Raw genomic sequence first — 54,977 nt, forward strand, 5'->3', positions numbered from 1 at the left:
AGAAGGGGTAGGCCAGTGCGTCGAGCACGCCATGCGGCATGAACTGCGCATCCATCAGATTGACGTCGGCTACCTCGCTCGACTGAAACAGTGCATTGAACAGCGGGAAGATCGGATTGCCGGTGTCGCGCCACGTGATCAGGCACCATCCGCCGCCGGTGAGCGCCGCGCCGAAAATCCCCCCGATTCCAAGAAGCGTGATCGCCCGCAGCGGACGCGCAGAGACGAGCAGCGCCGCGGCAGCGCCGATCGCGTAGACGACATTAGTCAGCTTCAGCCCGACGGCGGCGCCGATCAGCAATCCCGCGAGCAGGAAACAGATCGTGGGTCGGCGATCCGCAGTCAGGATCAGAAGGCAGCCGACGATCACGGGCAGGGCCAGCAGCACGTCGGAAAAGCTGGTGCCGACTTCCGAGAGCGTCATCGGACCTGACGCCGCGATGACGACCACTGCTGCGACCGACGCGATGGTTGCGGCCTGGCGCAGCACCAGACGTGCGAACAGCCAGATCAGCGCAAGGTTGAGGCCGTGAACGGCGCCGATGATCATCAGCCCGTAGGGCGCCGGCAGGACATGGCGGAAATGGTAGACGGGAAAATAGACGAGCGGATTGAAGTAGGTCTGAAAGCCCGGTGGAATCACATCGACGCCATAGCGGCCGTTGAGAACGGCCCAGACATTGTATTCGTGGTAGTTCTGCCAATCCCAGTTGACGTCTTCGCCCATGGCCAGGGTGTAGAGCGCGCCTGCCAGCATCGAGCAGACGACAATGGCGATCGCTGCAAGCGCATTGCCGCGCTGCTTCGCCCTCCACGATCGCCGCAGCCTGTCGGCCGCGGATATGGACATCACCTCTCGCAGATCGCTGGAAATCGCCGCGCGTTCCAGCATCAAGGCGCCATGTGCGCCGGCAACTTCACGAGCAGAGTCGGGTCGCTGAACCGCAGGAAGCCCGCTCGTGAAACGCATTGCCGAATTCCAATTTACAACCGTATGACTACGGATAGCCAGTTAAGGTTGTATGAATCAATGCGGGAATTCCTCGGTACTACACGTAAAGGTCGCGTTCGGCCGATCAGTTTGCGGGAGAGGGCAGGGAGGGTGTTTCCACAATGGGATGATCCCAAGCCGAAGCTATTCACGCGCCCGCGCAGTCCGCTCACGCTGCGCAGCCTGGCGGGGGGCCGGCGGCCGACCTCAACTGCTTCGGCCGGCCGTCCAAATGCGCGCCCGCGGACGGTCGCTGCGCGTGCGTGATCCGCGTTTGCGTCCATCCTGACGGCTTGCAGTTATCGTCTCGGCAGAGCCGTAAGCTCTCGAGGCGGCTTGATCGGCCAGAACGAATATGCCGCCAGTTCTTTCGAATGCTGCGCGAACATTTTGACCTGTCTGCTTGTAAACTCCGTCATGACGCCGAAAAATTCAGTTGGTGACCTGATCGTCGCAAGTCTCAGGCCCAATTCAAAAGCAAATTGCGCGTTGATCCCGGCTATCTCAAGAAGCTTCGTTTGAAACGCCTGCATGTTTGCCGTCGCTAGAGCAGAGCCTTCCGTTGCATCGCTATCCGTCATTCTCTGACTGAGGTCATCTACTAAGGAATCCGGCAGAGGCTCAATGATAGTGACCTCGTGTTGAGGATCATCTTGAAGCTCAGGAAGCGGTTCGACCGAGTCTGCCGCAGCAGAGTGAAGTAAATTCTCTTTCGGGCTTCTAACAATGGCCTGCTTGTTCCGTTGGGCCCGCGAGGGCATTTTCGGATTGCGGGCGCGCTTTGGCGCTGCCGCTGGTTTGCGCTTGCTCATCTGACGCTCCAGGAAAATGGGGGGCGACCACAACGGTCATGTCTGAAATGACAACAGGCTTGGTGACGTGGCGTTCCAATTCCGTGCTGTTGGGTGCCGCATGAACTGAGACCAATCGCACATTCTACGATGTCGACCCTGATCTTTGGTAGCAAACATCGGCGTCAGTCTGAGAACAATCAGCCCTCCGCTCGTTGTTCTCTCCAGATCGCCTTAAATTGCGGCGACCATGATGGGCCATATCGCTGGAGCGAGTTGGTGCTCTAGCACTAGCAGTAGTACCAGCGGTTCTTGGTGGAGGAGAGGAAGAGTACGAGGTCATCCATGTGGCTGACGGCGCAGAGCCGTAGGCGTGGTACGCAACGGCGGGTCGCCGACCCTCATCACGGACGTCAAGCTGCCCGAAGGCATCGACGGATGGCAGATCGCCGAACGTTGCCGCGAGGATGGCCCCAACCGACCGGAGATCTATGCGATCTGTTTCTCGCCGTCGCGCCCGCGCTGGCGGATACAGGCCGGCTTCGGACGCCAAACTGATCCGGGAGCTCGGCGATGTGCTCGAGGACAACCTGAGCGCCCTGACTATCCACTGAGCGAATGCTCGAGGAAGAAGCGCAATATTTCCCTGGTCGCATCCGGCCCTTGCGGATCAGTGTAGGACCCAGCGGGGCTACCGCCTGACCACGCGTGTCCGGCGCCATCGATGTTCCAGTGTTCGGAAATCGCCCGGCCGGCCCCGTCGATCAGGATGGTGCGAGTATAGGAATGGCCGTGGGGTACGCGTCCGCGAAGCACCTTCCTAGTCGACCTCGTTGCGCTGGCGGACTGCTCGATAATCTGATCGCCATTATTTGGATGCACCGTTGTGTCGCGATCGCCATGGAAAACGATGGTCGGCACAGAAATGTCCGCAATTGCCCTGGAGCCGCCTCCCTGCCGCATGGCGATGAACGCGGAGGAAAGATCACTCGCGGCTCCGCACGCGAGGCCTGAATGAATACCGACGGCCGCATACAGGTCGCTATACGTTGCGCCCATGATGGCGGCGGCGGCCCCGCCGGCCGACAGACCCGCGACGTATACGCGCTTCGGATCGATCACATGGTCGCGCATGATCTGGCGGGTAATGCCGGCGATTATCGAGGGCTCGCCCCCGCCGCGGCGCTGGTCGCTCGTGCGAAACCAGTTCCAGCACTTCGACTGGTTGGCTCCGCTCGGCTGCTCAGGATAGGCCACCAAGCAATTCTGCTCTTCCGCCAGAAAGTTCATCCGGGTGCCGGCCGCGAAATCGTCCGGCGACTGGGTGCAGCCGTGAAGCATGACGATCAGGGGAAGCCGTTGTCCCTGATAGCGGCTTGGGATGAACAGCTTATAGGTCCGGCTTCCCGCGACGTTACTGAACTGGCCGGCGATGAACCGTGTGCCCTCCGGCACGATGTCCGATGGGGACAGAGGAGCGCGTGCGATCGGACTTCGCAGGCGGAGCCCGGAAACATCCCGCATGCCGTCGCGCAGTAAGGAGGGTCTGAGTCCCTGACCAGAGCGGGCCGGCGCAATCTGCGGAGCTTTCCGCTCCTCGACAACGTCGGCCGTGGCGTCGATGGTAAGCGGATCGCACCGCGGGAGCTGAGCCTGAGTGGCGCTGCGCCAGTCCGGTGTTGGTGCAATGCCGCCCTGGAGCATGCGCTGCAGCAGTGCGGTGGCCTCAACTAGTTGGCCGGCACGCGTGAGGCGGGTTGCTTCGCGGACTATGTCTTGATTCAGCATCATTCACCTTGTTCTGTCGGCGAGAGCGGCCTTGACCGCGGGAGTGGCGTGAAGCGCCCCCAGCACCGAGACCGACGCGATTGTGGCGCGAGCCAACGCGGGAGTGACGTCCTGGGCGATGGTGGCCAAGCCCAAAACATTGATTTGCAGCATCTCGCCGGCGCGCCGCGCCGCTTCGAGGTCCTCGCGAGTGTAATGGCGGAGCCCGAGGTCCAGGTTCTTCCGGGCCGTGGACTGTCTGACGACCTCTCTGTGTCGCTCGAGCTGGTTGCGGATTGCTGTCCGGATGAAATCGGTCCGGTTCGAATAGAACCCTTCCTGCACCATAAGATCGACATGACCGAGGTCAACGTAGCCAAGGTTGATCGTGATCTTCTCGGTGTCGGGGGCCTTGGGTCGCAGCTCGTGCACGTTAGCAGCCATAGCGAAACATCCCCTTACCATCCATCTGGATGGTGATTGGATGTTAGTTGGATGTTCGCCAGCGTTTTTCAAGGGAAGCCATTCAAATGATCCTGGACGAGCAGCTCGCGTGGGTGGGCCGTCTCACGTCGAGAGCGGTCGCCGCTTCATGGAGGCCAGACAAATTCCTGGCGAAACTAGCTTCCACGCGGCGTTGCGGGCACTCTCTGGCTTCTCCTTGCGGCTAGGAGCTTTCGATTGGGCCCCGCTTGCCTCATTCTGTTCCTCTCGAGAAATCGCCGGGCTAGGCGGATATTCTCATGTGAATGACGCGCTCCATGGCAGGCCTCCTTAGACGCGGCCACAGAATTCAAATTAGGACAGCGCTGCGCCTTTGGTCGGATATGCCGCCCAATCCTTTCCCATGCAGGCGAGTACATTGGCGGCGAGCGACAGGTCTTTGAAGTCGTCGTTCGCTGTAGAACTAACAAAGGGAGATCGCCGCGCATCAGGGTGCACGATGAAGTGCATACCGCTACGGGGTGATGATTCAGATGCAGGTTCGATCCTTGGTGGACCTTGTTTCTTCTGCCGAGAGCGTCGAGTCCTCGCATCCGCCTCGAGGGACGTCGTCGATTGCAGCACTGTCACCTTCGCGAAACACCTTGCGGTTGACCTACGGAACAACATTACATCTGGAAAATCGCGGAACGAATTGACTCATCAGTCTTTCTCTGACTTCGGGAGGTGCCCATGACTTCTCAGGCCATAGAAGGCGCATGTGCGTTTGCTTGGCGGAACTACTTGCTGCTCCATAGTGGCATCAGTGAGGACGATAACAGGCGTTCCGCCCTCTTTCGCTACGTCACCAATCTTCGTGATTCCGGCGAATATGATTTCGATCTCTTGCAAACAGCAGCGGTCGCTTACTTGAAAAAGCTGGACGAACTGCATGACGACCGACGCGCTACACTCGCGGCAGATCAGGCTTTGGCCGAACGGTTAGCATCACGTGGTGCACAACCTGGCAACTAGCTTTGGGGTTAATCACCGGACAAGGAGCAAGTCATGGCAGACAACACCTCTAACTCAGACCGTCTCGCGCGCGACGCCCAAAAGCGCACAACCGCCGCGACAGAAATCGGTATGATTGCCTTGAAGCCGATTATGCACTTTCAGGTCTCAATGCTGAGGATGTGGGCCGACAGCATCGAACGGTTTGCGGGCAATTACGAAAAGGGGTTCGAAGAAACCGCGACCGCAGTCAAGGAACAGTCCGACAAGGATCGCGCCGCGTAAATCAACCTAATCCTTCGACGGAGTTGGGTCAAAGGCTGCCCGTGAGCTCGCATCACGGTGGTCGGCTCACCTACCGGAAGCAGACGACACGGTGCTCTGAGCTATGGTCGGTGACGGGCCAAAATGCGACATTCTTTATTGGTCTGATATCCTACTCGCCAGCGGAGACCATCGATTCAAGCCCATGAACGGACATTAAGCAGGGATTGCTGATTGTGGATTTGCGCACTATGCGCGCCTGCCGCTCGGACATGAGCTCGACCCCTAGCGTCGCCAGTGCTGCCGCCTTTTCAAAGTCCATGTGTCGCCGTCCCACGGGGCTCTCGTACAGGTCGCCAGGCTCAGAGTTCAGCCAGAGCCGCGAGCAAGATTCTCTCCGAATAGGTTATAAGAAGAGCCAAGCCCGGCGCGACCACATCGATCCCAGACATTGTATTCGTGGTAGTTCTGCCAATCCCAGTTGACGTCCTCGCCCATGGCCAGGGTGTAGAGCGCGCCTGCCAGCATCGAGCAGACGACAACGGTGATGGCGGCAAGCGCATTGCCGCGCAGCTTCGCCGTCCATGATCGCCGCAGCCTCCCGGCGGCGGATATGGACAACACCTCTCGCAGATCGCTGGAAATCGCCGCGCGTTCCAGCATCAAGGCGCCATGTGCGCCTGGAACATCGCGAGCAGAGCCGGGTCGCTGAACCGCAGGAAGCCCGCTCGTGAAACGCATTTCCGAATTCCAATTTACAACCGTAGGACTACGAATAGCCAGTTAAGGTTGTATGAATCTTTGCGGGAATTATTTGACGTTGCACGCAAAAGTCGCGAATTGTCGAGAAGGTCGAATGGGTTCGTGCGGGCCCACCCGAAGCGTTCAGTGCTTGGCGTTGATACCCATGCGCTCGCGCTCGTGGCTGCCTCGACCGGGATACTGCTGACGCAGCTTGGCGCTCCCGTCCGCCCACCATGGCGCTTCACGCATTTGCATCTTGTCATTCACCCTGAATAGTTGTTCAGTCCTTGCGGGGCGATTTGCATCTATTGCGTGAGAAGCGTCGGGCCGCAGGGCGTGCGGCCGGCGTGTGGGACAGGAAGCGCGCCATGGTTTATCGGCGGACGCATCAAGTGGTGAAGCGCCTTGCGGCGCGGCGCAGCGCCATTCTGGCGGCAGCGCGGGAGGCGGCGGCGGAAGGCGGGATGGCGGCGGTGCAGATCGCGCCGGTCGCGGTCCGGGCCAATGTCGCAGCGGGCACGGTCTACCGTTATTTCCCTTCTAAGGCCGAGCTGATCTCCGAGCTCATTGCCGAGGTCTCCCGCGACGAGCTCGCGGCGATCCGAAGGGCGGCCGATGCCGCGCCGGGGCCGTCCTCGGCGCTGGCGGCCGCGGTGACCACCGTGGCGGTGCATACGCTGTCGCAGCGCAGGCTGGCCTGGGGCATCCTGGCCGAGCCTGTTGATGTCGATGTCAGCGCCTCCCGGCTTGCCAGCCGGCGCGAGATCGCCGGGGAGATCGCTGGCCGGATCGACGCAGCCGTGCGCGCCGGCCATCTGCCGGCGCAGGACACCGCGCTCGCCGCCACCGCCTTGCTCGGCGCGCTGCATGAGGCGCTGGTCGGCCCGCTCGCGCCCGACAATCTCGATGATCCCGTCAAGATGCGCGATGCGGTGCAGACCGTGACGCTGCTGGCGCTGCGCGCCGTCGGCGTCATGGACGCCCGCGCCCGCGGCCTCGTGGTCCAGCAGACGCTGCTGCCGACGACCAAGGCTTTGGTCGGGGCGTAAAGATCGCCCCGCGTGCGCGGTGGCGGCCACGCTCAGGCCATTGCCTGAGCGTGCCTTTTCGTAAAATCCCGGCAAAACCGGCCAGAGCGGCCGGCTACTGTGCATGGGGTTGTTTTTCGACTTTTTGTTTGGCCGCCCCGGGGGGCCTCACATGTTGGCGTCGCCCTCGGGGCCGACCGAGGCGATGCGCACCATGTTGGTGGTGCCGGGGATGCCGAGCGGCACGCCGGCGACGATGATGACGCGCTGGCCGGCGCGGACGAAACCGTCGCGGAATGCGATCTGCCCGGCGCGGCCCACCATGTCGTCCTGGTCGCGCGCGTCCTCGGCCACGACGCAGTGCACGCCCCAGACCACGGCGAGCCTGCGGCCGGCGGTGATGTTCGGGGTGATCGCCACGATCGGCGGCTTCGGCCGCTCGCGCGCCACGCGCACGGCGGTCGAGCCCGATGAGGTCCAGCAGATCAGGGCGGGCAGGTCGAGCGTCTCGGCGATCTGCCGCGCGGCGTCGGCGATGGCATCGCCCGCGGTGGATTCCGGCGCCGGGCGCTGGGCCATGATCACCGAACGGTAGGTCGGATCGCGTTCGACCTCCTCGCCGATGCGGTTCATGGTGGAGACCGCCTCGACCGGGAATTTGCCGGCCGCCGATTCCGCCGACAGCATGATGGCGTCGGCGCCCTCATAGACCGCGGTGGCGACGTCGGAGACCTCGGCGCGGGTCGGCACCGGCGACTGGATCATCGATTCCAGCATCTGGGTCGCGATCACCACCGGCTTGCCGGCGCGGCGCGCCATCCGCGTCATCTGCTTCTGCAGGCTCGGCACCCGCTCCAGCGGCAGCTCGACGCCGAGGTCGCCGCGCGCCACCATCAGCGCATCGGAAGCCTCGATGATGTCGGCGAGGCGGTCGATCGCCTGCGGCTTCTCGATCTTGGCCATCACGGCGGCCCGGCCGCGGATCATCTTCTTGGCCTCGATCACGTCGTCGGCGCGCTGCACGAAGGACAGCGCGATCCAGTCGACGCCGGTGACGAGGGCGGCCTCGAGGTCGGCGCGGTCCTTGGGCGTCATCGCCGAGACCGGCAAATCGGTGTCGGGCAGGCTGACGCCCTTGCGGTCGCTCATCTTGCCGCCGACCACGACACGCGTCACCGCATGCTCCTTCGAGGTCTCCTCCGCGATCAGCCGCACCTTGCCGTCGTCGAGCAGCAGCGCATGGCCGGGCCTGAGCGCCGCCAGGATCTCCGGATGCGGGAGCTGGACGCGCGTGGCATCGCCGGGCGTCTTGTCGGAATCCAGCGTGAAGGTCTGCCCGTTCTGGAGCTGGATCGCCCCTTCGGCAAAGGAGCCCAGTCTCAGCTTCGGGCCCTGCAGGTCGACCAGGATGCCGATCGGCCGGCCGTAGCTGCTCTCGACGTTGCGGATCGTCGCCACCAGCTCCCGCATCTTGTCATGCGGGGTGTGGCTCATGTTGATGCGGAACAGGTCGGCGCCGGCCTCGAACAGGCGGCGGATCATCGCGAGGTCTGAAGAGGCTGGTCCCAGGGTCGCGAGAATCTTGATACGGCGAAGGCGCCTCATGGCTTATTTCCAGACGGGGGTGGCAGGCCGGGCGAGCCCGGGGGCGTAGCACCGGGCGGGCTATTGGGCAAACCCGGAACGCCGCCCGGGCCCACCGGGCCGGGCAGGCCAGGCACGCGCTGCTGCGCCGGCTGTTCGTTGGCGTCGGTCAGCTGCACCGTCCAGGCGCGCTGCTCGCCGGTGTCGACCTCGAAATAGCCGGTGCGGTCATAGCCGCGCGCCAGGCAATCCTCGGTGCCGCGGATGGTGAACTCCTTGTCGCGGGAGCACATGAAGGCCTGGCCCGACCATTCGCCGCCGCGGTCGTAGTCGATGGCGTAGATGTAGTAGTACCGGGCGACCAGCGTGCCGCGCAGCAGCGTCTCGCAGGAGCGGGACGAGATGTTCCACCAGCCCTCGGTGGTCCAGCCCTCGGCGTCCTTGTAGCCGAGCGCGATCCCGACCCGGCTCGACGTGTTGTTGCAGAGGCGGAAATCGGCGGAGGCCGGGCCGGCGTAGAGGCACGCCAGGGCGACCACCAGCACCGGGACCAACCGGGCGAGCAGGTAAAGCGGGGAGCGGGGAGATTCGGCAGTCATTGTCGCGGAAGCTATACCAGATCATTGACGATTTGGCGTTGGGCCGGGGCAGCCGGGCAGTGGCCCCTTTGCGCCGCGATATGGCAAAATCTGTGACAAGACCCACCTGATCCCGTAACCCTGCCCCGGAACGGACCTTGAGGAAGACAGCCATGGCGATCGACGACAAAACCAGAACGGAGCTCGAGGCGGCCGCTTTTCGGCGCCTGGTCGAGCATCTGCGGAGCCGCACCGACGTCCAGAACATCGATCTGATGAATCTGGCCGGCTTCTGCCGCAATTGCCTGTCCAACTGGCTCAAGGACGCCGCGGACGCCCAGGGCGTCGCCTTGAGCAAGGACGAGAGCCGGGAGGCCGTCTACGGCATGCCCTACGAGACCTGGAAGGCGAAGCACCAAGGCACGGCCACGCCCGAGCAGCTCGAGGCGATGAAGAAGGTCCATCCCCACGGGCATTGAGTTCGCCGGCCTGAGTCGCATCACACAACAGCTTTCTTGCACCCGCCGCAGGAAGGTGTGGGCGCGCTGTGGACGAGCGTGATGCTTGCTTGAACGCTGGGAGCGCCGACCCTAAGGGTCTACCCAGCACGCGCGGTGGATGCCGGCGTCACCTCGTTTTGCCAGTTCCATTGGGAGTACCAAGATGGCCACCTCCGCCGCCGTCCGCGACGACGAGCCTGCGACGAAATTTGCCAAGGACCAGCTCAAATCCATCATCGAGCGCATCGAGCGGCTGGAGGAAGAGAAGAAGGCGATCTCCGACGACATCCGCGACGTCTATGCTGAAAGCAAGGGCAACGGCTACGACGTCAAGGCGCTGCGCACCATCGTGCGCCTGCGCAAGCAGGACCCCAACGAGCGCGCCGAGGCCGAGACCATTCTCGAGACCTACATGCAGGCGCTGGGGATGCTCTGAGGCGCCCCGCCCGGTCGGCGTTGCAGCGCACCAAGCTTGGGCAAAATCTCGGCATCTGCTAGGTTGCTCGGCGAAGGGACCGAGCGATGGATGTGCCGGGACCAGAGCGCAGGCTTGCCGCGGTTCTTGCCGCCGATATGGTCGGCTTCAGCCGGCTGATGGAGGTCGACGAGGCCGGCACCCTTGCGCGCCTCAAGACCCATCGTGTCGAACTCATCGATCCCGCCATTGCCAAGAATCGCGGCCGTATCATCAAGACGACCGGCGACGGCATGCTCGCGGAATTCCACAGCGTCGTCGATGCCGTGCTATGTGCGGCCGAGGTTCAGCGCCGCATGGCGCGGCGCAATGCCGACGTCCCGCCGCCGCGGTGGATCCAATTCCGCATCGGCATCAATCTCGGCGATGTCATCGTCGATCAGAACGACATCTTCGGCGATGGCGTCAACGTCGCGGCGCGGCTGGAGACGCTGGCCGAACCTGGAGGCATCTGCGTCTCGGGCGCGGTGCGCGATCAGGTCGGCGACCGGCTGGACGGCCTTCAGTTCGACGATCTCGGTGAACAGAGCGTCAAGAACATCGCCCGTCCGATCCGGATCTTCCGCATTCGGCTGGCGGAGGGGCCTGCAAGCCTGCCTGACGGGTCCAATCGTGCTCTGACGCCGCCGGGTGTTTCGAAGAAGCCGTCGATCGCCGTGCTGCCGTTCGCCAATATGAGCGGCGATCCGGAGCAGGAGTTCTTCGCCGACGGTCTCACCGAGGACATCATCACCGAACTTTCACGCTTCCACGACCTGCTCGTCATCTCCCGCAACTCGACGTTCGTCTACAAGGGCAAGGCCGTAAAGGTCCAGGACATCGGCCGCGAGTTCGGGGTCGACTATGTCATCGAGGGCAGCGTTCGCAAGGCCGGGGAGCGCGTCCGCGTCACTGTGCAGTTGATCGATGCAGAGACCGACCGCCATATCTGGGCGGAACGCTACGACCGCGAGCTCCGGGATATCTTCGCCATCCAGGACGAGATGACCCGCGCGATCGTGGCGACGTTGCCGGGTCGGGTAGAAGCCGCAACGCACGACCGCACCAAGCGCAAGCCGACCGACAACATGCCCGCTTACGAATGCGTGCTGGCTGCGAAGCTCCTGCATCATCGATCAACCCGCGACGACAACGGTCAGGCGCAGACCCTGCTCAATCGCGCCCTGGCCATGGATCCGAACTATGCCCACGCTCATGCCTGGAAGGCATGCGTGCTCGGCCAGTGCTGGATCTATGGCTGGTGCGCCGACCGCGACGCGACCTTCGAGCAGGTTGCTTCGGAGCTGGAAATTGCGTTGGCGCTCGACGACAACGACGCGGACGTGCACCGAATTCTCGCCGCGCTCAATCTGACGCGACACGACTACGAAAAAGCCACCTATCACCAAGAGCGTGCACTCGCCCTCAATCCAAATTACGACCTTGTCGTCGTGCAGCAGGGAGAGCTTCTGACCTGGCTGGGCCTGCCGGAGGAAGGCATCGACTGGATCAGGAAAGCGATGCGTCTCAATCCCTATCATCCCGAGCGCTTCTGGAGCCATCTGGGCCGCGCCTATTATTGCGCGGAGAAATACGCCGAGGCCGCCGAGGCGTTTTCAAGGATCACGCGCCCCGACTATACCCATCATGCGTTCCTGGCGGCGACGTTCGCGCAGATGAAGAACGCGATCGCGGCCGGCGCTCACGCCGCCGAGGTCTTGAAGCGCGAACCGGGATTCTCGGTGGCAGCTCATCTTGCGACGCTGCACTACAAGCGCGAGCCCGACCGGCAGCGTCACGAGGCCGGCCTCATCGCGGCCGGCTTGCCGGCTTGATCACCCGGGCAAGGACGAACAGAGAGAGTTTTGCGGGTACAGAGGACTCAGCGCAGCGCGGCGGTGCGCATGACGAACGACGTCGTCTCGAGCTTTGCGGTCGCGCTGCCCGAGAAATTGTCGCAGGACAGGCCCTGCATCGGGTCGTCGGAGAAGCCCATCGCGAGCACGGCCTTCGGCTTGACGAAATAGCCGCGCAGCGCCGCGGTATCGAGCTCGCCCATCAGCGTCACCGACATCGCGCGGCTGGCGCTCGGCGACAGCATCACGATCTTGAGCCAGATGCTCTCGCCCTTGGCCGCGGAGAGACGGGTCGCGGTTGCGATCTTGCCGTCGATGCTCTTGCCGACCACCGTGTCGATCTCCGTGGCCTGAGCCAGGCTGCGGGGGCGGGCGGTGCGCGGAATCGGCGCGGAGGCGGCGACGACATTGGCGCGGTCGACCGGGGAGGCCGCTGGCGCGAAAGCCAGGGCTTGGAGGGCCGCGTTGGACACGCTCGCGGTTGGCTGCGGATCGGTGGCCGCGGCCAGCGCCTGGCGCGCCTTCAGCGCGGCGACCTGCGCCGGCGTCGCTTGCTGCGGCGTGGCCGGAACGTCATCCCAAAAACCGCGCGCATTGATGATGTCGGCCGGGGTCTCCGGCTTTCCGTCAACAGGCTTGCCGGTCGCGGGCTTGTCAGCCACGGGCGCGGGCTTCGGCTTGGGCGGCGCAACGATCTGCGCATCGGCCGAGGCGAGCTGGATCGTGGCGGCGATCTGCGGCTTGGCGCGCGGCGTCGGCACCGGCTCGGCGGGCTTGGCGGCGGCTGCGACGACGGTCGGTGCCGCCGGCTTTGCGGCCGGGGCGGGCGCGCCCTCGTCATCCTCGTCGCTGGCGGCCGGAGCTGCCGGCTTGCTCCTGAACAAGGCGGCGAAGAAATTCGGCTTGCTGCCGGCATCGTCGCCGCTGCCGCGTCGCTCGATCTCGGCCTTGGCGAGCTCATAGTTCTTCAGTGGCGTGCCGTCGGTCGGCAGATGCACCGTCTTTCCATCCGGGAATACACGGGCGAGCTGGTCATGCGTCATGCGCGGCCAGTGCCGGACACTGCCGGTGTCGAGATGCACGAAGGGCGAGCCCGAGGTCGGATAGAAACCGACACCGCCGCGCTGCAGGCGCAGGCCGGCGAAGCGGATCTGCTCCAGCGGCACGCCGGGGATGTAGAAGTCCATTGCATGGCCCAGCGTGTGCTGGCTGAAGCGCGCCACGCCGGAGGAGCGTCGGCGGAGCATGGCGTTGGTGGCGGGAGAGCGGTAGGCGGAGATGATCTGGATCGGCTGCTTGCCGTCGACGTCCTTGTAGACTTCCCAGAGGATGTCGAACAGGCGACGGTCCATCACCGTCTGCTCCTGGCTGCGCCAGTCGCGCAGGAAATGGTTGAGCTGCTTCAGCGCCGCTTCGTCGTAGCGCCCGTCGCGCTTGAAGGTGACAGTGAGGTCTTCGCCGGAATGGGTGTGGTGGAACGAGAGCGTCTTGGTCTCGTTCAGCGCGGCGGCGTCATGAACCGAACCGGCCGCCGCAAGCAGCAATGCAGCGGCAAGGCCGATTCGGGACCCGGCCTTCACGCCCGCATGGGACAACGACAGCACAGCGAATTGGCGTGCGAGACAAGTCAGCACGTATGAGCCCACCCAGTCGACGAGCGTTCAAATGGACTCTCCCGCCAACCCCGTTAGCAGCGCGAAAGAGGATGAACGCTTTCTTAAAGCGAGAAGGTTAATTTGAGGTTGACCTTCTCGCCCCCAAACCAAGTCAGAATACGATCCTAAGCGGTTGACTGTGGCAAAAAAACGCCCGCTGCCCGGGTGGACGGTGGGACATGGTTAACGTCAGACGACCCCATCGGGGATGGGGTCGCTGATTTCGTTGCAGAATTTCAGGAAGTCGGAGGGCCGGGCAGGCGTCAGCGGGTAAACACCCGCTGCTGCTGTTGCGGACGGCGGCCGACCGGTGCCGGCGGCACGGCCTGGGTGGGCGCCCCGAACAGCCGCTCGAAGAAGTTCGGCCCGGACGAGCCGAAGCCGCTGCCGTTGTTGGCCACGGCCACGCCCGAGGGCAGCGTCGTCGCCGGACGCGAATAGCTCGGCTGGGAATGTGCCACGACGGCCTCGAGGTCCTTGCCGCGATTGTTCTTCAGGACGTTGATCATGACCGCGTCGCGACCATAGACGTCCTTGCGGAATTGCAGCTTGCCGGCCTCATCCACGAACGCGGTCTGATAGGTGATGTTGACCGGAATCGGCGTCGGGAATTTCAGGTCGATCTCGCTCTTGCCGTACATGCTGCGGATGCGCTCCGGCGTGTACTTCTCGTTCGGCATGACGATGTTGAGTAGAACGGAGGCGTACTGATCCGGATTCTGCACGCGCATGCAGCCATGGCTGAAGGCGCGCTCTTCCTTGGCGAACAAGTGCTTGTCCGGCGTGTCGTGTTGATAGACGAGGAACTTGTTCGGGAAGTTGAAGCGGATGCGGCCGAGCGCGTTGGCTTCGCCCGGCGGCTGCGAAATGTGCACCGAGCCGTCGCGGTTTTGCTCAAGCCTCAGGCCCATGCGTTGAAGCACGGTCGGGTCCTGCTGCAATGCCGGCAGGTACTCGTTGTAAACGATGGATGGCGGCACATTCCAGGTCGGGTTCACCGTGATGTACTTCATCGTCTCGGTGAGGAGCGGGGTGGCTTGCTTGCCCGGCTTGCCGGTGACGACGCGTGTGGTCCAGACCTGCTGGCCGCGTTGCATCACTTTCAAAGTGAAATCGGGAATGTTGAGGATGACATAGGCATCACCCAGCGACGGCGCGCCGAGCTCGCGCGGCAGCCAGCGCCAGCGTTCCATGTTCACCAGCACCACGTCGATCTGCTTGTCGCGCTTGGGGGTGTTGAGCGCCTTCACCGTTTTGTCGTCGAGGATGCCGGTCGCCTTCAACTCAGCGCCGCTCTGGAATTTGCGCACGGCTTCGGCGACCGCCGCGTCATAGCGGGTGTCGCCCGCGTTCTCGGCGAGGCCGAGCTTGGCGCGCAGCTGCGGCACGCGCGGATCTTCCACGACGATCTCGGCCTGCTTCTTGCCGGCCGGGGTGTATTTCAACGCGGGGCCGTCGGCGATCTCGATCGCCGGACCGCTGCCCTGGCCGCGCAGCTCGGCGAGCTTGGCCTTCAGCTCCTTGTAGAGCTTGTGCGGCGGGTTGTAACTCTCGAGCGCCGCGGAGGCGTCCGCCGCCGTCGTAACCTTGGCGAGCACTTCGCCGGGATCGACCGGATGCTCGGGATAGAGAATGTCGCCGCTCGCCTGCGACCAATGCATGCGGCCGCTCTGGGCATGGCGCGCATAGTCGAACATGCTGGCGGTGAGCTTGAGTTCGGCATCAGCCAGCGCATCGGGGGTCGTGGCGGCGAAATCCGGCACCGGATAGTCGGCGGGATTGAGGCCGTCGGAGGCCGCATCCTTGAGCCGCGCGATTACACCCTTGGCCGCGGCAGTCAGGTTGCCGCCTTGCGTCCAGACCGGCGTGTAGTCGCGTGCGCCGTAGAACTTCTCAATCGCTGCACGTTCGTTCTTGCGGTCGAAGTGCCGCGAGGTCTTGGCGCCGATGATGTCCTTGAGCTTGTCCGCGACCGGCTGGTCGGCGGCGGGAACGTTGCTTGCGGCTTTCACCGGCTCGGCGGCCGGAGCGGTCGCAGCAGCCGGAGCGGTCGGTGCTGTCGTAGCGGTGTCGGCCTTGGCGGGCTCGGTCTTTGCCGGTTCCGTCTTTGGCGGTTCAGTTTTGGCTGTGTCGTTCTTGGGCGCGTCAGTGGCAGGCGTAGTGGCGACGTCCGAAGGTCTGGGTGCGGCCGATGGTGCCGCGTCAGCCTTCGCAGACTCCTTGGCGCCGTCCTGAAGCGTCGCGGTGGTGTCGATCTTGATGTCTGCTGCAGTCGGGGGCGGGACGTTTGCGGGCTCGGGGCGCGGGATCGCGGCTTCGATCGCGAGTTCGGCGGCGCTGCTGCGCGGCAGATCCTGCGCCAGGGCCGAGCTGGCCGACACCGTGAGGAAGGTCGCCGCGACCGTCATCAAGACACGGTCAAAGCCCACACGGTGGTTCAAACAGTCAAGCATTGTGTCGCACCCCTCGGGTGAACTGTTCCTTCGTGGAACAGCTTCGTTATCGCTTATTGATGTTTCGGCTAAACCGCGCCGGCCTCTCGAAAGTTGCACGCCTGCACGCAACGATTCTGACGCAGACGATATACAGGCCCCGATTTTGCAGCCAGCGCTACCCGGGACAACTCACGACAAACTGACTTCAAGGGAGCCTCTTGGCAACGGATTGTACGCTTCTGCCACGCGCTTTTCCCTCTGTCTGTCACTTCCAAGTCACGGTTCAAACCGCAGACGAATTCCGTCGTCACGCGAACGGCTTAGAGCGATCTCGCACCGCCGCGCGAAGCTTCGTTCGCACTGGGCTCAATGCGTCTCCTCGCCGCTTTTGCCGCCATGCCCGGGAACCCCGGCCTCGTCGAGTTTGCGGTAGAGCGTCGAGCGGCCGATTTTGAGTCGGCGAGCCACTTCGGACATCTGGCCGCGATAATGCGAGATGGCGAAACGGATGATCTCGTTCTCCATGGCCTCCAGCGGGCGAACATCCCCGGTCGCAGTGAGCATGGACAGCGTTCCCACCGCGGGGAGCGGGGCGATTGGTATTTCATTACCCGACACCAGGGAGGGCGTCGCCGCCGGCTCGAGCAACAGCGGAGCGGTCGGAATATCCGTGACGGGATGCGCCTGCGAGGCCAGCAGGGGGAAGTCGCCGAGACCGAGCTGGTCCCCATCGCTCATCACCACGGCGCGATAGACCGCGTTCTCGAGCTGGCGGATGTTGCCGGGCCAGTCGAGCTGGGCAAGATGGGCCACCACCTCGCCGCTGATCCCCGTGATCGGGCGGTTCTCCTCGGCGGCAAAGCGCGTGATGAAATGCCTGAGCAGGTGCGGGATGTCCTCACGCCGCGCGCGGAGCGAGGGGATCGTCAGTGGCAGCACGTGCAGCCGGTAGAACAGGTCTTCCCGGAAATGTCCCTGCTTCACCCGCTCCAGCAGCTTGCGATTGGTGGCCGAGATGATGCGGACATCGACCTTGACCGGTTTGCGGCCGCCGACCGATTCCACGGCGCCTTCCTGGAGCGCGCGCAGCAGCTTCACCTGCGCCGTCAGCGGCAGCTCGCTGACCTCGTCCAGAAACAGCGTGCCGCCATGAGCCTCGACGAACTTGCCCGTGTGCCGCTCGGTGGCGCCGGTGAAGGCGCCCCTCTCATGGCCGAACAGGATGGACTCGACGAGGTTATCGGGAATTGCGCCGCAATTGACCGCAACGAACGGCTTGGCCTTGCGCTCGCCGCTGCCATGGATGGCGCGCGCGAACATCTCCTTGCCGACGCCGGACTCGCCCTCAATCAGCACGGGGATCGCGGAGTTTGCCGCCTTCTGGGCGGCGCGCATCACGCCCGTCATCGCTTCGGAGCGGGTGATGATGTCGGAGAAGGTGAGCCGTCCTTCGCGGCTGTGACGGATGCGCTGCAATTCGCCCTTGAGCGCGGACGTGTTGAGCGCGTTGCGAAGCGAGACCTGGAGCCGCTCGACGCCGACCGGCTTGACGACGAAATCGGCCGCGCCCGCGCGCATCGCGGAGATCACGTTGTCGATGCCGCCATGGGCGGTCTGCACGATGACGGGGACGCTCAGCCCCGCTTCGCGGATCTTCGCCAATACGCCCATGCCGTCGAGGCCGGGCATCACGAGATCGAGGATGACGGCGTCGATGGTTGGTCCGTCGGGGGCAGTGAGGGCGGCAATTGCGGCGTCACCGGAGTCCACGACGACCGTCTCATAGCCGCATTTCTGCACCATGTTCTCGACCAGCCGGCGGGCTACAGCGTCGTCGTCGGCGATCAAAATACTGGCAGCCATGGTGTTCCCCGCACGCTACTACTATCTGTCTCGAATCGGGGCACTCTGGCCGAAGCCGATTAACGCACGCTTAAACCTTGATGTCCCCGCCTGCCGCCGCGATTGTTGAACACAGGTTTCCCACACAATGAATTCGCGCTCCAAGTCCGCCTTGAACAAGTCCGCCTTGAACAAGTCTGCCTTGAACAAGACCGCTCTCAAGAAGTCTGCTCCCGGCAAGCCCGCTCCCCGCAAGCCAAGCACCAAAAAATCCGCCGCCAAGGCAAGACCCTCCAAAGCTGCACCCTCCAAAGCTGCGAGCAAGACCGGCAAGCTTCCGGAGTGGAACCTGGCCGACCTCTATTCCGGGATCGCGGCGCCGGAGGTGGCGCGCGATCTCGAAAAGCTGGATGCCAACTGCATCGCCTTCGAGACGGACTACAGGGGCAAGCTGGCGACAGGGACAGCAAACGAAGATGGCGGAAAGTGGCTCGCCGAGGCGGTGCGACGCTATGAGGCGATCGACGATCTCGCCGGCCGTCTTGGCTCCTATGCCGGGCTTGTCCATGCCGGCGACAGTGTGGACCCTGCGATTTCAAAGTTTTACGGCGACGTGTCCGAGCGATTGACGGCGGCGTCCACGCATCTGTTGTTCTTCGCGCTCGAGCTCAACCGGATCGATGACGATATTTTGAATCGCGCGATGCAGGCCGCCGAGCTCGCGCACTACCGTCCCTGGATCGAGGATCTGCGCAAGGAGAAGCCGTACCAGCTCGATGACAAGCTGGAGCAGCTTTTCCTGGAGAAGGCGCAGACCGGCTATTCAGCCTTCAACCGGCTGTTCGACCAGACCATCTCCGGCCTGCGCTTCAAGGTCGGCACCAAGGAGCTCGCGATCGAGCCGACGCTCAACCTGTTGCAGGACCGTGACGGCTCCAAGCGCAGAAGCGCGGCGGAGGCGCTGGCGAAGACCTTCAAGGCCAATGAGCGCACCTTTGCGCTGATCACCAACACGCTGGCCAAGGACAAGGACATCTCCGACCGCTGGCGCGGCTTCAAGGACGTTGCCGATTCCCGCCATCTGAACAACCGCGTCGAGCGCGAGGTCGTCGACGCGCTGGTCGCCTCGGTTCGGGCGGCCTATCCGAAGCTGTCGCATCGCTATTATGCGCTGAAGGCGAAATGGTTCGGCAAGAAGCGGCTGGCCTATTGGGACCGCAACGCGCCGCTGCCTTTTGCGGCGACCGATGTCATCGCCTGGCCGGAGGCGCGCAGCATGGTGCTGACGGCCTATCGCGGCTTCTCGCCTAAAATGGCCGATATCGCCGAGCGCTTCTTCACCGACCGCTGGATCGACGCGCCGGTGCGGCCGGGCAAGGCGCCCGGTGCGTTCTCGCATCCGACCACGCCGTCGGCGCACCCTTACGTGCTCATGAACTACCAGGGCAAGCCGCGCGACGTGATGACGCTCGCGCATGAGCTCGGCCATGGCGTCCATCAGGTGCTCGCGGCAAAGAACGGCGCGCTGATGGCGCCGACGCCGCTGACCCTGGCGGAGACCGCGAGCGTGTTCGGCGAAATGCTCACCTTCAAGCGGCTGCTGGCCCAGACCAAGAGCGCGAAGCAGCGCCAGGCGCTGCTCGCCGGCAAGGTCGAGGACATGATCAACACCGTGGTGCGGCAGATAGCATTCTATTCCTTCGAGCGTGCGGTCCACACCGAGCGCAAGAACGGCGAGCTCACCGCGACGCGGCTCGGCGAGATCTGGCTGTCGGTGCAGGGCGAGAGCCTCGGGCCGGCGATCGAGATCAAGGCGGGTTACGAGAACTACTGGATGTACATCCCGCACTTCATCCATTCGCCGTTCTACGTCTACGCCTACGCGTTCGGCGACTGTCTCGTGAACTCGCTCTATGCCGTCTACGAGAACGCGGCCGAGGGTTTCGCCGAGCGCTATCTCGACATGCTCGCCGCCGGCGGCACCAAGCACTATTCCGAGCTGCTGCGGCCGTTCGGGCTCGATGCGAAGGACCCGAAATTCTGGGACGGCGGGCTCAGCGTCATCGCCGGGATGATCGACGAGCTGGAGGCGATGGGCTGACGCATTCGCCATCCGTAAAACATCCGTTGAACCGACTCTGTTGGTTGTGTTATACAAGTGTATAACGCGCCGGAGGTCAGCCATGAAAATTGAGATCAAGAAGATCGGCAATTCGGATGGTTTGCTGTTGCCACGCGAGCTGATGCAGCGCCTCGATCTCAAGCGCGGCCAGCAATTGCATGTGGTGGAATTGCCTGGTGGTGGTTTTCAGCTGCTGCCCTACGACCCCGATTTCGAGCGGACGATGGAGATCGCCGACGAGATCATGGATAAGTATCGCGACACGCTCGCTGCGCTCGCAAAATAGCTGGCGATGCGCATGAGCGATCCTCAGGAGCCGCTCTGGGTCACCTACGAGCAGGCTGTCGCAATTCATGGTCGACAGCTCCGGCGCTTCGGCGGTGCGCCGCGATTGCGCGACGAAGGCATGCTGCGCTCGGCGCTGGAGCGCCCGATCAACAAATGGCGCTATGGACAGGCGCCGTTGGACGAACTCGCTGCAGCCTATGCATTCGACCTCGCGAAAAATCATGCATTCGTCGACGGAAACAAGCGCATCGCCTTCATGACCATGATGGCTTTTCTTCGCAAGAACGGCGTAGCTTTCAGCCCCGATCCCGCAGAAGCGACAACGATCATCCTCTCTCTCGCTGCCGGCGAAGTCAGCGAGGAGAGCCTCGCGCGCTGGATCCGGGACAATTGGAATTCCAAATGACCCGATTTGCGGGAAAACCCCGCCTCGGTGCCGTTGCCCTGTCTAAATCTTTCAGGTATCCCAGCCCGAGAATTCGACGTTCGACTGGGGACATTCCATGGCTGACCATAGCGAAGTGGCATACACCACCGCCGACGGCAACGACTACGTTGCCCACGAGCAGACCTATGAGGGCTTCATCAAGCTGGTGAAGTACGGCACGGTCTCGGTCGCGCTCATCGTGATCCTGATGGCGGTCTTTCTGACCTGATCCATCGTCGGCTGCATCCGCCAACGCCGGCGGCTGCTCATTAATTTTGCATACAAGCCGGTTTCAAAACCGGTATCCAAACGTTGCGGGAGTAACGCTAAGTTCGCGTGCGCGCTTTTGTCCGCGTCGCTGGAGGGCCTATGAAGATCGCCGTTGCCAAAGAAATAGATCCGTCGGAGCCGCGGGTCGCCGCTTCGCCTGATACGGTGAAGAAGTTCAAGGCGTTGGGCGCCGAGATCGCCGTCGAGCCGGGTGCCGGCATCAAGTCGGGGCTTCCGGATTCCGAATTCACCGCGGCCGGCGCCACCGTCAGCGCTGACGCGCTCAAGGACGCCGACATCATCATCAAGGTGAAGCGCCCTGAGGCATCCGAGCTGGCGCAGTACAAGCGCGGCACCCTCGTCATCGCCATCATGGACCCCTACGGCAACGATGCCGCGCTGAAGACGATGGCCGATGCCGGCATCGCCGCCTTCGCGATGGAATTGATGCCGCGCATCACCCGAGCGCAGGTGATGGACGTGCTGTCCTCGCAGGCCAACCTCGCCGGCTACCGCGCCGTGATCGAGGGCGCCGAAGCCTTCGGCCGCGCCTTTCCGATGATGATGACCGCAGCCGGCACCGTGCCTGCCGCAAAGGTGTTCGTGATGGGCGTCGGCGTCGCCGGCCTCCAGGCGATCGCGACCGCGCGCCGTCTCGGCGCCGTCGTGACCGCGACCGACGTGCGGCCCGCCACCAAGGAGCAGGTGGAATCCCTCGGCGCGAAATTCCTCGCCGTCGAGGACGAGGAGTTCAAGAACGCGCAGACCGCCGGCGGCTACGCCAAGGAAATGTCGAAAGAATACCAGGCTAAGCAGGCCGCGCTCACCGCCGAGCACATCAAGAAGCAGGACATCGTCATCACCACTGCGCTGATTCCGGGCCGCCCGGCGCCGAAACTTGTCAGTGCCGACATGGTCAAGTCGATGAAGCCCGGCTCGGTGCTCGTCGACCTCGCCGTCGAGCGCGGCGGCAATGTCGAGGGTGCGAAGCCGGGCGAGGTCGTCGATGTCGATGGCATCAAGATCGTCGGCTACACCAACGTCGCCGGCCGCGTCGCAGCCTCGGCCTCCAGCCTCTATGCCCGCAATCTGTTCTCCTTCATCGAGACCATGGTCGACAAGAAGGAGAAGAAGCTCGCCGTGAATTGGGACGACGAGCTCGTCAAGGCCACTGCGCTGACGAAGGACGGCGCCGTGATCCACCCGAACTTCCAGCCGAAGGTTTAAGGAGAGCCGCCATGGAGCACGCTGCACAGGTCGTCGACCCCTTCATCTTCCGGCTGTCGATCTTCGTTCTCGCCGTCTTCGTCGGTTATTTCGTGGTGTGGTCGGTGACGCCCGCGCTGCACACGCCGCTGATGAGCGTGACCAACGCGATCTCCTCGGTGATCGTGGTCGGCGCGCTGCTCGCCGTCGGCGTCGGCATGGTTTCGAGCGGCTCGGGCTGGGCGCGCGGCTTCGGCTTCGTCGCGCTCGTCTTCGCCTGCGTGAACATCTTCGGCGGCTTCCTTGTCACCCAGCGCATGCTGGCGATGTACAAGAAGAAGTCGAAGTAAGCGGCCACCTCGGGCTGAAGGGATCAATGGGGACCTGAGATGAGCGCCAATCTCTCTGCATTCTTGTATCTCGTGGCGGGGGTGCTGTTCATCCTGTCGCTGCGCGGGCTGTCGAGCCCGGCAACCTCGCGCCAGGGCAATCTGTTCGGCATGATCGGCATGGCGATCGCGGTCGCCACCACGCTGGCGAGCCATCCGCCGGCCGATGGCGTGGCCTGGGTCCTCGTGATCCTCGCGGTCGCGATCGGCGGCGGCATCGGCGCGGTGATCGCCCGTCGCGTGCCGATGACCTCGATGCCGGAACTGGTCGCCGCCTTCCACTCGCTGGTCGGCATGGCCGCGGTGCTGGTCGCCGCCGGCGCGTTCTACGCGCCGGAGGCCTTCGACATCGGCAAGCCTGGCGCCATTCATGCATCAAGTCTGGTCGAAATGTCGCTCGGCGTCGCCATCGGCGCGCTGACCTTCACCGGCTCGGTGATCGCGTTCCTGAAGCTGTCCGCGCGCATGAGCGGCGCGCCGATCATCCTGCCGGCCCGTCACATCATCAACATCGCGCTCGCCGTGGCGCTGGTGTTCTTCATCGTCCGTCTCGTCCTCACCGGCGGCGCGTTCGACTTCTGGATGATCACCATCATCGCGCTGGCGCTCGGCGTGCTCATGATCATCCCGATCGGCGGCGCCGACATGCCGGTCGTGATCTCGATGCTGAACTCCTATTCCGGCTGGGCGGCCGCCGGCATCGGCTTCACGCTGGGCAATTCCGCGCTGATCATCACCGGCGCGCTGGTCGGCTCCTCCGGCGCGATCCTGTCCTACATCATGTGCCACGCGATGAACCGGTCCTTCATCTCGGTCATCCTCGGCGGCTTCGGCGGCGAGACCGCGGCGGCCGGCGGCGCCACGGGCGAGCAGAAGCCCGCCAAGCTCGGCTCGGCGGACGATGCCGCCTTCATCATGAAGAATGCCTCCAAGGTCATCATCGTGCCCGGCTACGGCATGGCGGTGGCGCAGGCGCAGCACGCGCTGCGCGAGATGGCGGACATGCTCAAGAAGGAAGGCGTCGAGGTGAAATACGCCATTCACCCGGTCGCCGGCCGCATGCCTGGCCACATGAACGTTCTGCTCGCGGAAGCCAATGTGCCCTATGACGAGGTGTTCGAGCTCGAGGACATCAACAGCGAATTCGCGCAGGCCGACATCGCCTTCGTGATCGGCGCCAACGACGTCACCAACCCGGCGGCCGAAGAGGACAAGACTTCGCCGATCTACGGCATGCCGGTGCTCCAGGTCTGGAAGGCCGGCACGGTGATGTTCATCAAGCGCTCGCTGGCCTCTGGCTATGCTGGCATCGACAATCCGCTGTTCTACCGCGACAATACCATGATGCTGCTCGGCGACGCCAAGAAGGTCACCGAGAACATCGTCAAGGCGATGTAGCGCCAGGCGCGCGGACCGTGGCCATCAATTAGGAATGGCACCAGTCCCATCGCATGCCGCCCAAAGCGACGCGCGAGCAGCGCATCGCCTGGCACGCTGCCCACAAGGCGGCGTGCGGCTGCCGCGACGTTCCGGCGAGCCTGCGGCCCGACGTCATGAAATTGCTGTGGAGCCGTCGCAAGCCCTAGTCTCAACCGAGGGGCCGGCCGCGCAAATGATGACAATCGTCAAGTGGATCGCCATCCTGCTCGTGACCGTCTATCTCGTCGGTCTCGTCGTGCTGTACGTCCGCCAGCGCGAGATGCTGTTTCCGATCCCGCCCGTTGGCCGCACCGCACCCGATGCTGCGGGCCTTCCCGAGGCACAAGAGCATGTCCTGACCACGTCTGATGGCGAGCAGGTCATCGTCTGGCACGTGCCGGCCAAGCCCGGTCGTTCCGTGATCCTCTACTTCCACGGCAATGGCGATTTTCTCGCCGGCCGCGTCGGCCGTTTCAAGGCGATGACCGCCGACGGCACCGGCCTCGTTGCGTTGTCCTATCGCGGCTATGGCGGCTCGAGCGGGGTGCCGAGCGAGCAGGGCCTGCTGCGCGACGCTGCCGCCGCCTACGCGTTCACCACCGCGCGTTATGCGGCGGAACGAATCGTCGCCTGGGGCTTTTCGCTCGGGACGGGCGTCGCAGTCGCGCTCGCCTCGGAGCATCGCGTTGGAAAACTCATCCTGGAGGCGCCCTATACCTCGACGGCCGACATTGCGGGGGCATCGTTCTGGTTCGTTCCGGTCCGCCTTCTGATGCGTGACCCCTTCCATTCGGACCAGCGCATGTCGCGCGTCACGGTGCCGCTGCTCGTCATGCATGGCACCAATGACCATGTCATTTCGATCGTCTTCGGAGAGCGTCTGTTCGCACTCGCCCGCGAGCCCAAGCGGTTCGTTCGCATGGAGGGCGGCGGGCACGACGATCTCGATCAATATGGCGCGATCGAAACCGCGAGAGGCTTCATTGGCGGCTGACGGCTTGGCTCAACGTTACATCCCTGCGCTCGCCGTCTCCTGTTTGACGCTTCTGCCGCAGAATGCGCTTGCCGCGACCGGCCTCGATGGTGCGGCGATGCGCTGGCCCTATGCGCTGCCCTTTGCCGGCTTGTTGCTGTCGATTGCAATGGGGCCGCTGCTGTTGCCGAAGATCTGGCATCACCATTACGGCAAGATCACCGCTGCCTGGTCGCTGCTGGCGCTCGCCGCGCTCGTGGTCTTCGCCGGCGGCATGGCGACACTGGCGGCGCTGGTCCATGCCATGCTCGCCGAATATCTCGGCTTCATCGTGCTGCTGTTCGCGCTCTATGTCGTGGCCGGCGGCATCCTCATCACGGGCGACATCAAGGGCACGCCGGCGGCGAATGTCGGCATCCTCGCGCTCGGCACGCTGGGGGCGAGCATCGTCGGCACCACGGGTGCCGCGATGATCCTGATCCGCCCCTTGATCCGCGCCAACCGGCAGCGGCGCCACAACACCCATGTCGTCATCTTCTTTATCATCCTGGTGGCCAATGTCGGCGGCGCGCTGAGCCCGCTCGGCGATCCCCCGCTGTTCGTCGGCTTCCTGCATGGCGTTGACTTCTTCTGGACCACGCGGACCATCTGGTTGCAGACCGCACTCGTCGCCGTCCTGCTGCTCGCGATCTTCGCCGTCGTCGACGTCTGGCGCTTTCGCAGTGAGCCGCCGCCCGCCGTCACAGGCCGGGGAGAGCCGTTGCGCATCCGCGGCCTCGTCAATCTGGTGCTGATCGCAGCCGTTGTCGCCAGCCTTCTCGCCTCGGCGATGTGGAGGCCCGACATCGCTTTCGACATTTTCGGCACCAAGCTGGAGCTGGAGGACGTCGCGCGCAACCTGGCGCTGCTGGCCATCGCGGCGCTGTCGGTGTGGCTGACGCCCGACGAGCACAGGCAGGCCAACGGCTTCACCTGGGAGCCGATCCGCGAGGTCGCAAAACTGTTCGCGGGCATCTTCGTCGCCATCATCCCGGTCATTGCCATGCTGAATGCCGGCCATCACGGCGCGTTCGCCTGGCTGCTGTCGGCGGTGACGGCGCCGGATGGCGCACCGCGCGAGGTCGTCTATTTCTGGTTCACCGGCCTGATGTCCGCGTTCCTCGACAATGCGCCGACCTATCTGCTGTTCTTCGAGCTCGCCGGCGGCAATCCGCAGGTGCTGATGCATCAGCTCTCGGGCACGCTCGCCTCGATCTCCATGGGAGCGGTCTACATGGGAGCGCTCACCTATATCGGCAACGCGCCGAACTTCATGGTGAGCAGCATCGCCCGCGAGAACGGCATCGCGATGCCGAGCTTCTTCGGTTATCTCCTGCGCGCCGGCGCCGTGCTGATCCCGCTGTTCCTGTTGCTGACGTTCCTGCCGGTCGCACCGATCCTGCACTGGCATTGAATCTGCCGGCCGATTTGCTATTGCTCGCTTTCGTAGTTGGAGCCGATGGATGAGCGCGCATGATCCGATGCCCCGGTCGGCCTGGGTCTTTCCGGCGCTGTCCCTGCTGTTGTTCGCAGCCGTCAGCGCCACGGATTACGTCTTCACGCTGTCGTTTGGCGGTCTTCTCTTCACCGTCGTCCTTCTGGTCATCCTGTTCGGCACGGTGTTCGCGGCGGTTCATCATGCCGAGGTGATCGCGGAGCGGGTCGGCGAACCCTATGGCACGCTGGTGCTGACGCTCTCGGTGACCATCATCGAGGTCGCGCTGATCACCACGATCATGCTGGGCGAAAAGCCCGCCCCGGCACTGGCCCGCGACACCGTGTTCGCCGTGGTCATGATCGTCTGCAACGGCCTCGTCGGGCTCTGCATCTTCATCGGCGGCCTGCGCTATCGCGAGCAGGGTTTTCAGCTCTCCGGCGCCAACGTCTATCTCAGCGTCCTGTTCGCGCTCGCGACCATCACGCTGATCCTGCCGAACTACACCACCACCACGCCGGGGCCGGTCTATTCGGCGGTCCAGCTCGGCTTCGTCGACGTGGTCACGCTGGCGCTCTATGCGGTGTTTCTCTACACCCAGACGGTCCTGCACAAGGATTACTTCGTCCACGAGCGGGCGTACGGCGGCAGCGGCGAGGTGCATCTGTCGGGCAGGATGCTGGTGCTCAGCGTCGTGCTGCTGCTGATCGCGCTGCTAGCGGTCGTGCTGCTCTCCAAGAAGTTCTCGCTGGTGGTCGACGCCGTCGCGGCCAAGATCGGCGCGCCGCCGGCCTTTGCCGGGCTTCTGGTCGCGCTTCTGATCCTGATGCCGGAAGGCGTCGCGGCCGTCTCGGCGGCCCGCCAGAACGACCTCCAGAAGAGCATCAACCTCGCTCTGGGATCGTCGCTCGCGACCATCGGCCTGACCATTCCTGCCGTCGGCGTCGCCACTTACGCGCTCGACAAGGAGCTCGAGCTCGGCCTCGGCGCCCAGGGCAGCGTGCTCCTGCTGCTGACCTTCTTCCTGAGCATGCTGACCTTCGGCACGGGCAGGACCAATGTCCTGTTCGGCCTGGTGCATATGGTGGTATTTGCCGTCTACGTCTTCATGGTTTTCGTACCCTAGAAGGAGCTCCCAGTGCTTGCCGCCCAGTCCGAGGTTCAGGTCGACAACGAAGAGGTCCGGGTGACGGAATGGCGGCTTGCCCCCGGCAGCGCCACCGGTCATCACACCCATGGCATGGACTATGTGATCGTTCCGGTCGCCGCCGGCGAGATGACCATCGTCGCGCCCAATGGCGAAAGGTCCAAGGCTCAGCTTGCCGCCGGGAAATCCTATTTTCGCAAGGCCGGCGTCCAGCATGACGTACTTAACGAAACCTCAACTGAGATCGTGTTCCTTGAAATTGAGCTGAAACGCTAGGGTCGCGCCCCTGTTTGCCATCGATCCGTCGCAGTTGATCCCTCACAATGCCCTAAAGTTCCCGCATCAGGTCGCGCGGGGAGTGTGGTCGGAATGCTGAAATACCTCGCAAAAATTTCGATGGATATTTTCCCCTCGGTGCTCGCGACGATCATCGGGGCCTACATCGTCAATCATTACATCAACGCCAAGCCCGCCGCCGACACCCCAGCCGCCGTAACCGCGCCTGCCCAGACCGGCAGCGACGGCAAGCCCACCGATACCGCCAACCTTCCCGCTCCCGGCGTCAAGGCCAAGGGCATCCCCGAGAAGAGCGTGACGGACAAGGCGGCGGTCGAGAAGCCGGTCGATCATCCGCCGGCCGCCGAGACCAAGGCCGCAGACGTGGCTCCCGCTGAGACCGGCCCGCGCGGCCGTCCCTCTGCCCGCGACAAGGCCGCGGCGAAATCCGCACCGGCTGCCTCTGCTCCCGTGGTTGAGGCCAATTCGGCCCCGACGGCGGCTTCCCCGGCCCCCGATGCCAACGATCTGGCGCGTGCTGCGATCGAGCGTCTGCGCAAGTCGCCCGAGGGCAAGGCTGCCGAGGCCAGAGCGTCCGAGACCAAGCCGTCCGAGGCTCGCGCGTCGGAGACCAAGCCGGCTGAGCCTGCGGTGCGGGACGCCGCCCGCACGCCGGAGGCCCCGCGGGTCGTGAATGTGGAGCCGTCTCCAGTCCGTCCGCTGCCGCCGCCGATCAATGTCTCGACGCCCTCACCCGAGGCCTATGGCAATGGGGGCTCCAATCCGCCCTACACGGCCTCGATCGGCAACGATGATCCGAATCGGGTGACGCCGCCGGCCGACATTCCCGTGCCGGTCATCGCACCGCCGCTCGACCTGCGTGCCGATGCGGGCGCCGCCCTGCCGCGGCCGAAGAAGACCAATGTCGCCGACGAGATGCTGTCGGGCATGAAGTCGATGTTCAACGCCGTTCTGCCCAAGAGCGCCACGCCCGACTAGAACTCCGCTCAGCCTGCGCCAAACCGTCAGCCGCCGACGCGGGCGAGACCACTGCGGGCGGGTTCGTCGCGTGGACGAAGCGCGACCGCCTTGGTGTAGGACGCCGCCGCCTTGGCTTTGTCGCCCAGGCGCTCATAGACCTGACCGCGCGCGGTCCAGACCTGGGCATTGTTCGGATCGGCCTCGGAGGCTTCATCGAGATCGGCTGCGGCCTCCTTGACCTTGCCGAGCGCGAGATAGCTGTTGGCGCGGCCCAGCAGCGGCTCGGCCTTTTGCGGGTTGAGTCCGCTGGCGGCGCTGAAATCGGCGATCGCGAAGTCGTGCTGGTTGTTGCCTTGGTAGATCAGGGCGCGGCCATAGAGCGCCTGCGCATTGTAGGGATCGAGGCCGATCGCGCGATTGAACTCGTCGAGCGCTGCCTCGGTCTCGCCTGACTTCGCCAGGGACTGGGCCTTCGCGGTATGGGCCTGGGCTTCGGTGACGTTGCCGGCGCTCACGGCGCTCTCGGCCGGCGCGGCGGCCTTGGGGGCCTCCTGCGGCTTATCCTTCTCCGGCATCAGCGATCCCAGATCGAACGAGCAGCCGCCCAGCACGATCCCCGTCAGGGCCGCCGCGAGCGGCGGCTGCCAGATCCGGCGCCGTCGCGGAAGGCCGCGCTGGGAGAAAGGAGAGGCCATCTACGGTTGGCTCGCGCTAGAGCTTGATCCGACAAGTCCTCAAAACAATAACGCGGGCCTGGGGCCCGCGTCATCGAAAACTAGAGTCTTGCTGAATCGGCTCAGCGCGGTCCGCGCGGACCTGCGCCGGGGCCGCCACGACCGCCGCGATCACCGCCCGGGCCGGCGCCGAACACCGGCTTCGGCTTCATCGGCAGCAGGCCTTCGCGCTGCAGCTTCTTGCGGGCCAGCTTGCGCGCGCGGCGCACGGCTTCGGCCTTTTCGCGGGCCTTCTTCTCGGAGGGCTTCTCGTAATGACCGCGGAGCTTCATCTCGCGGAAAATTCCCTCGCGCTGCATCTTCTTCTTCAGCGCCTTGAGGGCTTGATCAACATTGTTATCGCGAACGAGAACCTGCACGCGGCATCCTCTTCAGGTGGATCGGATTTGAATTCTGGTAAGTCAAAGGGGATGGCGAAACGCGCAAGCCCTTAACCTTGAGCGCGCCGATGTATCAGACAAAACCGCAGATGTCCACCGGCCAAGCGGGTTTTCGGGCCAAGTTCGGCCATTAAATGCGGCGAAAATACCTCCATGCGGCCCCGATTTGGGCGATTTGGCGCCGAGGACGGGGCCGCGCCGGAGCTTGTTCCGGAATCTTTGCAATGAGGGGACTACAATGGACATCAAAAAATACGCTGCCGAAGCCATCGGCACCTTCTGGCTGACATTCGCAGGCTGCGGAAGCGCAGTGATCGCGGCCGGTTTCCCGCAGGTCGGCATTGGCCTTGTCGGCGTCTCCCTCGCCTTTGGATTGAGCGTGGTCACGATGGCCTATGCGATCGGTCACATCTCGGGCTGCCATCTGAATCCGGCCGTCACGGTCGGTCTCGCCGCCGGCGGCCGCTTTCCGGCCGGCCAGATCCTGCCTTATGTGATCGCCCAGGTGGCGGGCGCGATTGTCGCCGCATCGCTGCTCTATGTTATTGCCAGCGGGGCGCCCGGCTTCGACGTCAGCAAGGGCTTCGCATCGAACGGATACGGCGCGCATTCGCCCGGCCAGTACAGCCTGATGGCCGGCTTCCTCACCGAGGTGGTGATGACCATGATGTTCCTGTTCATCATCATGGGGGCAACCCATGGCCGCGCGCCGGTGGGTTTCGCACCGCTGGCGATCGGGCTCGCGCTGGTGATGATCCACCTCGTCAGCATTCCCGTCACCAACACTTCGGTGAACCCGGCACGCAGCACCGGCCCGGCACTGTTCGTCGGCGGCTGGGCGCTGGCGCAGCTCTGGCTGTTCTGGGTCGCGCCGCTGATCGGCGGCGCGCTCGGTGGGGTGATCTATCGCTGGCTCAGCGAGGAGCCCACCGGCATCGTTGCGGGTGTGAAGACGGCGTAAGTAATCACAATCACCCGGCGGGATTGCAGCTCTTGCTGCGATCCCGTCACTTGTCCCGGGGCGGCCTGACTTCGGTCACGTGGCCCATCTTGCGCCCGGGGCGCGGCGCGCCCTTGCCGTAGATGTGCACGGTCGCGCCCGGCACGCTCAGCCACTTTTCGTAATCGTTGATCTCGTCGCCGATCAGATTGGTCATGGTGACGACCTCGCCGTGGCGCACCGGCTTGCCGAGCGGCCAGCCGGCGATGGCACGGATGTGCTGCTCGAATTGCGAGACGGAGGCGCCGTCGAGCGTCCAGTGCCCGGAATTGTGCACGCGCGGCGCAATCTCGTTGACCAGCACCTTCGGTCCGGTGCCGCCTGCCAGCACGAACATTTCGACCGCGAGCACGCCGACGTAGTCGAGCGCGGTTGCGATTTTGCTCGCGATGCTGCGCGCCTCCTCGGCGAGCGCGTCAGGGATCGGCGCGGGCGCACGCGATATCTTCAGGATGTGGTCGCGGTGCTCGTTCTCGGTGACGTCGAAGCACTCGACCTCGCCCGTGGCCGCGCGCGCGGCGATCACGGAGATCTCGCGCTCGTAGGGCACGAAGGCCTCTAGGATCGCCGATTTGGTGGCGAGGCTGGTCCACACCTTCGCGATGTCGTCGCCCTCGCGGATGATGGCCTGGCCCTTGCCGTCATAGCCGAAGCGGCGGGTTTTCAGCACCGCTGGAAGGCCGATCCTGGCGATCGCCTCGCGCAGCGAGGAGACGGAGGTGACGTCGGCGTAGGCGGCAGTGCCGATCCCGAGCTTGGTCACGAAATCCTTCTCGGCGAGCCGGTCCTGGGTCGTCTCGAGGATCTTGCGGTTGGGCAGCACCGGGCGGCGCGCGTCCAATACCAGCGCGGCTGCCGCCGGCACGTTCTCGAATTCGTAGGTGATGACGTCGACATCATGTGCGAACAATTCGAGCGCCTCGACGTCGGCATATTCGGCGCAGGTCGCGTTCAGCACGACGTCGAAGGCCGGTGAATCGGGATCGGGCGAGAACACCTGGCAGCGCAGGCCGAGTCGCGCCGCGGCCATGGCAAGCATCCGGCCCAACTGTCCGCCGCCGAGGATTCCGATGGTGTCACCGGGCTTCAGCTTCACGTGCCTGGTGCCCATCACGCCTTGTCCTCCGGCCGCTCGGCGACCGCCTCGGTCTGGGCCTTGCGCCAGGCGGCGAGGCGATCCGACAGGGCCGGGTCGGACAATGCCAGCACGGCGGCTGCCAGCAGCGCAGCATTGATCGCGCCGGCCTTGCCGATGGCGAGGGTGCCGACCGGAATGCCCGCGGGCATCTGGACGATTGAATAGAGCGAATCGACGCCCTTGAGCGTCTTGGATTCGACGGGAACGCCAAACACCGGGAGTTCCGTCAGCGCCGCCGCCATGCCGGGCAGATGGGCCGCGCCACCGGCGCCGGCGATGATGACCTTGTAACCCGCGGCCTTGGCGCCCTTGGCGAATGTGAACAGCCGGTCGGGCGTGCGGTGGGCCGAGACGATGCGGCTGTCGGCAGCAATGCCGAGCGCGTCAAGCGTGTCGGCGGCGTGCCGCATCGTATCCCAGTCCGACTGGCTTCCCATGATGATGGCGATCGGCGCGGTCATGACGTCAATTGTGCCCAGAAAAACAGAGAGATAGGCCAGATTAATGATTCCGGCCGGCGGCTCGCAAGGCGGTGGCAAGGAGAAGGGAATCCACTATCCTGTCTTGGTGAATCCCCGCAAGCCTTCATTGAGCAGGATGCCCATGAAGAAACCGAAAAGGGCGAGCCCTGCGAAGGTCAGAAAGGGCCGGAACATCAGCGCCGCCCGACCCAAAGCCGTTTCGAGCCGCGCGGCCAAACCGGCCTTGCGCAGAGCGCCGGCTGCTGATGACGGCAAGGCGATCATCCGCGGCCTCAGGAGCAAGCTCAAGGCGGCCCTGCTGCGGATCTCGGAGCTCGAGGCGGCCGCCGATACCGATTTCCTGCTCGGGATTCCCAACCGGCGCGGTTTCGAGCGCGAGCTCGCGCGCGCCATCGCCTATATGAAGCGCTACCGCGCCAGCGGGGCGCTGATCGTGCTCGACGTCGATAGGTTGAAGCCGATCAACGATTCCTTCGGTCATGCCGCCGGCGATGAGGTGCTCAAGGCGATCGTCGCCACGTTGATGCGACAGGTCCGCGCCTCGGACGTGGTCGGCCGGCTCGGGGGCGACGAGTTCGCGCTGCTGCTCTGGAATCTCAGCGAGACCGATGCCAAGGCGAAGGCCGCGGCCCTGGAGCAGGCGATCGACGAATTGTCATTCGTTTTTCGCGGCCAGCACGTGACCGCGGGCGCCTCGGCCGGCGTCGCGCTGCTCGGTCCGCAATCCGCTGCAGGCCGCGCCCTGGAGGAGGCGGATGCCGCCATGTATGTGCGCAAGGCGAGCCGCCGGCACGAGCCGCGGATCAAGCTGGTCGGCAGCGAGCGCTAGTCTACAGGGAGGCAAGATCGTCCGGCACGTTGCCGAACTTGCGCAGCAGCGTCGCGTCGCCAAATTCGCCCGTCATGGGATCGCCGCTGCGGCTGAACGCGATTGCGCCGATATGGCCGGCGCCGCGCGCCAGCATCTCGGCGCGTCGCAGCGCCGCCGTCGAGGACTGGCACTCCTCTGCAGCGCCTGCGACGGGTGATCCGTCGTCATCAATCAAGAAGGGCATTGCAACGTAATAGGTCACATCCGACATGGCGTTGCTCCAAGGTTGAAGATTATGCGGCGCTGCTCTTGCTCCGCATCTTGCTGCGCGAGATCTCCGGAATGCAGCCGGCGGAAATCGCCGCCTGCAATTCCTCCAGCTCGGCTTCCAGATATTCGTTGGCCATGATCAGCGCCTTGATGGTGCTGCGCAGATTGCCGTCGCACATCGCGATCGCCTGATCGCAGGCCTGTTCGTAATGGCTGTTGTCGAAAAGGGCGGTTGCCGACATCTGCGTTGTCCTCGTGTGTTGTCCTTGAGCGTTCTCTGAGGTGTTGGGGCGCCCGCGAATGTTCCTATTTTGTTCTTATTGAGTCAAGCGGATTCGGAAGCGGCGGGGCGCCGCGCAAGACCGGCTCACGGTCAGGCGATGATGTCGGGGGTGATCTGGTCTTCGATGAACGCGATACGGTCGCGCAACAACAGCTTGCGCTTCTTCAGGCGCTGTAACCGCAACAGGTCGGGGGCGGGCGATTGATGCAACGCATCGATCGCCGCATCAAGATCTCGGTGTTCCTGCTGCAACCGGGTGAGCTCGGCTTCGAGCTCACGCTCATCTTCATTGGTCATGTCTGCGGTGGCCGAAAACCGATAGGCGTGAGATCTGGGCTGTGGATGCCCTGTGGAAATTATCGTCCTTGCGCCGCGTGATCGCAAGCGATCTGCGATCCCTCCTCGCCGATCTCCCGCAACATATTTCTGCAAGGGGCTGCGACGGTGCGCCGGCGCATTGATATCATGGATTTTTCCGGCGTGGTTCCCATAGTCACGCTTCGTTACATATGAACTTTCAAAAATGACGCTGCAACGACGGATACCCATCGACAGGACGAATCGGTGATGTAGACTTGGTTGTCCGGATCGAATCCTAAAGGTTCAACCCTACCGAGGAGGTTTCGAATGACAATTCAGGCACATCTCGTTGAATTGGAACGGAAGCACAAACTTCTCGAAAACGAATTGCACGAAGCTCTCGTGCACCTTTCAACAGACGACCTGCAAATTGTTGAGTTGAAGCGCCGGAAGTTGATGGTCAAGGACCAGATCGAGCGTCTGAAGCAATCTGGCGACACGCTCCACTAGTAACCCCCGTGACAGTGTAGAGTTGATCACGTCCTTCACGCAGGGATGAGAGCATTCGTGCTCATCCCTGCTGCAAGGTGTGTACCGTGCACGCGGTTGTGCGGCGCTCACTCTTGCTTGGACCCGTGGTTCTCGACGCGCACACTTATCCGCTTCTCGAAACGCTCTCGATGTCTGCGAGTTCGGCGACGTGATCGGCGATCGCGAGCGAGGACGTCAGTCCCGGCGATTCGATGCCGAACAGATTGATCAGGCCTGCAACGCCGTGATCGCGCGGGCCCTGCATCAAGAAATCCTGCGTGGCCACGGCCGGAGGCACGATCTTCGGGCGGATGCCCGAATAGCTCGGCATCAGCGCGCCGTCAGGCAGCGTCGGCCAGTATTTGCGGATCGCGGGATAGAAGCGCTCGGCGCGTGACGGATCGACCTCGTAGTCGATCGTCTCGATCCATTCGACGTCAGGCCCGAAGCGCGCCTGTCCTGCCATGTCCAGCGTCAGGTGCACGCCCAGGCCGCCGGGCTCTGGCACCGGATAGATCAGGCGCGAGAACGGCGCCCTGGCGTTGCAGCTGAAGTAGTTTCCCTTGGCGAGATAGGCCGGCGGAATCCGGTCCAGCGGCATGCCGTCGATGCAGCGCGCCACATGCGTCGCCGACAGCCCCGCGGCGTTGACGAGGAGGCTGCATTGCAGCGTCATCGGTGCCTCGCCGCCGGCATCGATCTCGATGAGGCCGGCCGCCGCCTTGGCACGGATCAGCGGGGTGTGAAACGCGAAAGCTGCGCCGGCGTCCTCGGCTTCGCCGCGCAGCGAGAGCATGTAGGCGTGGCTGTCGATGATGCCCGTCGACGGTGACAGCAGCGCGGCGTCGCAGGCGAGCGCCGGCTCCAGCGCGCGTGCGGCCTCGCCCGAGAGCAGCTGCATGTCGAGCACGCCGTTGGCCTCGGCGTGCGCCTTGATCGATTGGAGCTTCTCGGTCTCCTTCGGGCTGGTCGCGACGATCAGCTTGCCGCAATTCTTGTGCGGGATGCCGCGCTCGGCGCAGTAGCGGTACAGCGCGTGCTTGCCTGCCACGCACATGCGCGCCATCCAGCTCCCGGCCCGGTAGTAGATGCCGGCATGGATCACCTCGCTGTTGCGCGAGGAGGTGACGGTGCCGATCGCCTCGGCTTCCTCGAGCACGATCACCTCGCGCCCGGCCTGGGCGAGCTTCCGGGCCACCGCGAGCCCGACCACGCCGGCTCCGATGACGACGCAATCGACCCTATCCATGGTTGTGCAGGAAACCAGTTGGAAGCACCGGTGGCGCACGGTCCGGATGCGGCGGCGCAAGCGGGGCTTCCGTTAAGAAGTCGTTTATCATGTCAGGGCAATTGCCGCATTTTATGTCACATTATTCTGTTGTGCCCACAGGCGTTTACCCGATCCAAACCCGCGAGGCCAGACAATCCGACGTTGAAATCGCGGGTGGCTGATGGCTGAGAAGAACTGGCACGTGGGCAGCACGCTTTCGATTGCTGTGCACGCCCTCCTATGCCTGGCCGTTACGGGCGCGCCTGCGCGCGCCTTTGCGGCATCGGACAGACTTGCCGTTCCGGGCGATCTCACCAGGCTTGATCCCGGCGTGATCTGGGAAGCCCTCATCGCGGGCATCGTGGTCTGCTCGTTCCTCGCCGCGATCGGGCTGTGGATCCATTCCTCGCTGCGCCGGTCCAGCCGTTTGCAGCTGCGTCGCAACGCCTTCATCTCCTCCGCCATGAACAACCTCAACCAGGGCGTGGTGATGACGGATGCGCAGCGCCGCGTCATCTTCTGCAATGACCGCTATCTCGAGATCTATGGCCTGACGCGATCCGACCTCCGGCCCAACATGACCGGTTGCGACATCCTGAGGCTGCGCCGCGAGCGCGGAGTGCTCGGCGTCACCGATGACGAATTTTACGAGAAGGCATCGAGCGCCAATGGCCTGACCACGGAACTGCCGGACGGACGGGCCATCCTGGTGAAGTATTTCGTGTTGCCGAACGGCGGCTCGGTGGCGACCCACCTCGACGTCACCGAGCAGCGCAACCTGTCGCGGCAGCTCGCCTCCACCAAGCAGTTCCTGGAATCGGTGCTCGATCATGTGCCGGCCTGCGTGGCGGCCAAGAACATCGAGGACGGCTGCTACATTTTCGCCAACAGCGCCTATGAGAAGTTCTGGGGATTGTCGCGGGACTTCGCCGTCGGCAGGAATGCACGGGAGCTGTTTGCGTCGGCCTCGGCGGCCAGCATCGAGGCCGCTGACCAGGCGGCGCTCAATTCACCGGATGGCCAGCACCGCAATGAGTTCGAGGTGGATCGTGCCGGCGCGCGGCGCATGGTCGCCTCGATCCGGATCGTGGTCCGCAACGAGAGCAACAAGCCCGAATTTCTGCTCATCCTATTCGAGGACATCACCGACCGCCGCTCGCTGTCGCAGGAGCTGGAGAGCACCAAGAAGTTCCTCGAGCTCGTGGTCGACAACATCCCGGTCGCGTTGATCGTGGAGCAGGTCAAGGATGGCCGCTATCTGCTCGCCAACCGCAGCGCGGAGACGATCCTCAACCGCAGGCGCGAGGAAGCCACCGGCCTGACCGCGTCCGACATCTTCAACGCCAAGGAAGCCAAGCTGATCGTCGCGCGCGACGAGGCCGCGATCAGGAAGCGCGGGATGATCACCGAGGAGCATCCGATCTCCACCAAGAACGGCCTGCGGCTGTTCCTCACCCGCCGCGCCACCGTGCTCAATGACGCCGGCGAGCCGCAATATCTGATCAAGACCCACGAGGACGTCACCGACCGCCGGCAGACCGAGTCGCGCATGGCGCACATGGCCTATCACGACGGCCTCACCGATCTGCCGAATCGCGCCGCCTTCCTGCAGGCTCTGACCCAGATGATCGAGGCTTGCGAGGGCACCCGCGAGGAATTCGCCGTGCTCTGCGTCGACCTCGACGGCCTTAAGGAGGTCAACGACGTCTTCGGCCATGCGCTCGGCGACAAGCTCCTGATCGAGGTCGCCCATCGGCTCCAGGATTCCGCACGCGGCGGCGTGGTGGCGCGCCTGTCCGGGGACGAGTTCGGCCTGATCATCGACGGCAAGCAGCCCGAGGCCGGCCTCGCGCTGGCGCGGCAGATCGGCGAAGCCGTCGCGAAGGATTTTCAGATCGACGGCCGGCCGGTCCGCGCCGGCATCACCACGGGCATGTCGGTCTTCCCCCACAATGGCACCGATGGCGCCTCGCTGCTCGCCAATGCCGGCGCGGCGCTGTTCCGCGCCAAGCAGAAGTCGCGCGGCACGATCAGCCTCTACCAGCCCGAGATGGACCAGCAGATCCGCGACCGCCGCGTGCTGCACCAGGACCTCTCCATGGCGGTCAAGAACGGCGAGCTCTCGCTCGCCTTCCAGCCGCAGGGGGCCGCGGGCCACAGCGTCGCCGAGAGCGAGATCATCGGCTTCGAGGCGCTGGCGCGCTGGCAGCATCCCGTGCGCGGCCAGGTTTCGCCGGCCGAATTCATTCCCATCGCCGAGGAGAGCGGCCTCATCGTCGAAATGGGCGAGTGGATCCTGCGCGAGGCCTGCCGCGAGGCGGCGTCCTGGCCGAAGCCGCTGCAGGTCGCGGTCAATCTGTCGCCGGCGCAGTTCATGCACGGCGACGTGGTCGGCCTCGTCCATTCGATCCTGATCGAGACGGGCCTTGCACCCGGCCGGCTCGAGCTCGAGATCACCGAAGGCGTTCTGATCGAGGATTTCGATCGCGGCCTTGCGCTGCTGCGCCGCCTGAAGGCGCTCGGCGTGCGCATCTCCATGGACGATTTCGGCAGCGGCTATTCCTCGCTGAGCTATCTCCAGGCGTTTCCGTTCGACAAGATCAAGATCGACCGCGCTTTCATCATCAATCTCGGCCGCAACCCGCAATCGGCGGCGATCGTGCGCGCCGTCATCGACCTCGGCCACGGCCTCGAAATGTCGATCATCGCCGAGGGCGTCGAGACGCTCGACCAGCTCGCCTTCCTCGCCAAGGAAGGCTGTGACGGGGTACAGGGCTATCTGCTCGGCAAGCCTTTGCCGATCGGCAAATATGCCGGGCTCATCGGCCGCGCCGAAGCCATGGAGCTTGCGCTGAAGACCGGTTAGAGCGTTTTCGAGCGAAGTGGACATCGGCTCGCGTCGAGAAAACGCGTCAGAATATGAATCTAGAGCCACCGTTCCGATTTCATCGGAACGGAAATCGCTCTAGTGATGGGAGTGCTTCGCTCCCATTCGACGGCTTCATGGCGGACTACGACCTCGCGATCATCGGCGGCGGCCTGAACGGCGTCAGCCTCGCCCGCGATGCGGCGGGCCGTGGCCTGCGGGTGATCCTGTTCGAGCAGGGCGATCTCGGCGGCGCGGCGTCGTCGGCCACACCGCGGCTGATCCACGGCGATCTCTCGGTGCTGGAGCGCCGCGGCTTTTGGCGGGTGCGCCGGGCACTGGCCGAGCGCCGGACCTGGCTCGCCATCGCGCCGCATCTGGTGCGGCCGGTGCGTTTCGTGATTCCTGCACATGTGGACGAGCGTCCGCCGTGGCTGCTGCGGGCCGGCCTGTTTCTTTATGACGTCCTCGCCGGCCGGAGCGGCCTGCCCGGATCGAAGACCCTCGACATCACCCATCACCCGGTCGGCAACGCGCTGAAACGCCCGTTCGGCACGGCGTTCGAATATTCGGACTGTATCGTCGACGATTCCCGCCTTGTCGTGCTCACTGCGCTGGACGCCGCCGAGCGCGGTGCGACGATCCGGACCGGGGCGCGCTGCGTGCGTGCCGACCGAACCGACATCTGGCGGCTCGCCGTGGTCGATCGCGGCCACCGCCGCTCCGTTACAGCAAGGGCGCTGGCCAATACCAGTGGCGGCTGGACCTCGATCGTCGCGGAGACGGTCCTGCGCCAGCCGCAGCCCGCCGCGACGGCCATGCAGATGAGCCAGATCATCGTGCCCAGGCTGTTCGATTCAGACAATGTCTACGTCTTCCAGAACAACGACGGGCGGCTGATCTTCGCAAGCCCGTTCGAGCGCGCGTTCACGCTGATCGGCACGGTCACGCACGATTTCACCGGCGACCCCGCCATCGTGGCGGTGCGAGGGGCCGATGTCGGTTATCTCTGCGAAGCGGCGAGCCGCTACTTCCGCGAGCGCGTCGCCCCGACCGACGTGGTCCGGGCGGTCTGCGGCGTCAATCTGAGGCCGGCGTCGGCGCCGCAACGCGAGGGCACAACCCGTTCCACGCGCGCCGGCGCAAGGCACCGCTGATCACGATGTTCGGCGGCGACCTCACCACCGCGCGCCGGCGCGCCGAGCGGGCGATGACGAAGCTGACGCCGTTCTATCCGATGTCGCCGCCCTGGACCGCCGGTGCAGCGCTGCCCGGTGGAGATTTCGCCTGGGATCGTTTCGACACCGAGGTCGACCTGGCACGCGAGCGCTGGCGCTTTCTGTCCGAGCCGGAAGCCCAGCGCCTGGTCGCGGCCTACGGCTCGCGATTGGCGGCCGTGCTCGGTGAAGCAACGACACGCGAAGAGCTTGGCCCTGCCTTCGGCCCCGAGTTGACCGGCGCCGAGGTGCGCTATCTCATGGCCCACGAATGGGCGCGGTTTCCGGATGACGTTCTGTGGCGCCGTTCCAAGCTGGGCCTGACAATGCCTGCGGCGGACCGTGAGGCGCTGGCGGCGTTCATGGCGGATGTGAACGATTCACCCCGAACCGGTTGAGCTAAACACGATCGGCCGCTAGCGTGCGGCGGAATCGGGGTTGGCAGGGACCATGGCGGAAGAATTGCCCGGAACGAACGTTGCGGCTGAAACGGCTGGCGGAGACGCATGTCCCGCGGCCGGCCAGCCGTTGCTGCGCATCGAGGGCGTCGCCAAGACCTTTGGCACGTTCCGCGCCGTCGACGGCGTGTCGCTCGATATCAAGGCCGGCGAGTTCTTCGCGCTGCTCGGCCCGAGCGGCTGCGGCAAGACCACGCTCTTGCGCATGCTCGCGGGCTTCGAGGCGCCGGACGAGGGGCGTATCCTGCTCGGCGGCCAGGATATCGCGCAGGCGCTGCCGCACGAGCGCCCGATCAACATGATGTTCCAGAACTATGCGCTGTTCCCGCATCTGTCGGTGCGCGACAACATCGCCTTCGGCCTGAAGCGCGCCGGCATGCCGCGGGCCGACATCGCCACGCGCGTGGCGGAGATGGTGGCGCTGGTCAAGCTCCAAGGATTGGAAAAGCGCAAGCCGGACCAACTGTCCGGCGGTCAGCGCCAGCGCGTAGCGCTCGCCCGCGCATTGGCGCGCCGCCCGCAGCTCCTGCTGCTCGACGAGCCGCTCGCAGCGCTCGACAAGAAGCTGCGCGAAAACACACAAGCCGAGCTGATGGAGCTGCAGCGGCGGCTCGGCATGACCTTCATCATCGTCACCCACGACCAGGAGGAGGCGATGACGATGGCTGATAGAATCGGCGTGATGAACGCCGGAAAGCTCGCCCAGGTCGCGAGCCCCCGCGAGCTCTACGAGGCGCCGCGCTCGCGCTGGATCGCCGAGTTCGTCGGCGACATCAACCTGTTCGACGGCGAGTCCAAATTGCGCGACGGCCATCGTCTCGTCATCGGCACGCCTGATGCGGGGGCGCTGGTGGTGGCCGAGCCGCGCGAGGCGGTCGGCACCGGAAAACTGGCGGTCGCGATCCGCCCCGAGAAGGTCAAGCTGTCGCGCCGCGGCCCGGTCAACGAGGCCGGTCGCGAGACCGCGATCAACACCCTCGACGGCGTGATCGCCGACATCTGCTATCTCGGCGGCACCACCACCTACAAGGTGAAGCTCGACACCGGCGGGATGCTGCAGGCGTCGGTCGCCAACAGCGCGCGGCTCGACGTCGATGCCTACAGCCTGAACCAGCATGTCGTCGCCTGGTTCACGCCTGACGATTGCGTGGTGCTGCAATCATGAGCTCGCGCCGCATCTTCGCAAAGCCGGCGCGCTTCGCGGCCATCGCGCCCTATGTCTGGATGATGCTGTTCTTCCTGGTGCCGTTCGGCTTCGTGCTCAAGATCAGCCTGTCGCAGACCGCGATCGCGCAGCCGCCTTATGAACCGGTGTTCGACCTGACGGCCGGATGGCACGCGCTGAGGACGGCGTTCGCTGCGCTCTCGGTCGATAATTTCAAGCTGCTCGTCTCCGACGACATCTACGTCTTCGCCTATGTGCGCAGCCTCACCGTCGCGGTCACCGCGACCGCCCTGCTGCTCCTGATCGGCTATCCCATCGCCTATGGCATGGCGCGGCTGCCCAAGCGCTGGCAGGCCGTGGCGATGGTGCTGGTGATCGTGCCGTTCTGGACCTCGTTCCTGATCCGCATCTACGCCTGGATCAACATCCTCCAGCACGACGGCCTGCTGAACCAGGTCCTGCTGGCGCTGCATCTGGTCAGCCAGCCCGTGGTGTGGCTCTCCACCGACACCGCGATGTATATCGGCATCGTCTATTCCTATCTGCCGTTCATGATCCTGCCGCTCTACGCGACGCTCGCCAAGATGGAGCCGGCGCTGGAGGAGGCGGCCGCCGATCTCGGCGCGCCGCCCTGGCAGGTGTTCTGGCTCGTCACCTTCCCGCTGTCGCTGCCCGGCGTCGGCGCCGGCGTGCTCTTGTGCTTCATCCCGATCGTCGGCGAGTTCGTGATTCCGGATCTCCTGGCCGGCTCCAACTCGCTGATGATCGGCCAGACCCTGTGGCTCGAATTCTTCACCAACAAGGACTGGCCGGTTGCCCTCCGCTGCGGCGATCGTGTTGCTGGTCGTGCTGCTGGTGCCGCTCTTGGCGTACGAGCGGCTGCAGAAGCGGCAGCTGGAACAGGGAAGGTAGCGCGATGCGCAAGGTCTCCCGCCTGTCCCGCTTCAACATCGCCTCGCTCGCACTGGGGCTGGCGTTCCTCTATTTGCCGATCCTGATCCTCGTTCTCTACTCCTTCAACGCCTCGCGCCTGGTGACGGTGTGGGGCGGCTGGTCGCTGCGCTGGTATCATGAGTTCTTCAACGACCGCGCCATGATCGAGGCGGCCTGGATGAGCCTGCGGGTTGCGGTCGCCTCCGCGACCATTGCGACGCTGCTCGGCACGCTCGCGGCGGTGGCGCTGTCGCGCGGTGAGCGCTTTCGCGGACGCACCCTGTTCTCCGGCATGCTCTACGCCCCACTGGTGATGCCGGAGGTGATCACCGGGTTGTCGCTGCTCTTGCTGTTCGTCGCGCTGAACGCCGAGCGCGGTTTCTGGACGGTGACCATCGCCCACACCACGCTGACCATGTGCTTCGTCGCGGTGGTCGTGCAGTCGCGCCTCGGCTCGCTCGATCGCTCGCTGGAGGAGGCGGCGATGGATCTCGGCTGCAATCCCGTCGGTGCGTTCGTGGCCGTGACGCTGCCGCTGATTGCGCCGGCGATCGTCGCGGGCTGGATGCTGGCGTTCACGCTGTCGCTCGACGATCTCGTGATCGCGAGCTTCACCACCGGCCCCGGCTCGGCGACGCTGCCGATCCGCATCTATTCGGAGGTGCGGCTCGGCGTGAAGCCCGAGATCAACGCGATCTGCACGCTGGTGATCGCGCTGATCGCGGTCGTCATCGTCATCGCCTCGCTCGCTTCGAAGCTGTCGAGCTCGCAGGGCGAGAGCGCTGCGCCGCTGTGAGGCCCTGCTGTCATTGCGAGGAGTTCTTGCGACGAAGCAATCCAGTCTGTCTCTGCAGAGGTAGTCTGGATTGCTTCGCGGAGCCTGTCATCGGGCCGCGCTCCGCGCGGACCCGGTGGCTCGCAATGACGAAAGAAGAGCTTACGACTTCACCGCACCCGCCGTGAGCCCGCCCACCATGTAGCGGCGGAAGGCGTAATAGACCGCGGCCGGCGGCAGCGCGTAGATGAAGCCGGTGGTCATCAGCAGCTCCCAGGGCGAGTCGTCGGCGGCGAGGAAGTTGCCGAGCGCGACGGGGAGCGTGATATCGCGGTCGTTCGACAGCAGCAGGAACGCGTAGAGATATTCGTTCCAGGCCAGCAGCACCGCATAGGTGCCGATCGCGACCAGCGAGGGCATCATCAGCGGCAGGTAGACCAGGCGGAAGATCTGCAGCGTGGTGGCGCCGTCCATCACCGCGGCCTCGTCCAGCTCCACCGGCAGCTTGTCGGAGGCCTGCTTCAGCACCCAGATCGCGTAAGGCGAGGCGATCGTCACCATGGCCAGAATCAACGACCAGTGATTGTTGAGCAGGCCGTAATTGCCCATGGTGCGATACATCGGCACCGCGAGGAACGCCGCAGGAATGAAATAGGTGAACAGCGCGAGGTTCAGCACCGCGCGTCCGCCCGGCACCTTCAGCCGCGAGATCGAGAACGCGGCGGCGGTGGCGATGAACAGCGTCAGCACGCCCACGGAGACTGCGATCAGCGTCGAATTCCAGAACTGGGCGTAGAAGTCGCGCAGGAAATAGTGCTGCTGCTTGAACACGATCTCGAAGTTGTGCAGCGTCGGATGGTCCGGCCACAGCTTGCCCGAGAACGCGTCCTCCTTCGGAGAGATCGCGAACAGGAACATGTGGTAGATCGGGATCATCGTCCACAGGAAGACGGGAATGCCGATCAGCAGCAGCCGCGCTTCCGTCGCGACGTCACGGAGAGAGGGGAGCTTCATCGCGACAACCGTTTCATCATGAAGTAAACGAGCGGCAGCACGAACGGCATCGCGCAGACGATGGATGCCATCGCAAGCGAGAGCTGGTCGAGCCGGAGATAGCGGATGCCGAGCGTCGCCAGCACGTGCGTGAGGTCGGCAGGTCCGCCGCCGGTGAGCAGGTAGACGCTGTTGAAATCGCCCAGCGTCCAGATCATCGAGAGCAGCGTGCAAGTGACGTAGAGCGTCTGCATCGAGGGCCAGGTGATGTAGCGGAATTTCTGCCACCAGCTGGCGCCGTCGACCTCCGCGGCTTCGAACAGATCGTGCGAGATCGCAAGGCGCCCGGTGATCAGGATCAGCGTCCAGAACGGCAGCGACTTCCAGATGTGCACGGCGATCGCCATGCACAGCGCGACGGTCGGGTCGTTCAGCCAGTTCGGGCCGTCATCGCCGGTCAGGGAGAAGATGAATTGGTTGACCATGCCCCATTCGGGATTGAGCATGAAGCGCACCGACAGGATGGTCGGGATCGACGGCACCGCCCAGGGCAGGATGAAGATCACCGAGAGCCATCTGATCCAGGTGCGCTGCTGCGCGAAAAAGCCGGACAGGAACAGCGCGATCATCATCTTGATGTTGATGCCGACGACCAGGAAGATCAGCGTGTTGACGGCAGCACGCGCGAAGATCGGGTCGTGATACAGCGCCACATAGTTCGCCGGATCGCGTGCCAGCCAGAGCCCGTAGCAGACGGGATAGACGACAAAGGCAAGGAAGACGAGCAGATAGGGTGTTAGCAGGATGATGCCCCAGACCTGCGCTGGGGTCAGCCGCGACGACAGGGGCGGGCCGGGTATTGCCTGATCGCCAGAGAGGGTGATCGCCATTCTTTCGGACTCTTCAAAGAGAAGCCGGCCGCGAAACGCGGCCGGTGTGTTGTTGCACTCTCCGCCGTGATGCGGAGAGAAGGGGCGGACGACTTAGCCCGCGACCTGCTTGATGCGGGCGATCAGCTCGTCGACGGCCTTGTCGACCGGAACCTTTTCGCTGACGACGCGGTTCATCGCCTTCGCCCACACGTTCTCGTTGTTCAGAATGGTGAACTTCCAGTTCTTGGTGAAGTCGAACTGAGAGGTGCCGCCCTTGAACTGCGTGTAGACGGCCTTGCGGTGCTTGTCAGCCTGCCAGAACGGGCTTTCCTGGCTTTCCTTCGTCACCGGGAACCAGCGGCCGAGCGCGCCCTCGATGTAGGGACGGATGTTCTCTTCCTGGAGCAGGAAGTTGAGGAACTGCTTGCCCTCGGCCTTGTTCTTGGCCGCGGTGAAGATCAGACCCGTCTTGACGTCCGAGCGATACTGGATGGTCGAGCCATCGGGAGCCTTGGGGAAAGATGCCGTGACGATGTCCTGCTCATAGGCCTTCTTGCCGGCCTCGCGCTGTTCCGGCGTGACGTTCTGATTCTGTGATTCCTCGTACCATTTCGCCGCGATCGAGATCGTGAAGTTGTGGGTCATCACGATGGTCTTGTTGTGGAAGGCGACGTTGTTGTCCGGGTCCTTCCAGGTGGTCGCGGAGGGCGGGGCGCAGCCCTTGACGTAGGTGTCGGTGTAGTCCTTCAGCGCCTTGATCAGGCCGTCGCGGACCTTGGGGTCGTCGACCAGCAGCTTGCCGTCGTCGTCGACGAGCTTGACGTGGTAGGCGTCCATGAAGGTGTAGAACGATTGGAACGAGTCGGTGGATTCCACGCCCATCGGCTGGCCGACGGCATAGATGCGCTGGCCTGTGGCCTTACGGATCGCCGGCTGCACCTTGTCGCACCAGAAGCTCCAGTAGCCGGTCCAGTCGTTCGGGATGTCACTCTGCTTGAAGCCGGCTTTCTCCAGCATGTCGCCCCAGATTTGGACGTGCATGCTCTGCTGCTTCAGCGGGAAGCCGTAATAGGCCTTCTTCTTGGCGACGTCGTTGTAGAGGATCGAGGCGTCCAGCGTGTTCTGCACGAACCGGCCCTTGATCGGGTCCATGACATCGGTGAGGTCCTCGAGCTTGCCCTCATAGGCCCACTTGCCCTGCACCTGCACGTCGTAGCTGTCGGAATAGGCGACGTCGGGCACGGTGCCGGCATCGAGCGCTGCGACGGTCTTCGGAATCATGTCCTGGATCGCGTACTGCGACAATTCGACTTTGATGCCGGTCTTGGCTTCAAACTTCTTGATCGTCTCGGCGAGCGCTTCGTCCTCGGACTTGTAAAAGCCTTTGACCCACCAGACCGTGATCGTCTTTTGTTGCGCAAATGCGGGCGCAGTGGCGGCAAACAGCCCGACCGCAGCGACCGCCAATGAAACTGCGCCAATAACCTTGGATTTCACGTTTTTCTCCCTCAAACGGCCGGTGTTTTAACCGGTCGTATAAAACACTAGCGCATGGTGGTAGCGCAATCAACGCATCTTGTCGGACCAAGGTCGTAGCGTTTCAACTGCGGAGATGCATCATGCGCGCATCGATCCAATCGCCGCATCAATTCACCACGATCAATTCGCGATCATCGGGCAGCGGCAGAGGAACGCGATCCTCAGTTGGACTTCGCATTCTCCTTGGCGTTCTCGGCTGTCGGCGATCCGTCCTGCGCCGGGCGCTTTCCGCTGCCGGTGATGCGCTGCTTGAGGAGGTCGAGGAACGGAGACGCCGCAGGCGATTGCCGGATCAGGCTTTCGGGATCGGGGAAGATCAGGGGATCGTCCCAGGGGCCCTGCACCATGAAGGGCAATTGAAAGCCGGACGTCGTGTTGAGGCTCGCCACGCCCTTCATGTCGTATTCGCGGGTCGGCACGGAGGCGGTGCCGGTCAGCGTGATCTTGGCCGCCGGGCCCTCGATGCGGATGTCTTCGGCGGTTGCGATGCCGTCGGAGAATTTCACCGAGATCGTGAGCTTGTCGTATGGCGTCGAGCCGTTGCGGAAATTGCCGCCGCCCGACAGCGGCCGCCGCTCCAGCCGCTTCAGCAACTGCTCGGCATTGAAGCCCGCGATCGCGCCGTTATGCCCGGTCACGGTGGCGCTGCCGTCGAGCGACTGCACGAGGCCGAACGGGCTCGAGCCCGAGGCGAAGAGCGAGACGTTGATATTGCCGCGGCCGGACAGCTTGTTGAGGCCGAACAGCTCGGTGGCGCAGGCCTGCAGATCCACGTCGGTGAACTGGAATTGCGCCTTGATGTCGGCGACCGTATCGGACCGCGCGATGCCGAACGAGCCTTTCGCGATACCGCCATAGACCTGCGCCTCGCCGACCGAGAGCGCCAGCGTGCCGTTGCGCAAATTGGCGCCGATCGCGGTGCGGCCGAGCTTGGTGGGCCCGACTGTCAGCTTGGCCGCCGACAGGCGCATGTCGAGGTCGGTGGTCGACAATCCCTGGAGGTCGAACAGCTGCCTGTTCCAGTCGCGCGCGCCGCTCGCGAGCAGGCGGAACGTCGAGATATAAGGTGTGAAGTCGAGCGCGTCGGCGGCGAGCGTGGCCTGCAGCGTCTGCCGGCCGTTATTGGCGTAGGTCATGACGCCTTCGGCGGCATTGCCGTCGAGCTCGACATTGACATTGGTGAGCGCGATCGAGGCGCCGACGACGTTGGCGCGCGCCTTCAGCACGAAGCGGCCGAAGCCGCCGCTGCCGGGCTGCGGCTGCCCGGTCCAGCGCAGCGCATTGCGCAAGGACGGGCTGTCCACCGTGAGCGTGCCCTCCATCATCGGGCTGGTGCGGTTGGCGACGCTGCCGTCGAAGGCGAGCTTGAGCGGCGCGCTGGCGATGCGTGCCTTCAGGCCGGAGCGGTCGCCGGAGAGGGCGGCGACGAAATCGGAAAAGCTGATCGAGCCGTCGACGCGCTCGCCGCGCCAGTCGAACTGCCCGGTCGCGGCAAAGGAGCGGGAGATCGAAGGCCAGGCCAGCGACAGGTCGATGTCGTCCAGCTTCTCGGTGGCACGCGTGGCAACGTCCTCGTAATCGAGCACGCCGTCCTGGATGCGGATTTCGGAGAACGAGACCTGGTTCTCGGCCCCGGGCTTCATGGTCCGTGCGATGGTCTGGATGAAGGGCGTCCAGTTGCTCTCGCCATCCGGCTTCAGGCTGACGTGGATGCGCGGCCGCAGCAGCGTCAGGTCGGCGATCTCGAAACGCTGCAGCAGGAGCGGCAGCAGCCGCAAATTCGCGGTGAGCACGTCGACCTGGAGCGCGGGAGCGCTGGTGCCGCCGCCCTTGAGGCCGACGTCGCGGAAGGAGATATAGCTCGCCGGAAGCACCGAGATCTCGATGCTGCCCGCGACATTGAGCTCGAGCCCGGTGACGTCGCGAATCTGCGCTTCGACCGCCTTGCGCAGCGCGTCGCGGTTGATGAGCCAGGAGGTCGCGATCAGGGCGATCAGCGCGACGCCGAGCAGCGCCGCGATCGGCGTCCCGAGGCGCTTCATTCCTTGGGCCATGGTCAATGGCATGTCCTGATCGGGTTGGTCGTTGGAGCCAGAAGGGCGGGTCGCGAAACGTGTGTGCCGAACGCCCAGATCCTATGGTGTTAAGTACCGCAACTTGATGGGTTTTCTTGACGCTTTCAAGGCCGCTGCTCGGTTATGCCCACGGCATGGGCAGCTTCTATCACCCGGGGGCGGAGCGGAGAACCCCGTATCATTGACGGCTTCGGACGATTTCGCCTAATAATCGCCGCCAATGAGGCGCGACGCCCGCCAGCCGAAGGTTCAGTCGAGGTTTTTTTCATGAACAAGGTCTATCCCGACGCCAAGTCGGCGCTGTCAGGCATTCTAAAAGACAACATGATGATCATGTCGGGCGGCTTCGGCCTCTGCGGCATTGCCGAGGAGCTGTCGGACGCGATCCGGGATTCCGGCGTCAAGGGCCTGACCGTGGTCTCCAACAATGCCGGCGTCGACGGCATCGGCCTCAGCCGCCTGCTCGAAACCCGCCAGATCAAGAAGATGATCTCGTCCTATGTCGGCGAGAACAAGCTGTTCGCCCAGCAATATCTCGCCGGCGAGCTGGAACTCGAGTTCAATCCGCAGGGCACGCTGGCCGAGCGCATCCGCGCCGGCGGCGCCGGCATCCCGGCCTTCTACACCAAGACCGGCGTCGGCACGCTGATCGCCGAAGGCAAGGAAGTGAAGGAATTCGACGGCGAGAAGTACCTGATGGAGCGCGGCCTGTTCGCCGACCTCGCCATCGTGCACGCCTGGAAGGGCGACACCGCCGGAAACCTGATCTACCGCAAGACCGCGCGCAACTTTAACCCGATGATGGCGACCGCCGCGAAGATCACGGTGGCCGAGGTCGAGCATCTGGTTCCCGCCGGTGAACTCAATCCCGACCACATCCACACGCCCGGCATCTTCGTGAAGCGCATCGTCGAGGTCGGCACGGCCAAGAAGCGCATCGAATTCCGCAACACCCGCCCGCGTACCGCCGCTTAAGCGCAACAGGAGACTCACATGGCCTGGACCCGTGAACAGATGGCCGCGCGCGCCGCGAAGGAATTGCGCGACGGCTACTACGTCAATCTCGGCATCGGCATCCCGACGCTGGTCTCGAACTACATCCCCGATGGCATGGACGTCTCCTTGCAGAGCGAGAACGGCATGCTCGGCATGGGGCCGTTCCCCTATGAGGGCGAGGAAGACGCCGATCTCATCAACGCCGGCAAGCAGACGGTGAGCGAGCTGCCGTCGACCTCGTATTTCTCGAGCGCGGATTCCTTCGGCATGATCCGCGGCGGCCACATGGATCTCTCGATCCTCGGCGCCATGCAGGTGGCCCAGAACGGCGATCTCGCCAACTGGATGATCCCCGGCAAGATGGTCAAGGGCATGGGCGGCGCGATGGATCTCGTCGCCGGCGTCAAGCGCGTCGTCGTGGTGATGGAGCATTCGGCCAAGGACGGCCCGAAGCTCCTGAAGAGGTGCAATCTGCCGCTGACCGGCGAGCGCGTCGTCGACATGGTCGTCACTGATCTTGCCGTCTTCACCATCGACAAGCACGGCGATGGCGGCATGGCGCTGATCGAGCTCGCCGACGGCGTCACGCTCGACGAGATCAAGTCCAAGACCGAAGCCGAATTCCGCGTCGCGCTGAAGAACACGTAAGGTCGTCTAAAGGGGCGCGCATGACGATACGGTCCGCGCGTCCCGAAGATGCCGAATTCATCGCACAAACCATCCTGAATTCGATGCGCGGCCACCGGCCGCGCGGCTGGTTCGACGTGGCGCTCGGCTGGCCGGAAGCGGAGTGCCTCGCTTTCGTCACGCGCGTCGCCGTCGCACGGGCGGTGTCGATGTGGCATTTTTCGCAGTTCCTGGTCGCCGAGATTGATGGCAAGCCCGCTGCTGCACTTTGCGCCGTGCCGGCAGCCGGCACCGGACCGGCGGCATGGCGCGCGGTCGAAGAGGTCGGTCTCTCAATTGGGCTGACGGCGTCAGAGCTCGACGCCATCCGCCAGCGCGGTGCCTATTCGCGAGTTTGCTGGGTCCAGGGCGGCGAGGGCGATTGGATGATCGAGCATGTCGCGACCGACCTTGCCTATCGTGGTCGCGGCTTGATGCAGGCGTTGATCGCGCATGCGCTGGACAACGGGCGGGCAGCTGGGTTTGCCCGGGCGACGATATCGTTCCTGATCGGCAACGAGCCGGCCGAGCGCGCCTACGCGAAGGCGGGTTTTGTCTTCGCGGAAGAGAAGCGCGATCCGAATTTCGAGGCAATCATCGGCGCGCCCGGTTTTCGCATGTTCGCGCGGAAGATTTGAGCAGGTTGCAGGCGCCGGCGACAACCAAGCGTTTGCTATCAATTCGTCGAAGCGCCATGAATGTGCGGACGATGTGCCCCTTCAAGCGGGGCCGCTCGGCACCTCGGAGAACCGGGTCAGCCAGGCAACCGGGCCGATGCTCGCGGCGATGATCAGGAGCGCCGCGAGCGCGCCGTCCTCGAAATTGCCGCGGCTTGCGTACTGGTAGATCGACGTGGACAGCGTTTCGACGTTGAGGGGCCGCAGGAGCAGCGTTGCCGGCAGCTCCTTCAGGCAGTCGACGAACATGATGATAACGGCGCCAATCATCGCGGGCCGGAGCAACGGCAGATAGATCTGCCTCAACATGACCCCCTGGCCTGCGCCGACCGCGCGCGCGCTCTCGTCATAGTCGCTCGGAATGCTGTCGAACCCGGCCTTGATCATGCCGACCGGCACAGCCAGAAAACGAATCGTGTAGGCGATCACGACGGCCATCCCGGAGCCAACCAGGACCAGCCCGGGAAGCGAACGTCCGGTCCAGGTCGCGACCGCGCTCAGCGCATTGTCGACCGCCAGGACCGGGGTGAGCAGGCCGAGAGCGATGACGAGGCCCGGCAGCGCGTATCCGGCCTGCGCGATGCTCAGCGCGACATAGCGCACAGGATCCGGCCGTAAGCGATGCGCGATCGTGGTGGCGAGCGCAAGCATCAAGGCCATGAGCGTTGCGAGCCCTGCAAAGGCAAACGAATGGAAGGTGTGGCGCCACAGCAGCGGGTCGAAATTTGCAAGCAGGCCGCGGCCGAGAGCCTGATGCGCCAGATAGAACAGCGGGACCACGAAGCCGATCAGCACCGGCAGCACGCAGACCGCGAACGCGATCGACGCTCTTGCGCCCGACAGCGGGGTTCGCCGCCTCACATGCGGGCTTTCGGCCGAGAATTCGATGCTGGCGTTGCGACGGCCGTAACGCTCCATCGCGATCAGGCCGGCGACGATCGCAAGCATCAGGCATGCGAGCTGCGCTGCACCGGCGAGGCTGCCGCGGTTGAGCCAGGTGGTGAAGATCGAGACCGTCAGCGTGCGGATGCCGAGATATTCGCTGGCTCCGATGTCGTTGAGCGTTTCCAGCGCGACCAGCGCCACGCCGACCGCGAGCGCCGGCCGCGCCATCGGCAGTGAAACGCGCCACAAGATGGTCCATCGGCCGGCGCCCAGCGTCGTGGCCGCTTCCGCAAATTCGGCTGACTGAACCTGGAACGTCGCACGCGCCGAGAGATAGACGTAAGGATAGAGCACGAGCCCGATCACGAAGATGGCGCCCGGCAGCGAGCGGAGGTTGGGCAGAAGGCCGAGAGCATCGCCGAGCGGCAGCCAGGTCGCCAGGGTGCGATGCACCAGGCCCAGCGGTTCGAACAGATCGGCATAGACGTACGCCGCAAGATAGGTCGGAATCGCCAGCGGCAGCGGCATCAGCCACAGCAGCATGCCCCGGCCGGCAAAATCGTGGCGCGACATCACCCACGCAGTGCCGGCGCCGATCAGCAGTGTGACCGCGCCGACCCCGACGAGCAGAAGGGCAGTGTCGAGAAGGGCGGCCGGCAACACGTAGTTGATCAGGTCGTGCCACACATCGGACGCCGGCTGCAGAGCCAGCGCAACGATCGAGATCACGGGCGCCGCGACCAGGATCGCGGTTGCGATCGCGATGGCGGTTGCGGCGCGACCGGCGCGCACACGGCCCCTCGATCGAGGCCGTGTGCTCGTAGCTTCCAGCAGTTCGATAGACGTGGGCCGCCAGAGATCAGTTGTCAAAGCCGACCTTATCCACCAGCGAGGCCGCAGCCTTGCGGTTGGCGGCGATCTTTGCGATCGGCAACGGATCCGGGACGAGCTTGCCGTAGCCGGCGATGGTCGCATTGACGGCGACACCGCTCCGAACCGGATATTCGTAGTTCTGGTCGGCATACATCTGCTGCGCCTGCTCGCTGACGAGCCACTCGATCAGCTTGGTACCGTTGGCCTTGTTGGGCGCGTTCTTGGCGAGCAGCACGCCGGAGAGGTTGACGTGGGTGCCGCCACCCTCGAAGGTCGGCAGGATAACGCGGGTCGCCTCCGCCCACGGCTTCTTCTCGGGATCGTTGTTCATCATCAGCGCCCAGTAATAGGTGTTGCCGATGCCGATATCGCATTTGCCGGCGGCGACGTCACGCGCGGCTTCGCGATCGCCGCCCGACGGCTTCTGTGCGAGATTGGCCTTCAGGCCGCGCAGCCATTCCTCGGCCTTGGCCTCGCCGTACTTGGCCGCGTAGGCCGCGAACAGCGCGTTGTTATAGATGTGCTGGCCCGAGCGAATGCAGATCTTGCCCTTCCACTTGGGATCGGCGAGCTCCTCATAGGTGATCTTGTCCTGCTTGACGCGATCATTCGAGACATAGATCACGCGCGCGCGCATGGAGATGCCGGCCCAGTGTCCGTCCGGATCGCGATATTGCGCCGGCACGACCTTGTCGACCGCCTCCGACTTGATCGGCTGGGTGACGCCGGCCTGCACGGCCTCGTCGATGCGGCCGATGTCCACCGTCAGCAGCACGTCGGCCGGACTGTTGGCCCCTTCCGCCTTCATGCGCTGCTCCAGACCGGAGCTTGCGGAGACGACGTTGACCTTGATGCCCGTGTCCTTGGTGAACGCATCGAACAGCGGCTGGATCAGCTTGGTCTCGCGGTAGGTATAGACGTTGACCTCGCCATTGGCGGCTGCCTCCGACACGAAAGACGTGGTTAGGCTCAACACCGCCGCAGACGCGGCGAGGACGCGAAGATAGATCATAAGGGCTGCTCCCAGGCGCGAGATTGAACGCCGATTGAGTAGCGCAGGCGGTGAGACAACGTTAGCGACGCGATGTCGCGAGGGCATGAGCTTAGAGCAATTCCAAAGTATCTTTTAGACTCATTCTAATACTGAAGCGACGGTCATGGGAAATGATTGGCGCCCTATGATCCTGCCGGCCACGCTTTGCTCAAGCGCTGCGAGACGCTGGCCAGCCACCACGTCTCCTCGCGCACCAGGCGGAAGCCGAGATTGGCGGGCGGCACGCCCTCGGCGCAGCCGCCGGCACGGGCGTCGCGGATGAAGTCGGTGACATAGGCGCGGTGCGCGCCCTCGGCGACCCTTACACCGCAATTCATGGTCGCGCGGCCGGGATTGCCGGAATCATCGACTCGCGAGCGCACGAAGCACGTCGCGGTCCACTCCCAGACATTGCCGGCGAGGTCTTCGACGCTATGCTCGTTCGGGCCGAACTTGCCGAAGCGATGAGCCGTGGTGTCGGAGAGGTCGCGTTCGGATTCGCGCTCGTAGCGGCTGATCCAGCGCTTCGAAGGGTCGCTTGCATCAACCGGTACCCCGTCATCCCGGAATCTGGAGCCGGCGGCAAAGGCCCATTCCTCGTCGCTCGGCAGGCGGTATTGATGGCCGGTCTTGCGCGACAGCCAGCCTGCATAGGCCTCAGCGTCGTGCCAGCTCACCTGCACTGCGGGACGATCGGGGGCGATTGCGACGTCGCGATCGAGTGCGCGGCAGGCGCCATCCTGCACGCAATGCTGATAGTCGGATGAAGCGACCTGATTCCGCATGATGCGCAGCGGCCGGTTCATCCGGATGGTGCGCATCGGCGCTTCCGCGTGCTGTCCGCCGCGGGTGAAATC

The 54,977-nt window shown here is 64.3% G+C and carries 54 protein-coding genes and 2 pseudogenes (2 of these 56 cut by a window edge); 30 read left to right on the forward strand and 26 right to left on the reverse strand.

Features of this window, described 5'->3' with window-relative positions:
- The 4 genes from ACVWYQ_RS29140 to ACVWYQ_RS29155 all read right to left on the reverse strand — a co-directional run.
- Positions 1-850, reverse strand: the 5' portion of a protein-coding gene (locus tag ACVWYQ_RS29140; protein WP_404546025.1) for a glycosyltransferase 87 family protein. It extends 749 nt beyond the left edge of the window; 850 of the gene's 1,599 nt are visible here — the first part of the coding sequence; the start codon lies at positions 848-850; its stop codon lies beyond the left edge, outside the window.
- Positions 851-1,290: 440 nt separating this feature from the next.
- Positions 1,291-1,803 (reverse strand): Phasin protein, encoded by a 513-nt coding sequence (locus tag ACVWYQ_RS29145; protein WP_271542964.1) that lies wholly within the window; start codon positions 1,801-1,803, stop codon positions 1,291-1,293.
- Positions 1,804-2,385: 582 nt separating this feature from the next.
- Entirely contained in the window at positions 2,386-3,570 is a 1,185-nt protein-coding gene (locus ACVWYQ_RS29150) for an extracellular catalytic domain type 1 short-chain-length polyhydroxyalkanoate depolymerase (RefSeq protein WP_275511019.1), read from the reverse strand.
- Positions 3,571-3,573: 3 nt separating this feature from the next.
- Entirely contained in the window at positions 3,574-3,993 is a 420-nt protein-coding gene (locus tag ACVWYQ_RS29155; RefSeq protein ID WP_271542966.1) for a CopG family transcriptional regulator, read from the reverse strand.
- A gap of 732 nt (positions 3,994-4,725) precedes the next feature.
- Between ACVWYQ_RS29155 and ACVWYQ_RS29160 the strand changes: the two genes are divergently transcribed.
- Positions 4,726-5,007, forward strand: a complete 282-nt coding sequence (locus ACVWYQ_RS29160) for a hypothetical protein (protein ID WP_271542967.1) — start codon at positions 4,726-4,728, stop codon at positions 5,005-5,007.
- 33 nt (positions 5,008-5,040) lie between these two features.
- Positions 5,041-5,271, forward strand: coding sequence for a hypothetical protein (locus tag ACVWYQ_RS29165; RefSeq protein WP_271542969.1), 231 nt, complete (start codon positions 5,041-5,043; stop codon positions 5,269-5,271).
- Positions 5,272-5,619: 348 nt separating this feature from the next.
- Here the strand turns inward: ACVWYQ_RS29165 and ACVWYQ_RS29170 are convergent, their stop codons facing one another.
- Positions 5,620-5,991 carry a hypothetical protein gene (locus ACVWYQ_RS29170; RefSeq protein ID WP_404546028.1) on the reverse strand — a complete coding sequence of 124 codons (372 nt, stop codon included), beginning with the start codon at positions 5,989-5,991 and terminating at the stop codon, positions 5,620-5,622.
- 371 nt (positions 5,992-6,362) lie between these two features.
- Between ACVWYQ_RS29170 and ACVWYQ_RS29175 the strand changes: the two genes are divergently transcribed.
- Complete coding sequence (locus ACVWYQ_RS29175) at positions 6,363-7,043, forward strand: TetR/AcrR family transcriptional regulator (RefSeq protein WP_025034128.1); 681 nt, start codon at positions 6,363-6,365, stop codon at positions 7,041-7,043.
- Positions 7,044-7,190: 147 nt separating this feature from the next.
- Here ACVWYQ_RS29175 and pyk read toward each other — a convergent pair whose 3' ends face one another.
- Both pyk and ACVWYQ_RS29185 read right to left on the reverse strand, forming a co-directional pair.
- Entirely contained in the window at positions 7,191-8,627 is a 1,437-nt protein-coding gene (gene pyk, locus ACVWYQ_RS29180; protein WP_404546030.1) for a pyruvate kinase, read from the reverse strand.
- On the reverse strand, positions 8,624-9,205 hold the full coding sequence (locus ACVWYQ_RS29185) for a DUF1036 domain-containing protein (protein WP_035998649.1): 582 nt from the start codon (positions 9,203-9,205) through the stop codon (positions 8,624-8,626). Before ACVWYQ_RS29185 ends, pyk begins: the two co-directional genes overlap by 4 nt.
- Before the next feature lie 152 nt (positions 9,206-9,357).
- Here ACVWYQ_RS29185 and ACVWYQ_RS29190 point away from each other — a divergent pair, with 152 nt between their 5' ends.
- The 3 genes from ACVWYQ_RS29190 (at position 9,358) to ACVWYQ_RS29200 (ending at position 11,973) form a co-directional block, all read left to right on the forward strand.
- A complete protein-coding gene (locus ACVWYQ_RS29190) occupies positions 9,358-9,663 on the forward strand; it encodes a DUF1244 domain-containing protein (RefSeq protein ID WP_035998652.1) in 306 nt (101 codons plus the stop codon).
- A 184-nt stretch (positions 9,664-9,847) separates the two neighbouring features.
- Positions 9,848-10,120, forward strand: coding sequence for a DUF2312 domain-containing protein (locus ACVWYQ_RS29195; protein ID WP_018641571.1), 273 nt, complete (start codon positions 9,848-9,850; stop codon positions 10,118-10,120).
- Positions 10,121-10,206: 86 nt separating this feature from the next.
- A complete protein-coding gene (locus ACVWYQ_RS29200; protein ID WP_404546033.1) occupies positions 10,207-11,973 on the forward strand; it encodes an adenylate/guanylate cyclase domain-containing protein in 1,767 nt (588 codons plus the stop codon).
- Between the two features lie 47 nt (positions 11,974-12,020).
- Here the strand turns inward: ACVWYQ_RS29200 and ACVWYQ_RS29205 are convergent, their stop codons facing one another.
- From ACVWYQ_RS29205 to ACVWYQ_RS29220, 4 genes are all read right to left on the reverse strand, one after another.
- Complete coding sequence (locus ACVWYQ_RS29205; protein ID WP_404546035.1) at positions 12,021-13,628, reverse strand: DUF882 domain-containing protein; 1,608 nt, start codon at positions 13,626-13,628, stop codon at positions 12,021-12,023.
- A gap of 284 nt (positions 13,629-13,912) precedes the next feature.
- Positions 13,913-16,102 carry a L,D-transpeptidase family protein gene (locus tag ACVWYQ_RS29210; RefSeq protein WP_404546037.1) on the reverse strand — a complete coding sequence of 730 codons (2,190 nt, stop codon included), beginning with the start codon at positions 16,100-16,102 and terminating at the stop codon, positions 13,913-13,915.
- A gap of 348 nt (positions 16,103-16,450) precedes the next feature.
- A complete protein-coding gene (locus tag ACVWYQ_RS29215; RefSeq protein ID WP_271542981.1) occupies positions 16,451-17,947 on the reverse strand; it encodes a sigma-54-dependent transcriptional regulator in 1,497 nt (498 codons plus the stop codon).
- Between the two features lie 21 nt (positions 17,948-17,968).
- Entirely contained in the window at positions 17,969-18,166 is a 198-nt protein-coding gene (locus tag ACVWYQ_RS29220) for a hypothetical protein (RefSeq protein ID WP_456726613.1), read from the reverse strand.
- On the opposite strand from ACVWYQ_RS29220, the gene ACVWYQ_RS29225 reads away from it, so the two are divergent.
- From ACVWYQ_RS29225 to ACVWYQ_RS29285, 13 genes are all read left to right on the forward strand, one after another.
- Positions 18,075-20,027, forward strand: a complete 1,953-nt coding sequence (locus ACVWYQ_RS29225) for a M3 family oligoendopeptidase (RefSeq protein WP_456726614.1) — start codon at positions 18,075-18,077, stop codon at positions 20,025-20,027. The two genes, ACVWYQ_RS29220 and ACVWYQ_RS29225, sit on opposite strands and share 92 nt — an antisense overlap.
- Before the next feature lie 82 nt (positions 20,028-20,109).
- Positions 20,110-20,334: an AbrB/MazE/SpoVT family DNA-binding domain-containing protein gene (locus ACVWYQ_RS29230; protein ID WP_035998672.1), complete on the forward strand. Its 225-nt coding sequence runs from the start codon at positions 20,110-20,112 to the stop codon at positions 20,332-20,334.
- Between the two features lie 12 nt (positions 20,335-20,346).
- The gene (locus ACVWYQ_RS29235; protein WP_271542985.1) at positions 20,347-20,742 is read left to right on the forward strand and encodes a type II toxin-antitoxin system death-on-curing family toxin; all 396 of its coding nucleotides are present in this window, start codon (positions 20,347-20,349) and stop codon (positions 20,740-20,742) included.
- Between the two features lie 97 nt (positions 20,743-20,839).
- Complete coding sequence (locus ACVWYQ_RS29240) at positions 20,840-20,992, forward strand: aa3-type cytochrome c oxidase subunit IV (protein ID WP_035998674.1); 153 nt, start codon at positions 20,840-20,842, stop codon at positions 20,990-20,992.
- A gap of 140 nt (positions 20,993-21,132) precedes the next feature.
- Positions 21,133-22,260 carry a Re/Si-specific NAD(P)(+) transhydrogenase subunit alpha gene (locus tag ACVWYQ_RS29245; RefSeq protein WP_157288160.1) on the forward strand — a complete coding sequence of 376 codons (1,128 nt, stop codon included), beginning with the start codon at positions 21,133-21,135 and terminating at the stop codon, positions 22,258-22,260.
- Between the two features lie 11 nt (positions 22,261-22,271).
- Complete coding sequence (locus tag ACVWYQ_RS29250; RefSeq protein WP_035998681.1) at positions 22,272-22,589, forward strand: proton-translocating transhydrogenase family protein; 318 nt, start codon at positions 22,272-22,274, stop codon at positions 22,587-22,589.
- Between the two features lie 39 nt (positions 22,590-22,628).
- A complete protein-coding gene (locus ACVWYQ_RS29255; protein WP_057028050.1) occupies positions 22,629-24,026 on the forward strand; it encodes an NAD(P)(+) transhydrogenase (Re/Si-specific) subunit beta in 1,398 nt (465 codons plus the stop codon).
- Between the two features lie 53 nt (positions 24,027-24,079).
- Positions 24,080-24,214, forward strand: a complete 135-nt coding sequence (locus tag ACVWYQ_RS29260; protein ID WP_404546041.1) for a hypothetical protein — start codon at positions 24,080-24,082, stop codon at positions 24,212-24,214.
- A 29-nt stretch (positions 24,215-24,243) separates the two neighbouring features.
- Positions 24,244-25,041: an alpha/beta hydrolase gene (locus tag ACVWYQ_RS29265; protein ID WP_404546449.1), complete on the forward strand. Its 798-nt coding sequence runs from the start codon at positions 24,244-24,246 to the stop codon at positions 25,039-25,041.
- Between the two features lie 97 nt (positions 25,042-25,138).
- Positions 25,139-26,473: a sodium:proton antiporter gene (locus ACVWYQ_RS29270; RefSeq protein WP_404546451.1), complete on the forward strand. Its 1,335-nt coding sequence runs from the start codon at positions 25,139-25,141 to the stop codon at positions 26,471-26,473.
- Positions 26,474-26,522: 49 nt separating this feature from the next.
- Positions 26,523-27,620 carry a calcium:proton antiporter gene (locus tag ACVWYQ_RS29275; RefSeq protein WP_404546043.1) on the forward strand — a complete coding sequence of 366 codons (1,098 nt, stop codon included), beginning with the start codon at positions 26,523-26,525 and terminating at the stop codon, positions 27,618-27,620.
- A gap of 12 nt (positions 27,621-27,632) precedes the next feature.
- A complete protein-coding gene (locus ACVWYQ_RS29280; protein ID WP_128264157.1) occupies positions 27,633-27,917 on the forward strand; it encodes a cupin domain-containing protein in 285 nt (94 codons plus the stop codon).
- A 93-nt stretch (positions 27,918-28,010) separates the two neighbouring features.
- Positions 28,011-28,916 carry a hypothetical protein gene (locus ACVWYQ_RS29285; RefSeq protein ID WP_404546045.1) on the forward strand — a complete coding sequence of 302 codons (906 nt, stop codon included), beginning with the start codon at positions 28,011-28,013 and terminating at the stop codon, positions 28,914-28,916.
- A gap of 26 nt (positions 28,917-28,942) precedes the next feature.
- Here ACVWYQ_RS29285 and ACVWYQ_RS29290 read toward each other — a convergent pair whose 3' ends face one another.
- Positions 28,943-29,593 (reverse strand): tetratricopeptide repeat protein, encoded by a 651-nt coding sequence (locus ACVWYQ_RS29290; RefSeq protein ID WP_404546046.1) that lies wholly within the window; start codon positions 29,591-29,593, stop codon positions 28,943-28,945.
- Positions 29,594-29,694: 101 nt separating this feature from the next.
- A complete protein-coding gene (gene rpsU / locus ACVWYQ_RS29295; protein WP_008546194.1) occupies positions 29,695-29,991 on the reverse strand; it encodes a 30S ribosomal protein S21 in 297 nt (98 codons plus the stop codon).
- Between the two features lie 259 nt (positions 29,992-30,250).
- Here rpsU and aqpZ point away from each other — a divergent pair, with 259 nt between their 5' ends.
- Positions 30,251-30,973 (forward strand): aquaporin Z, encoded by a 723-nt coding sequence (gene aqpZ / locus ACVWYQ_RS29300; RefSeq protein WP_456726615.1) that lies wholly within the window; start codon positions 30,251-30,253, stop codon positions 30,971-30,973.
- Between the two features lie 46 nt (positions 30,974-31,019).
- Here the strand turns inward: aqpZ and ACVWYQ_RS29305 are convergent, their stop codons facing one another.
- Positions 31,020-32,123 carry a 5-(carboxyamino)imidazole ribonucleotide synthase gene (locus ACVWYQ_RS29305; RefSeq protein ID WP_456726616.1) on the reverse strand — a complete coding sequence of 368 codons (1,104 nt, stop codon included), beginning with the start codon at positions 32,121-32,123 and terminating at the stop codon, positions 31,020-31,022.
- On the reverse strand, positions 32,123-32,611 hold the full coding sequence (purE, locus tag ACVWYQ_RS29310; protein ID WP_157286893.1) for a 5-(carboxyamino)imidazole ribonucleotide mutase: 489 nt from the start codon (positions 32,609-32,611) through the stop codon (positions 32,123-32,125). The genes ACVWYQ_RS29305 and purE overlap by 1 nt, the downstream gene beginning before the upstream one ends.
- 142 nt (positions 32,612-32,753) lie before the next feature.
- Between purE and ACVWYQ_RS29315 the strand changes: the two genes are divergently transcribed.
- Positions 32,754-33,461, forward strand: coding sequence for a GGDEF domain-containing protein (locus tag ACVWYQ_RS29315; protein ID WP_456726617.1), 708 nt, complete (start codon positions 32,754-32,756; stop codon positions 33,459-33,461).
- Between the two features lies 1 nt (position 33,462).
- Here the strand turns inward: ACVWYQ_RS29315 and ACVWYQ_RS29320 are convergent, their stop codons facing one another.
- The 3 genes from ACVWYQ_RS29320 to ACVWYQ_RS29330 all read right to left on the reverse strand — a co-directional run bounded on the left by ACVWYQ_RS29320 (position 33,463) and on the right by ACVWYQ_RS29330 (position 34,293).
- On the reverse strand, positions 33,463-33,714 hold the full coding sequence (locus tag ACVWYQ_RS29320) for a hypothetical protein (protein WP_157286891.1): 252 nt from the start codon (positions 33,712-33,714) through the stop codon (positions 33,463-33,465).
- Positions 33,715-33,736: 22 nt separating this feature from the next.
- Positions 33,737-33,955 (reverse strand): hypothetical protein, encoded by a 219-nt coding sequence (locus tag ACVWYQ_RS29325; RefSeq protein WP_035998725.1) that lies wholly within the window; start codon positions 33,953-33,955, stop codon positions 33,737-33,739.
- Between the two features lie 131 nt (positions 33,956-34,086).
- The gene (locus tag ACVWYQ_RS29330; protein WP_008546179.1) at positions 34,087-34,293 is read right to left on the reverse strand and encodes a YdcH family protein; all 207 of its coding nucleotides are present in this window, start codon (positions 34,291-34,293) and stop codon (positions 34,087-34,089) included.
- Positions 34,294-34,623: 330 nt separating this feature from the next.
- Between ACVWYQ_RS29330 and ACVWYQ_RS29335 the strand changes: the two genes are divergently transcribed.
- Positions 34,624-34,806: a YdcH family protein gene (locus ACVWYQ_RS29335; RefSeq protein ID WP_008546178.1), complete on the forward strand. Its 183-nt coding sequence runs from the start codon at positions 34,624-34,626 to the stop codon at positions 34,804-34,806.
- A 145-nt stretch (positions 34,807-34,951) separates the two neighbouring features.
- Here ACVWYQ_RS29335 and ACVWYQ_RS29340 read toward each other — a convergent pair whose 3' ends face one another.
- Positions 34,952-36,076, reverse strand: coding sequence for an NAD(P)/FAD-dependent oxidoreductase (locus ACVWYQ_RS29340; RefSeq protein ID WP_404546054.1), 1,125 nt, complete (start codon positions 36,074-36,076; stop codon positions 34,952-34,954).
- Between the two features lie 202 nt (positions 36,077-36,278).
- On the opposite strand from ACVWYQ_RS29340, the gene ACVWYQ_RS29345 reads away from it, so the two are divergent.
- The 5 genes and pseudogenes from ACVWYQ_RS29345 (at position 36,279) to ACVWYQ_RS29365 (ending at position 43,532) form a co-directional block, all read left to right on the forward strand.
- The gene (locus ACVWYQ_RS29345) at positions 36,279-38,963 is read left to right on the forward strand and encodes an EAL domain-containing protein (protein ID WP_404654960.1); all 2,685 of its coding nucleotides are present in this window, start codon (positions 36,279-36,281) and stop codon (positions 38,961-38,963) included.
- Between the two features lie 137 nt (positions 38,964-39,100).
- Positions 39,101-40,578, forward strand: a pseudogene (locus tag ACVWYQ_RS29350) (glycerol-3-phosphate dehydrogenase).
- Between the two features lie 52 nt (positions 40,579-40,630).
- Entirely contained in the window at positions 40,631-41,803 is a 1,173-nt protein-coding gene (locus ACVWYQ_RS29355) for an ABC transporter ATP-binding protein (protein ID WP_456726618.1), read from the forward strand.
- Positions 41,800-42,715 (forward strand): annotated as a pseudogene (locus ACVWYQ_RS29360) (ABC transporter permease). The gene ACVWYQ_RS29355 and the pseudogene ACVWYQ_RS29360 overlap by 4 nt, the downstream one beginning before the upstream one ends.
- A 4-nt stretch (positions 42,716-42,719) precedes the next feature.
- Positions 42,720-43,532, forward strand: coding sequence for an ABC transporter permease (locus tag ACVWYQ_RS29365; RefSeq protein WP_157286887.1), 813 nt, complete (start codon positions 42,720-42,722; stop codon positions 43,530-43,532).
- 141 nt (positions 43,533-43,673) lie between these two features.
- Here the strand turns inward: ACVWYQ_RS29365 and ACVWYQ_RS29370 are convergent, their stop codons facing one another.
- The 4 genes from ACVWYQ_RS29370 to ACVWYQ_RS29385 form a co-directional block, all read right to left on the reverse strand.
- A complete protein-coding gene (locus ACVWYQ_RS29370; protein ID WP_036041159.1) occupies positions 43,674-44,525 on the reverse strand; it encodes a carbohydrate ABC transporter permease in 852 nt (283 codons plus the stop codon).
- The gene (locus ACVWYQ_RS29375; RefSeq protein ID WP_128264147.1) at positions 44,522-45,394 is read right to left on the reverse strand and encodes a carbohydrate ABC transporter permease; all 873 of its coding nucleotides are present in this window, start codon (positions 45,392-45,394) and stop codon (positions 44,522-44,524) included. Before ACVWYQ_RS29375 ends, ACVWYQ_RS29370 begins: the two co-directional genes overlap by 4 nt.
- Positions 45,395-45,487: 93 nt before the next feature.
- Positions 45,488-46,873, reverse strand: coding sequence for an ABC transporter substrate-binding protein (locus ACVWYQ_RS29380; RefSeq protein WP_271543023.1), 1,386 nt, complete (start codon positions 46,871-46,873; stop codon positions 45,488-45,490).
- 203 nt (positions 46,874-47,076) lie between these two features.
- A complete protein-coding gene (locus tag ACVWYQ_RS29385) occupies positions 47,077-48,969 on the reverse strand; it encodes an AsmA family protein (RefSeq protein WP_198399966.1) in 1,893 nt (630 codons plus the stop codon).
- A gap of 288 nt (positions 48,970-49,257) precedes the next feature.
- Here ACVWYQ_RS29385 and ACVWYQ_RS29390 point away from each other — a divergent pair, with 288 nt between their 5' ends.
- Genes ACVWYQ_RS29390 through ACVWYQ_RS29400 form a run of 3 tightly spaced genes read left to right on the forward strand, consistent with a single transcriptional unit; the run spans position 49,258 to position 51,290 of the window.
- On the forward strand, positions 49,258-49,965 hold the full coding sequence (locus tag ACVWYQ_RS29390) for a CoA transferase subunit A (protein ID WP_035998773.1): 708 nt from the start codon (positions 49,258-49,260) through the stop codon (positions 49,963-49,965).
- Between the two features lie 18 nt (positions 49,966-49,983).
- Entirely contained in the window at positions 49,984-50,634 is a 651-nt protein-coding gene (locus ACVWYQ_RS29395) for a CoA transferase subunit B (RefSeq protein ID WP_035998776.1), read from the forward strand.
- Positions 50,635-50,654: 20 nt separating this feature from the next.
- The gene (locus ACVWYQ_RS29400; protein WP_404546066.1) at positions 50,655-51,290 is read left to right on the forward strand and encodes a GNAT family N-acetyltransferase; all 636 of its coding nucleotides are present in this window, start codon (positions 50,655-50,657) and stop codon (positions 51,288-51,290) included.
- A gap of 81 nt (positions 51,291-51,371) precedes the next feature.
- Here ACVWYQ_RS29400 and ACVWYQ_RS29405 read toward each other — a convergent pair whose 3' ends face one another.
- From ACVWYQ_RS29405 to ACVWYQ_RS29415, 3 genes are all read right to left on the reverse strand, one after another.
- Positions 51,372-53,006 carry an ABC transporter permease gene (locus ACVWYQ_RS29405; protein WP_404546068.1) on the reverse strand — a complete coding sequence of 545 codons (1,635 nt, stop codon included), beginning with the start codon at positions 53,004-53,006 and terminating at the stop codon, positions 51,372-51,374.
- A 67-nt stretch (positions 53,007-53,073) separates the two neighbouring features.
- Positions 53,074-54,099 carry a Fe(3+) ABC transporter substrate-binding protein gene (locus ACVWYQ_RS29410; RefSeq protein ID WP_404546070.1) on the reverse strand — a complete coding sequence of 342 codons (1,026 nt, stop codon included), beginning with the start codon at positions 54,097-54,099 and terminating at the stop codon, positions 53,074-53,076.
- A gap of 164 nt (positions 54,100-54,263) precedes the next feature.
- Positions 54,264-54,977, reverse strand: the 3' portion of a protein-coding gene (locus ACVWYQ_RS29415; RefSeq protein WP_456726619.1) for an SUMF1/EgtB/PvdO family nonheme iron enzyme. The gene runs 171 nt beyond the window's last position; only the last 714 of its 885 coding nucleotides appear in the window; its start codon lies beyond the right edge, outside the window; it ends in the stop codon at positions 54,264-54,266.

This window comes from Bradyrhizobium sp. USDA 3397 (assembly GCF_054060965.1).

Excerpts from the sequence above, each read along its gene's own strand:
- ACVWYQ_RS29145 (WP_271542964.1), bottom strand. The coding sequence starts at position 1,803 with ATGAGCAAGCGCAAACCAGCGGCAGCGCCAAAGCGCGCCCGCAATCCG.
- ACVWYQ_RS29150 (WP_275511019.1), bottom strand. The coding sequence starts at position 3,570 with ATGCTGAATCAAGACATAGTCCGCGAAGCAACCCGCCTCACGCGTGCC.
- ACVWYQ_RS29155 (WP_271542966.1), bottom strand. The coding sequence starts at position 3,993 with ATGGCTGCTAACGTGCACGAGCTGCGACCCAAGGCCCCCGACACCGAG.
- ACVWYQ_RS29160 (WP_271542967.1), top strand. The coding sequence starts at position 4,726 with ATGACTTCTCAGGCCATAGAAGGCGCATGTGCGTTTGCTTGGCGGAAC.
- ACVWYQ_RS29165 (WP_271542969.1), top strand. The coding sequence starts at position 5,041 with ATGGCAGACAACACCTCTAACTCAGACCGTCTCGCGCGCGACGCCCAA.
- ACVWYQ_RS29170 (WP_404546028.1), bottom strand. The coding sequence starts at position 5,991 with ATGCGTTTCACGAGCGGGCTTCCTGCGGTTCAGCGACCCGGCTCTGCT.
- ACVWYQ_RS29175 (WP_025034128.1), top strand. The coding sequence starts at position 6,363 with ATGGTTTATCGGCGGACGCATCAAGTGGTGAAGCGCCTTGCGGCGCGG.
- pyk (WP_404546030.1), bottom strand. The coding sequence starts at position 8,627 with ATGAGGCGCCTTCGCCGTATCAAGATTCTCGCGACCCTGGGACCAGCC.
- ACVWYQ_RS29185 (WP_035998649.1), bottom strand. The coding sequence starts at position 9,205 with ATGACTGCCGAATCTCCCCGCTCCCCGCTTTACCTGCTCGCCCGGTTG.
- ACVWYQ_RS29190 (WP_035998652.1), top strand. The coding sequence starts at position 9,358 with ATGGCGATCGACGACAAAACCAGAACGGAGCTCGAGGCGGCCGCTTTT.
- ACVWYQ_RS29195 (WP_018641571.1), top strand. The coding sequence starts at position 9,848 with ATGGCCACCTCCGCCGCCGTCCGCGACGACGAGCCTGCGACGAAATTT.
- ACVWYQ_RS29200 (WP_404546033.1), top strand. The coding sequence starts at position 10,207 with ATGGATGTGCCGGGACCAGAGCGCAGGCTTGCCGCGGTTCTTGCCGCC.
- ACVWYQ_RS29210 (WP_404546037.1), bottom strand. The coding sequence starts at position 16,102 with ATGCTTGACTGTTTGAACCACCGTGTGGGCTTTGACCGTGTCTTGATG.
- ACVWYQ_RS29215 (WP_271542981.1), bottom strand. The coding sequence starts at position 17,947 with ATGGCTGCCAGTATTTTGATCGCCGACGACGACGCTGTAGCCCGCCGG.
- ACVWYQ_RS29225 (WP_456726614.1), top strand. The coding sequence starts at position 18,075 with ATGAATTCGCGCTCCAAGTCCGCCTTGAACAAGTCCGCCTTGAACAAG.
- ACVWYQ_RS29230 (WP_035998672.1), top strand. The coding sequence starts at position 20,110 with ATGAAAATTGAGATCAAGAAGATCGGCAATTCGGATGGTTTGCTGTTG.
- ACVWYQ_RS29235 (WP_271542985.1), top strand. The coding sequence starts at position 20,347 with ATGAGCGATCCTCAGGAGCCGCTCTGGGTCACCTACGAGCAGGCTGTC.
- ACVWYQ_RS29240 (WP_035998674.1), top strand. The coding sequence starts at position 20,840 with ATGGCTGACCATAGCGAAGTGGCATACACCACCGCCGACGGCAACGAC.
- ACVWYQ_RS29245 (WP_157288160.1), top strand. The coding sequence starts at position 21,133 with ATGAAGATCGCCGTTGCCAAAGAAATAGATCCGTCGGAGCCGCGGGTC.
- ACVWYQ_RS29250 (WP_035998681.1), top strand. The coding sequence starts at position 22,272 with ATGGAGCACGCTGCACAGGTCGTCGACCCCTTCATCTTCCGGCTGTCG.
- ACVWYQ_RS29255 (WP_057028050.1), top strand. The coding sequence starts at position 22,629 with ATGAGCGCCAATCTCTCTGCATTCTTGTATCTCGTGGCGGGGGTGCTG.
- ACVWYQ_RS29260 (WP_404546041.1), top strand. The coding sequence starts at position 24,080 with ATGCCGCCCAAAGCGACGCGCGAGCAGCGCATCGCCTGGCACGCTGCC.
- ACVWYQ_RS29265 (WP_404546449.1), top strand. The coding sequence starts at position 24,244 with ATGACAATCGTCAAGTGGATCGCCATCCTGCTCGTGACCGTCTATCTC.
- ACVWYQ_RS29270 (WP_404546451.1), top strand. The coding sequence starts at position 25,139 with ATGCGCTGGCCCTATGCGCTGCCCTTTGCCGGCTTGTTGCTGTCGATT.
- ACVWYQ_RS29275 (WP_404546043.1), top strand. The coding sequence starts at position 26,523 with ATGAGCGCGCATGATCCGATGCCCCGGTCGGCCTGGGTCTTTCCGGCG.
- ACVWYQ_RS29285 (WP_404546045.1), top strand. The coding sequence starts at position 28,011 with ATGCTGAAATACCTCGCAAAAATTTCGATGGATATTTTCCCCTCGGTG.
- ACVWYQ_RS29290 (WP_404546046.1), bottom strand. The coding sequence starts at position 29,593 with ATGGCCTCTCCTTTCTCCCAGCGCGGCCTTCCGCGACGGCGCCGGATC.
- aqpZ (WP_456726615.1), top strand. The coding sequence starts at position 30,251 with ATGGACATCAAAAAATACGCTGCCGAAGCCATCGGCACCTTCTGGCTG.
- ACVWYQ_RS29305 (WP_456726616.1), bottom strand. The coding sequence starts at position 32,123 with ATGGGCACCAGGCACGTGAAGCTGAAGCCCGGTGACACCATCGGAATC.
- purE (WP_157286893.1), bottom strand. The coding sequence starts at position 32,611 with ATGACCGCGCCGATCGCCATCATCATGGGAAGCCAGTCGGACTGGGAT.
- ACVWYQ_RS29315 (WP_456726617.1), top strand. The coding sequence starts at position 32,754 with ATGAAGAAACCGAAAAGGGCGAGCCCTGCGAAGGTCAGAAAGGGCCGG.
- ACVWYQ_RS29320 (WP_157286891.1), bottom strand. The coding sequence starts at position 33,714 with ATGTCGGATGTGACCTATTACGTTGCAATGCCCTTCTTGATTGATGAC.
- ACVWYQ_RS29325 (WP_035998725.1), bottom strand. The coding sequence starts at position 33,955 with ATGTCGGCAACCGCCCTTTTCGACAACAGCCATTACGAACAGGCCTGC.
- ACVWYQ_RS29330 (WP_008546179.1), bottom strand. The coding sequence starts at position 34,293 with ATGACCAATGAAGATGAGCGTGAGCTCGAAGCCGAGCTCACCCGGTTG.
- ACVWYQ_RS29335 (WP_008546178.1), top strand. The coding sequence starts at position 34,624 with ATGACAATTCAGGCACATCTCGTTGAATTGGAACGGAAGCACAAACTT.
- ACVWYQ_RS29340 (WP_404546054.1), bottom strand. The coding sequence starts at position 36,076 with ATGGATAGGGTCGATTGCGTCGTCATCGGAGCCGGCGTGGTCGGGCTC.
- ACVWYQ_RS29345 (WP_404654960.1), top strand. The coding sequence starts at position 36,279 with ATGGCTGAGAAGAACTGGCACGTGGGCAGCACGCTTTCGATTGCTGTG.
- ACVWYQ_RS29355 (WP_456726618.1), top strand. The coding sequence starts at position 40,631 with ATGGCGGAAGAATTGCCCGGAACGAACGTTGCGGCTGAAACGGCTGGC.
- ACVWYQ_RS29365 (WP_157286887.1), top strand. The coding sequence starts at position 42,720 with ATGCGCAAGGTCTCCCGCCTGTCCCGCTTCAACATCGCCTCGCTCGCA.
- ACVWYQ_RS29370 (WP_036041159.1), bottom strand. The coding sequence starts at position 44,525 with ATGAAGCTCCCCTCTCTCCGTGACGTCGCGACGGAAGCGCGGCTGCTG.
- ACVWYQ_RS29375 (WP_128264147.1), bottom strand. The coding sequence starts at position 45,394 with ATGGCGATCACCCTCTCTGGCGATCAGGCAATACCCGGCCCGCCCCTG.
- ACVWYQ_RS29385 (WP_198399966.1), bottom strand. The coding sequence starts at position 48,969 with ATGGCCCAAGGAATGAAGCGCCTCGGGACGCCGATCGCGGCGCTGCTC.
- ACVWYQ_RS29390 (WP_035998773.1), top strand. The coding sequence starts at position 49,258 with ATGAACAAGGTCTATCCCGACGCCAAGTCGGCGCTGTCAGGCATTCTA.
- ACVWYQ_RS29395 (WP_035998776.1), top strand. The coding sequence starts at position 49,984 with ATGGCCTGGACCCGTGAACAGATGGCCGCGCGCGCCGCGAAGGAATTG.
- ACVWYQ_RS29400 (WP_404546066.1), top strand. The coding sequence starts at position 50,655 with ATGACGATACGGTCCGCGCGTCCCGAAGATGCCGAATTCATCGCACAA.
- ACVWYQ_RS29410 (WP_404546070.1), bottom strand. The coding sequence starts at position 54,099 with ATGATCTATCTTCGCGTCCTCGCCGCGTCTGCGGCGGTGTTGAGCCTA.